The 57671-nt window shown below is 53.0% G+C and carries 52 protein-coding genes (2 of these 52 only partly in view); 46 read left to right on the forward strand and 6 right to left on the reverse strand.

The window, feature by feature from the left end; all coding sequences use genetic code 11:
• The 3 genes from pheT to H7F31_RS13775 all read left to right on the forward strand — a co-directional run.
• Nucleotides 1–521, forward strand: the end of a protein-coding gene (gene pheT, locus H7F31_RS13765) for a phenylalanine--tRNA ligase subunit beta (protein ID WP_187104638.1). It extends 1921 nt beyond the left edge of the window; the window shows 521 of its 2442 coding nt (coding positions 1922–2442); its start codon lies beyond the left edge, outside the window; its stop codon occupies nucleotides 519–521.
• A 103-nt stretch (nucleotides 522–624) separates the two neighbouring features.
• Nucleotides 625–4734 carry a cell division protein ZapA gene (zapA, locus tag H7F31_RS13770; protein ID WP_187104639.1) on the forward strand — a complete coding sequence of 1370 codons (4110 nt, stop codon included), beginning with the start codon at nucleotides 625–627 and terminating at the stop codon, nucleotides 4732–4734.
• Between the two features lie 144 nt (nucleotides 4735–4878).
• Nucleotides 4879–6996, forward strand: a complete 2118-nt coding sequence (locus H7F31_RS13775; RefSeq protein WP_187104640.1) for a GMC family oxidoreductase — start codon at nucleotides 4879–4881, stop codon at nucleotides 6994–6996.
• A 129-nt stretch (nucleotides 6997–7125) separates the two neighbouring features.
• On the opposite strand, the gene H7F31_RS13780 is transcribed toward H7F31_RS13775, so the two are convergent.
• From H7F31_RS13780 to H7F31_RS13790, 3 genes are all read right to left on the reverse strand, one after another.
• On the reverse strand, nucleotides 7126–7797 hold the full coding sequence (locus tag H7F31_RS13780) for an SDR family NAD(P)-dependent oxidoreductase (protein WP_261800509.1): 672 nt from the start codon (nucleotides 7795–7797) through the stop codon (nucleotides 7126–7128).
• A gap of 206 nt (nucleotides 7798–8003) precedes the next feature.
• The gene (locus H7F31_RS13785; protein WP_187104642.1) at nucleotides 8004–8396 is read right to left on the reverse strand and encodes a cupredoxin domain-containing protein; all 393 of its coding nucleotides are present in this window, start codon (nucleotides 8394–8396) and stop codon (nucleotides 8004–8006) included.
• A gap of 510 nt (nucleotides 8397–8906) precedes the next feature.
• Nucleotides 8907–9266, reverse strand: a complete 360-nt coding sequence (locus H7F31_RS13790; protein ID WP_087566808.1) for a phage holin family protein — start codon at nucleotides 9264–9266, stop codon at nucleotides 8907–8909.
• A gap of 214 nt (nucleotides 9267–9480) precedes the next feature.
• Here H7F31_RS13790 and H7F31_RS13795 point away from each other — a divergent pair, with 214 nt between their 5' ends.
• The 17 genes from H7F31_RS13795 (at nucleotide 9481) to H7F31_RS13875 (ending at nucleotide 26451) form a co-directional block, all read left to right on the forward strand.
• Nucleotides 9481–11847: an endonuclease MutS2 gene (locus H7F31_RS13795; protein WP_187104643.1), complete on the forward strand. Its 2367-nt coding sequence runs from the start codon at nucleotides 9481–9483 to the stop codon at nucleotides 11845–11847.
• Nucleotides 11848–11859: 12 nt separating this feature from the next.
• Complete coding sequence (locus tag H7F31_RS13800; protein ID WP_187104644.1) at nucleotides 11860–12288, forward strand: DUF350 domain-containing protein; 429 nt, start codon at nucleotides 11860–11862, stop codon at nucleotides 12286–12288.
• A gap of 136 nt (nucleotides 12289–12424) precedes the next feature.
• Nucleotides 12425–12958, forward strand: coding sequence for a hypothetical protein (locus H7F31_RS13805; RefSeq protein ID WP_187104645.1), 534 nt, complete (start codon nucleotides 12425–12427; stop codon nucleotides 12956–12958).
• 300 nt (nucleotides 12959–13258) lie between these two features.
• Complete coding sequence (locus H7F31_RS13810) at nucleotides 13259–14515, forward strand: MFS transporter (RefSeq protein WP_187104646.1); 1257 nt, start codon at nucleotides 13259–13261, stop codon at nucleotides 14513–14515.
• Nucleotides 14516–14577: 62 nt separating this feature from the next.
• Nucleotides 14578–15498: a cysteine synthase A gene (gene cysK / locus H7F31_RS13815; protein WP_187104647.1), complete on the forward strand. Its 921-nt coding sequence runs from the start codon at nucleotides 14578–14580 to the stop codon at nucleotides 15496–15498.
• 139 nt (nucleotides 15499–15637) lie between these two features.
• On the forward strand, nucleotides 15638–16765 hold the full coding sequence (locus H7F31_RS13820; RefSeq protein WP_187104648.1) for an endospore germination permease: 1128 nt from the start codon (nucleotides 15638–15640) through the stop codon (nucleotides 16763–16765).
• The gene (locus H7F31_RS13825) at nucleotides 16719–18272 is read left to right on the forward strand and encodes a spore germination protein (RefSeq protein WP_187104649.1); all 1554 of its coding nucleotides are present in this window, start codon (nucleotides 16719–16721) and stop codon (nucleotides 18270–18272) included. The genes H7F31_RS13820 and H7F31_RS13825 overlap by 47 nt, the downstream gene beginning before the upstream one ends.
• Nucleotides 18269–19420, forward strand: a complete 1152-nt coding sequence (locus H7F31_RS13830; RefSeq protein WP_187104650.1) for a Ger(x)C family spore germination protein — start codon at nucleotides 18269–18271, stop codon at nucleotides 19418–19420. Before H7F31_RS13825 ends, H7F31_RS13830 begins: the two co-directional genes overlap by 4 nt.
• A 96-nt stretch (nucleotides 19421–19516) precedes the next feature.
• Nucleotides 19517–19738: a hypothetical protein gene (locus H7F31_RS13835; protein WP_258235036.1), complete on the forward strand. Its 222-nt coding sequence runs from the start codon at nucleotides 19517–19519 to the stop codon at nucleotides 19736–19738.
• A 42-nt stretch (nucleotides 19739–19780) separates the two neighbouring features.
• Nucleotides 19781–20173: a spore coat protein gene (locus H7F31_RS13840; RefSeq protein WP_187104651.1), complete on the forward strand. Its 393-nt coding sequence runs from the start codon at nucleotides 19781–19783 to the stop codon at nucleotides 20171–20173.
• Between the two features lie 101 nt (nucleotides 20174–20274).
• Entirely contained in the window at nucleotides 20275–20766 is a 492-nt protein-coding gene (locus tag H7F31_RS13845; protein ID WP_187104652.1) for an Lrp/AsnC family transcriptional regulator, read from the forward strand.
• Nucleotides 20767–20784: 18 nt separating this feature from the next.
• Nucleotides 20785–21999: an aminotransferase class I/II-fold pyridoxal phosphate-dependent enzyme gene (locus H7F31_RS13850; RefSeq protein WP_187104653.1), complete on the forward strand. Its 1215-nt coding sequence runs from the start codon at nucleotides 20785–20787 to the stop codon at nucleotides 21997–21999.
• Nucleotides 22000–22065: 66 nt separating this feature from the next.
• Nucleotides 22066–22692 carry a cob(I)yrinic acid a,c-diamide adenosyltransferase gene (locus H7F31_RS13855; RefSeq protein ID WP_187104654.1) on the forward strand — a complete coding sequence of 209 codons (627 nt, stop codon included), beginning with the start codon at nucleotides 22066–22068 and terminating at the stop codon, nucleotides 22690–22692.
• Nucleotides 22693–22735: 43 nt separating this feature from the next.
• Nucleotides 22736–23791, forward strand: coding sequence for an RluA family pseudouridine synthase (locus tag H7F31_RS13860; protein WP_187104655.1), 1056 nt, complete (start codon nucleotides 22736–22738; stop codon nucleotides 23789–23791).
• A 113-nt stretch (nucleotides 23792–23904) separates the two neighbouring features.
• Nucleotides 23905–24279 carry an arsenate reductase family protein gene (locus H7F31_RS13865; protein ID WP_187104656.1) on the forward strand — a complete coding sequence of 125 codons (375 nt, stop codon included), beginning with the start codon at nucleotides 23905–23907 and terminating at the stop codon, nucleotides 24277–24279.
• Nucleotides 24276–25514, forward strand: coding sequence for an aminotransferase class I/II-fold pyridoxal phosphate-dependent enzyme (locus H7F31_RS13870; RefSeq protein WP_187104657.1), 1239 nt, complete (start codon nucleotides 24276–24278; stop codon nucleotides 25512–25514). The genes H7F31_RS13865 and H7F31_RS13870 overlap by 4 nt, the downstream gene beginning before the upstream one ends.
• 70 nt (nucleotides 25515–25584) lie before the next feature.
• Complete coding sequence (locus H7F31_RS13875) at nucleotides 25585–26451, forward strand: 5'-3' exonuclease (protein ID WP_181376698.1); 867 nt, start codon at nucleotides 25585–25587, stop codon at nucleotides 26449–26451.
• Between the two features lie 41 nt (nucleotides 26452–26492).
• On the opposite strand, the gene H7F31_RS13880 is transcribed toward H7F31_RS13875, so the two are convergent.
• Nucleotides 26493–28505: an iron ABC transporter permease gene (locus H7F31_RS13880; RefSeq protein WP_187104658.1), complete on the reverse strand. Its 2013-nt coding sequence runs from the start codon at nucleotides 28503–28505 to the stop codon at nucleotides 26493–26495.
• Nucleotides 28502–29488, reverse strand: coding sequence for an ABC transporter substrate-binding protein (locus tag H7F31_RS13885; protein WP_187104659.1), 987 nt, complete (start codon nucleotides 29486–29488; stop codon nucleotides 28502–28504). The genes H7F31_RS13880 and H7F31_RS13885 overlap by 4 nt, the downstream gene beginning before the upstream one ends.
• A 261-nt stretch (nucleotides 29489–29749) precedes the next feature.
• Here H7F31_RS13885 and H7F31_RS13890 point away from each other — a divergent pair, with 261 nt between their 5' ends.
• The 14 genes from H7F31_RS13890 to H7F31_RS13955 all read left to right on the forward strand — a co-directional run bounded on the left by H7F31_RS13890 (nucleotide 29750) and on the right by H7F31_RS13955 (nucleotide 43397).
• Nucleotides 29750–30400 carry a YfbR-like 5'-deoxynucleotidase gene (locus tag H7F31_RS13890; RefSeq protein WP_108993836.1) on the forward strand — a complete coding sequence of 217 codons (651 nt, stop codon included), beginning with the start codon at nucleotides 29750–29752 and terminating at the stop codon, nucleotides 30398–30400.
• A 282-nt stretch (nucleotides 30401–30682) separates the two neighbouring features.
• On the forward strand, nucleotides 30683–31078 hold the full coding sequence (locus H7F31_RS13895) for a helix-turn-helix domain-containing protein (RefSeq protein WP_087566703.1): 396 nt from the start codon (nucleotides 30683–30685) through the stop codon (nucleotides 31076–31078).
• A 103-nt stretch (nucleotides 31079–31181) separates the two neighbouring features.
• Nucleotides 31182–31877 carry a YveK family protein gene (locus tag H7F31_RS13900; RefSeq protein WP_187104660.1) on the forward strand — a complete coding sequence of 232 codons (696 nt, stop codon included), beginning with the start codon at nucleotides 31182–31184 and terminating at the stop codon, nucleotides 31875–31877.
• Nucleotides 31867–32535, forward strand: coding sequence for a CpsD/CapB family tyrosine-protein kinase (locus H7F31_RS13905; protein WP_087566701.1), 669 nt, complete (start codon nucleotides 31867–31869; stop codon nucleotides 32533–32535). Before H7F31_RS13900 ends, H7F31_RS13905 begins: the two co-directional genes overlap by 11 nt.
• Nucleotides 32536–32650: 115 nt before the next feature.
• Nucleotides 32651–34483, forward strand: a complete 1833-nt coding sequence (locus H7F31_RS13910) for a polysaccharide biosynthesis protein (RefSeq protein WP_187104661.1) — start codon at nucleotides 32651–32653, stop codon at nucleotides 34481–34483.
• A 22-nt stretch (nucleotides 34484–34505) separates the two neighbouring features.
• Nucleotides 34506–35387: a UTP--glucose-1-phosphate uridylyltransferase GalU gene (gene galU / locus H7F31_RS13915; protein ID WP_187104662.1), complete on the forward strand. Its 882-nt coding sequence runs from the start codon at nucleotides 34506–34508 to the stop codon at nucleotides 35385–35387.
• Nucleotides 35388–35411: 24 nt separating this feature from the next.
• On the forward strand, nucleotides 35412–36581 hold the full coding sequence (locus H7F31_RS13920; protein WP_187105345.1) for a glycosyltransferase family 4 protein: 1170 nt from the start codon (nucleotides 35412–35414) through the stop codon (nucleotides 36579–36581).
• Complete coding sequence (locus H7F31_RS13925; protein ID WP_187104663.1) at nucleotides 36541–37734, forward strand: glycosyltransferase family 2 protein; 1194 nt, start codon at nucleotides 36541–36543, stop codon at nucleotides 37732–37734. The genes H7F31_RS13920 and H7F31_RS13925 overlap by 41 nt, the downstream gene beginning before the upstream one ends.
• Nucleotides 37625–38749 carry a glycosyltransferase family 1 protein gene (locus H7F31_RS13930; RefSeq protein WP_187104664.1) on the forward strand — a complete coding sequence of 375 codons (1125 nt, stop codon included), beginning with the start codon at nucleotides 37625–37627 and terminating at the stop codon, nucleotides 38747–38749. Before H7F31_RS13925 ends, H7F31_RS13930 begins: the two co-directional genes overlap by 110 nt.
• Entirely contained in the window at nucleotides 38746–39651 is a 906-nt protein-coding gene (locus H7F31_RS13935) for a glycosyltransferase family 2 protein (protein ID WP_187104665.1), read from the forward strand. Before H7F31_RS13930 ends, H7F31_RS13935 begins: the two co-directional genes overlap by 4 nt.
• Before the next feature lie 46 nt (nucleotides 39652–39697).
• Complete coding sequence (locus tag H7F31_RS13940) at nucleotides 39698–40771, forward strand: EpsG family protein (protein WP_187104666.1); 1074 nt, start codon at nucleotides 39698–39700, stop codon at nucleotides 40769–40771.
• 17 nt (nucleotides 40772–40788) lie between these two features.
• Nucleotides 40789–41526 (forward strand): glycosyltransferase family 32 protein, encoded by a 738-nt coding sequence (locus H7F31_RS13945; RefSeq protein ID WP_187104667.1) that lies wholly within the window; start codon nucleotides 40789–40791, stop codon nucleotides 41524–41526.
• A gap of 59 nt (nucleotides 41527–41585) precedes the next feature.
• Nucleotides 41586–42191: a sugar transferase gene (locus H7F31_RS13950; RefSeq protein WP_315970574.1), complete on the forward strand. Its 606-nt coding sequence runs from the start codon at nucleotides 41586–41588 to the stop codon at nucleotides 42189–42191.
• A 6-nt stretch (nucleotides 42192–42197) separates the two neighbouring features.
• Nucleotides 42198–43397, forward strand: coding sequence for a DegT/DnrJ/EryC1/StrS family aminotransferase (locus H7F31_RS13955; protein ID WP_187104669.1), 1200 nt, complete (start codon nucleotides 42198–42200; stop codon nucleotides 43395–43397).
• Between the two features lie 24 nt (nucleotides 43398–43421).
• Here the strand turns inward: H7F31_RS13955 and H7F31_RS13960 are convergent, their stop codons facing one another.
• Nucleotides 43422–44081: a NeuD/PglB/VioB family sugar acetyltransferase gene (locus H7F31_RS13960; protein WP_187104670.1), complete on the reverse strand. Its 660-nt coding sequence runs from the start codon at nucleotides 44079–44081 to the stop codon at nucleotides 43422–43424.
• 200 nt (nucleotides 44082–44281) lie between these two features.
• On the opposite strand from H7F31_RS13960, the gene H7F31_RS13965 reads away from it, so the two are divergent.
• The 12 genes from H7F31_RS13965 to H7F31_RS14020 form a co-directional block, all read left to right on the forward strand.
• Nucleotides 44282–45478: a nucleotidyltransferase domain-containing protein gene (locus tag H7F31_RS13965; RefSeq protein WP_187104671.1), complete on the forward strand. Its 1197-nt coding sequence runs from the start codon at nucleotides 44282–44284 to the stop codon at nucleotides 45476–45478.
• Nucleotides 45475–46125 carry an acyltransferase gene (locus H7F31_RS13970; RefSeq protein ID WP_261800415.1) on the forward strand — a complete coding sequence of 217 codons (651 nt, stop codon included), beginning with the start codon at nucleotides 45475–45477 and terminating at the stop codon, nucleotides 46123–46125. Before H7F31_RS13965 ends, H7F31_RS13970 begins: the two co-directional genes overlap by 4 nt.
• Complete coding sequence (locus tag H7F31_RS13975) at nucleotides 46122–47321, forward strand: glycosyltransferase (protein WP_187104672.1); 1200 nt, start codon at nucleotides 46122–46124, stop codon at nucleotides 47319–47321. The genes H7F31_RS13970 and H7F31_RS13975 overlap by 4 nt, the downstream gene beginning before the upstream one ends.
• A 30-nt stretch (nucleotides 47322–47351) precedes the next feature.
• Nucleotides 47352–48401, forward strand: a complete 1050-nt coding sequence (locus tag H7F31_RS13980) for a glycosyltransferase family 2 protein (RefSeq protein ID WP_187104673.1) — start codon at nucleotides 47352–47354, stop codon at nucleotides 48399–48401.
• A gap of 4 nt (nucleotides 48402–48405) precedes the next feature.
• Nucleotides 48406–49563, forward strand: coding sequence for a polysaccharide pyruvyl transferase family protein (locus H7F31_RS13985; RefSeq protein WP_187104674.1), 1158 nt, complete (start codon nucleotides 48406–48408; stop codon nucleotides 49561–49563).
• A gap of 7 nt (nucleotides 49564–49570) precedes the next feature.
• Complete coding sequence (locus H7F31_RS13990; protein ID WP_187104675.1) at nucleotides 49571–50767, forward strand: glycosyltransferase; 1197 nt, start codon at nucleotides 49571–49573, stop codon at nucleotides 50765–50767.
• A gap of 3 nt (nucleotides 50768–50770) precedes the next feature.
• Nucleotides 50771–51964 (forward strand): glycosyltransferase, encoded by a 1194-nt coding sequence (locus H7F31_RS13995; RefSeq protein ID WP_187104676.1) that lies wholly within the window; start codon nucleotides 50771–50773, stop codon nucleotides 51962–51964.
• Between the two features lie 118 nt (nucleotides 51965–52082).
• Nucleotides 52083–53177, forward strand: coding sequence for a glycoside hydrolase family 88 protein (locus H7F31_RS14000; RefSeq protein WP_315970561.1), 1095 nt, complete (start codon nucleotides 52083–52085; stop codon nucleotides 53175–53177).
• A complete protein-coding gene (locus H7F31_RS14005; protein ID WP_187104678.1) occupies nucleotides 53146–54039 on the forward strand; it encodes a glycosyltransferase family 2 protein in 894 nt (297 codons plus the stop codon). Before H7F31_RS14000 ends, H7F31_RS14005 begins: the two co-directional genes overlap by 32 nt.
• Before the next feature lie 42 nt (nucleotides 54040–54081).
• Entirely contained in the window at nucleotides 54082–55659 is a 1578-nt protein-coding gene (locus H7F31_RS14010; RefSeq protein WP_187104679.1) for a lipopolysaccharide biosynthesis protein, read from the forward strand.
• A gap of 93 nt (nucleotides 55660–55752) precedes the next feature.
• A complete protein-coding gene (locus H7F31_RS14015; protein ID WP_187104680.1) occupies nucleotides 55753–56865 on the forward strand; it encodes a glycosyltransferase family 2 protein in 1113 nt (370 codons plus the stop codon).
• A gap of 159 nt (nucleotides 56866–57024) precedes the next feature.
• Nucleotides 57025–57671, forward strand: partial view of a helix-turn-helix domain-containing protein gene (locus H7F31_RS14020; protein ID WP_261800511.1) — the start only. 1678 nt of this gene lie beyond the right edge of the window; only the first 647 of its 2325 coding nucleotides appear in the window; it begins with the start codon at nucleotides 57025–57027; the stop codon falls past the right edge of the window.

Genomic DNA, 57671 nt, shown 5'->3' on the forward strand with positions numbered 1-57671 from the left:
TTGGCATCGCCGGCAAGCTGACTTACGCGCCGGCACAGCCGGAGCACTTCCATCCGGGCCGTACGGCCGCGATTGTGCTGGATACGGAATCCGGACCTTCGATAATCGGCTACGTCGGGCAGCTTCATCCGGCAAGCCAGCTGGAGTGGGAGCTCGCGGATACGTACGTTGTAGAGCTTGAGCTTGAACCCGTCTACGAATATGCGGACTTCGACATCGTCTATCGCACGCTGCCGCGTTATCCGGCGATGGAACGCGACATTGCTGTCGTTGTAAACGCGGACGTCGCCGCGGGCGATCTGACAGCCGCCGCGACACGCACGGCAGGCGCTTTGCTGGAGTCCATCTCCGTGTTCGACGTCTTTACGGGCGAGCGTCTGGGCGCCGGCAAAAAGAGCGTTGCCTTGTCGCTTGTATACCGTCATGCGGAGCGTACGCTCACGGACGAAGAGGTAACTGCGCTGCATGCAGAGGTCGTCGGACACCTCACACAATCTTTTGGCGCAGAATTGCGGAAGTAGGCAGGAAACCACCTCAGCCGCATCGAATTAGTTCAAGCATGAACTTCGATGCGGCTTTCTTGCGCGCATCTGCGACATGGAGACGATAGGAGGATACGACACAGTGGATGCAGATCAAACCGTTGTAACCGTTGATATATATGGTGTTCAGTACAAGCTTAAAGGCCATTCCAATGTAGAATATATGAAGAGGGTTGCAAGCTCGATTGACGACAGCATGAAGAAGCTGGCGAAGACGTATCCTCGTTTAGATATGCAAAAGCTTGCCGTTCTCTGCGCCATGCAGATTACGGAGGATGTATTCCGGCTGCGGAAAGACAATGCGCGGCTGCAGGAGGAAGAAGCCAGGCTTGGCGTTATAAGCAAGCAACTGGAATCGGAGACGCGCAAAACCTCCGAGCTGGAAGCTGGACTATCCGAGCTGAAGCAGGCTTCGGAGGCGAAGCTGCGGCAGGCGCAGGAGAAGGCTGAACAAGAGCTGGCGGAGCTGCTTGCGCTTGCGGACGAGCAAAAGCAGGCTGACGAGGCTGCTCACGGCGAAGCGTTGCGTTTGGCGGAGGAACGCTTGAAGCAACTGCGGGAGGAGCATGAAGCCGAGCTGCAGCGTGTCAGCGACAGTCTGATTGCGGAGAGCAAAGCGGAGCTGCTGCAGCTTAAGAGTCGGCTGGAGACGGAGCTGGCCAAGCTGGAAGCGGACCGTGACGGAAAGATTGCCTCTTTGACATTGGAAAAGGAGCAAACGGTTGCAGGCTTGATGCAGGAGAAGGAGCAAGCGATCGTCGAGCTGAAGACGGAGCAGGAGCAGCTGCTGGCTGCATTTATGCAGGATCATGAGCAGCTTGTGGAGGAGCTCAAGAACGAGCAGGCACGAGCGATCGAACAGGTACAGAGGGACAAGGTTGCCATTGTCGCCAAGCTGGTGGGCGAGAAGGATGCCGTCATGCTGGAGCTGGCCGACATCTCTGCAGCCAAGGAACGAGCGGCTATCGAGCTGGCGCAGCAACGGGATCAGGCGCTTGCCGAACTTTCCATGGAAAAGGACGAGGAGCGGGAAAAGCTTCTGGCGGAATGGCAGCGGAAATGGGAGCTTCGTGAAACCGAATGGACGACGTCAGCCGATGCCGCCGACGCGGAACATAATCGGCAAGCGGAGGAACGCGAGACGTTTTGGAAAGCGGAGCTGGAGAAGGTCGAGCAGGAACGGCGTTCGGAGCTGGAGCGCAGACGAAGCGGCTGGCTGGAGGATCGCGATAAGCTGCTGACCCGGATTGCCGAGCTGGAACAACAAAGCCTTGCGGATAAGGAAGCCGCTGAACAGCGCATACAGGCTGCGGACGAAGGAATAATGGCCGCGATGGAGCAGGAGGAAATTCTGCGTTCATCCCTATCGCAGCTCCAGCAGGAGCGGGAAGAATGGATCGAGCAAATGGAGGTTGCCGAGGAGCGGCTGGCAGAGCTTTCGTCTGAGAAGGCAGCCAGCGCGTCCGGCTACGAGGAGCAGTTGTCTTCCTTGAAGCTGGATTACGAGAGCAGGCTGGCGGCATTGTCCCAAGAGCATGAGAGCAAACTTTCTATCGCTCAGCAGGAAAGAGAAGCCGAGTTATTGGCGGAAAACCAAAGGACCGCGGACATCGCGGGGCAGTTGGAGCGTAAATCCGCAGAAGAGCAAATGCTGTTGACGATGGTCGAGGAGCTCGAAGCGAATGCGGCGGAACTGGCGGAACAGTTGGAACGCAAGACTGCCAATGAGCAAGCGCTGGCGGAGCAGTTGGAACGCAAAACTGCCAATGAACAAGCGCTGGCGGAGCAGTTGGAACGCAAGGCTGCCAATGAACAAGCGCTGGCGGAGCAGCTGGAACGCAAGGCTGCCAATGAACAAGCGCTTGCTGAGCAACTGGAACGCAAAACTGCCAATGAACAAGCGTTGGCGGAGCAGTTGGCTTCGAAATCCGCCGGGGAGCAAGCTGTCGCGTCCAAGCTGGAGCAAGCGGAGCTTGAAGCATTGGAACTGCTGGAGCAGATGACGCAGCTGGAATCCAAGGAGCAGTCGCTGACGGAGCAACTTGAGCAGTTGCAGTCGCGCGAGCGCTCGTTGACTGAACAGGTCGTACAGCTGACGGCGAGAGGGCATTCGTTAGCGGAGGAGATCGAGCGTTCGCGTTCGCAGGAGCAATTGTTGACGGCGCAGATCGAGGAACTGTCGGCGAACGAGCAGTTGTTGACGGAGCGTATCGAGCAATTGACGGCGAAGGAACAATCGTTATCGGAGTCGATCGAGCAGTCGCGTTCGCAGGAGCAGTTCCTTGCGGAGCAAGTGGATGAGCTGACGATCAGGGAGCAGGCGCTAAGCGCGCGGATCGAGGAGATGTCGGCAAAAGAACAATCGCTCGTCGGGCAGTTGGCCGAGCTGACCGAGCAAGGGAACGCACTGTCCCTGCAGGTAAACGAGCTGGAAAACAGCGGACAATCGTTGAGCCAGCACAAAGCCGAGCTGGAAGCCGCCAGACATACGCTGTCCGAGCAGTTGCTGGAAGCCGGTTCGAAGGTCAAGGAGCAAGCCGAGCTTTTGGCGCAATTGGCGGAGAAGGAGCTTACCCTGACGGGCCAGCTCCGCGAAGCGGAAGCCAAAGCCGATGCGTTGTCCCAGCAGCTGTCGCAGAAATCGGCAGACGAGAGCGAGCTCGCCGCGAAGCTGGATCAAGCGGAATTCGAAGCGCTGGAGCTGTCGGAGCAAGTGGCGCAGCTGGCGGCAGCCGAACGGGCGTTGTCCGGCCAGCTGAGCGAAACGGATTCGGAGAAAAACGAGCTGTCCGAGAAACTTGCCCAATTGACGGCTGGCGAACAATCTTTGCAGGAGCGGATCCTTGCTTTTATAGCGCTAGAAGAGTCCATGTCGGAGCAGCTTCAGCAAGCTGCCGCCGGGGAGCAAGCGTTAAAAGAGCAGCTTGATCAGGTGACCGGAAAAGAACGATCGCTGACCGCTCGGCTTCAGGATGCGGAGACAAAAGCGGCTGAGCTGTCGCAGCAGCTTGCCCTTAAAGCTAAGGAAGAAGCAGAGCGCACGGCCAGATTGGACCAAGCGGAATTCGAAGCGCTGGAGCTGTCGGAGCTGGTCACGCAACTGGAAACCAAGGAGCAGTCTTTGACCGTTCAGCTTGCTCAATTGACTTCGCAGGAGCATACGCTGTCCGAGAAGCTGCAAGAGGCGGAGTCCAGATGGATCGAATTGTCGGAGCAGCTAGCGCGTCATCAGAAGGAAGAACAGGTCTGGATGGATGAGCGGGATGCGCGCGAGCATGAGCTCAACGCCGAGCTGGCTGCCCGTTCCGCAAGCGAGCGGAAGTTGTCGGAGCAATTGTCCGCGCTGACTTCGCGGGAGCGGGAGCTTTCCAATCAATTGGCGGAGTTGAAGTCGAACGAGCAGGAGCAGCAACAGCTGCTGGCCGAACTTCAATCTCATGTTCGAGAGCTATCCGCGCAATTGGCTCAGCGCGAAGAGCGCGAACAGGAATTGGTCGATCAATTGGCCCGGCGCAACCTTGCCGAACGCGAGCTCTCCGAGCGGCTTGCCGCAAGCGGCGAACGAATGGCCGAACTGGAGCGTCAGCTTGCGGAGCAACAAGGCCGCAACGAGTCGGAAGCCATGGAGCTTGCCGCGGAGCTGGAAGAGCAATGGAAAGCGGCGTCGGCCGAATCCAAGCGGTTAAGCCAACAATTGTCGGAGAACGAGACCGAGCTTGGACGATTGACGGCCGAAGCCGCGGATCGCGATCACAAAGAGCAGGAACTGATCGCTCAGTTGGAATTGCTGGCGGCTAGGGAGCGTATCGCTAACGGTCAGCTGGAAGCGGCAATGGAGCGTTCCGAGCAAGCCGAGAAACAGCTGTCCCAGCAAGAGCAGTCGATTCGCGAGCTTGAGACGGAGCTGGCGCGTCTGGAGAAGGCGGGCAACGATTATGCCGCGATGGAAGAAGAGCTGCGCGAGCGGATGGAGCTCGCCATGCGCGAAGCCGCCGCCTCGGTCGACGTGCAGGAGGATTGGCAGGAACGGCTGAACGAGCTTCAGCAGGAGCGGGATCAAGCGGCTCAATCCGCGGAAGCGTTGCTTAACCAACATTCCGCTTTGCTCGACGATCACAACAAGCTCAGCCGCGAATACTCGAAGCTGCAGTCGGAATTCAACGAATGGATCGAGATGATCGAGCAAAGCTGACGGCAGCGTTCGAATCTATTAGGCGCAAAACATTTTGAACATCCTCTTAAAGGACGACTATTCCAGCTCGGTGCAGGTTGCATCGGGAGGGAATAGGCGTCTTTTTGCGCCCACAACCAGCCACTAAGAAGGAGCATTGGGACAATGAGCCAATATGAAGCTGCAGAAATGTTACAAGCGGTTGCCAATCGATTGATTCCGAAAGACGAGTGGCCATCGGCGGCCGAAGCGGGAGTCCTTGCCTATCTGGAACGTTTCGCCGGGCAAGAACCCGTTGTTTGGGCAGAAGTCATCGAGCAGGGCCTTCGCGCGTTGAACGGGGAAGCACTAAAGCGGTACAAAGCCCCCTTTGTCAAGCTGACAGAGGATGAACAAGATGAGCTGCTGCGCGGCGCGGAGTGCGGTTCCTACCCGGGGTGGCCGGCTTCGGCCGAACCGCGCTTATTGTTCTCCACCGTGCTGGAGCTGGTCGTCGACGGTTATTATGGAAGTCCGGAGGCGGGCGGAAATCTTGGAGGAAAGTCCTGGGAAATGATAGGATTCCGTTCCGGTACGGCTTCGGCAACGCGGACCCCTCCCGATGAGCCCGAGTTCATCCCGACGCCGCTGGACCAGTTGAAAAACAGATACGACGCCGTAGTCGTCGGGGCGGGAGCGGGCGGTTCCGTGGCGGCGGCACTATTGGCCGAGGCCGGGCTTCAGGTGCTGGTCGTGGAGCGGGGAAGCTGGCTTCGTTACGAAGAGGTCGGCAGGGACCATTTGCGCAATCATCGGTTTAGCAAATACGGGCATAATACGGGACCGAATTCCGTCGGCTATCCGCGCACCTTTGCAACGACTAGCGGGGCAGAGCGCATAACGGTGCCGTTCGAAGGGGATTACCACAACAACGCGATGACGCTCGGGGGAGGCACGCGCGTCTATGGCGCGCAGGCGTGGCGGTTCCATCCCGAGGACTTTCGAATGGCGAGCCGGTATGGCATACCGGAGGGGAGCTCGCTTAGCGACTGGCCGATTACTTACGAGGATCTAGAGCCTTACTATAATCGGGCAGAGTGGGAAGTAGGCGTCTCGGGCGACGGCAATGCTCATCCGGGACGAGGCAATCGTACGCGCGCTTATCCCATGCCCGCGCTGCCATTTACGACGGAGGCGAAAGTGCTCGCTCGGGGAGCGAACAAGCTGGGATGGGCAACCGGGTCGGTGCCGCTTCTGATTAACTCGGTTGAACGGGACGGCCGGCAACCATGCGGACGCTGCGGCGAATGCGTGGGCTTTGCCTGTCCGACCAACAGCAAAAATGGCGGGCATAATACGATGCTGGCAAGGGCGATGGCCACCGGCAACTGCGATCTCGTTTGCGACACGTTGGCGGAGCGCATCGATACGGAGGGAGGAAAACATGCGACGGGAGTTCGTCTTGCGCGTCTAGAGAATGGCATCATCCAGCGAAGACAGGTGCGAGCGGGCCAGGTTGTCGTTGCGGCAGGGGCTATCGAAAGCGCGCGTCTCCTGCTCAATTCCGGCAGCGATTCCGAGCCCGAAGGAATCGGCAATCGGAACGGGCAAGCGGGAAGACATTTGCAAGGTCATGTCTACTCCGGCGCATACGGCTTGTTCGACGAACCTTTGCAGGACGGATTAGGCCCGGGTGTCAGTATCGCAACTTTGCGATTCGACCATCATCCGGAGAATGGAATTATCGGAGGAGGGCTGCTGGCTAACGACTTCACCCGGCTGCCGCTTGTTCATTGGTATCGAGCCTTGTCTCCGAACGCGATCCGATGGGGAAGGGCAGGCAAAGAACATATGCGGGAAAGCTATTCTCGCACCAGCCAGATCCAGGGGCCTATCCAGGAAATTCCGAGCGCCGAATCCAGAGTCCGTCTATCGCGGACGGTACGAGATGCATTCGGTCTTCCGGTAGCCGCGCTCTCCGGAGGCGTGCATCCCGAATCGCTGCGGGCAGCGGAAATGCTGGGCGCGCAAGCGGAGAAATGGTTGTGGGCTTCGGGCGCGAGAGAGGTATGGAGAACCCGGCCGGGAGGCGGACTAAGCGGAGGGCAGCATCAAGCGGGCACGCTGCGGATGGGTAACGACCCTCTGACATCGGTCACCGATCCAACGGGACGCGTACACGGCTATGACAATCTGTGGGTGAGCGACGGCTCGCTGCATGTTACGAACGGGGGCGTTAACCCGGTGCTGACGATTATGGCGCTGGCCTTCCGTACGGCAGACCATATTATCAAGGAGGGATGATCCGGGGCGATTATATTTGGAAACGGCCACCCTCTTCAGCCCGGGAACAACCCTGATCCTCGCGTTCCATATTCCCAAGCTGAATCGGTTATTATTCTACAGGCCTTTGGGAAGAGCAGACGCTTGCGATCACCCGTAGGAATGGATCGTTCCCGTCGGTCCTCCGAAGGAGAGGCTCGCAAGACGGACGATATCGGGCGTCACGATGGCAGGATCCTTGCCCGTGGCGTGCATCTCCGTGCGGAGCGTGCCGGGGTTGTAAAGGTTGACCAGAATGCCGTGCTCATGCTCCTCGTCGGCGATGGAGCGCGTCAATGACTCCAGTCCGGCCTTTGCTGCGCTGTAAGCGGCATAACCGCCTGCGCCATTTCTCGACAAGCTGGATGTTATATTAATGATGCGTCCGTATTTCTGCTTGCGCATGGCCGGCAAAACGGCTTTCGTGAGCAGGAACGGCGCCGTCAGATTCGTGTCGATCTGCTTCTGCCAATCGTCCGCGGACAGCTCGGCAACGGAGCCCGACTCCAGGATAGCGGCATTGTTAAGCAACACGTCGATGCGATCGTAACGCTTAAGAGTTGTGCGAATAGCATCCGCGACTTGCGATTCTTCCGTGACATCCGTCTTTATCACGAGCGCCGTTTTACCCGTGCGGTCCTGCACGAGGGCGGCCGTCTCCTCCAGCTTATCGCGGCGGCGTCCCAACAGCACGACCTCCGCTCCTTCCGCAGCGAAGGCGATTGCCGTCGCGCGCCCCAATCCCGTTCCGGCCCCGCTGATCAAGGCAATACGACTATTCATAGCTCCCACAAGCATTCCTCCCGTTCACTGGTAATGTGTCCATCTTATCAAAGCGGCAAGCCCAATGGAAGGCAAGGGGCTATCAGACTTTTTGACCGTGAAGCCAAATATTCCTGATAAATCTTATGTATAAAAATAATTTACCCGGAGCACTGCGGCAGGATCGAAAGCTGCGCGCGGCTCCGGGTAAATGGTGTTTGGTGCTGTTAGGTAACGACCAGCTTCGCTTTCATCTTGGCATGTCCGCCGCCGCATGGCACGTTGCAAATGATATCGTAAGTACCTGGCTTGTCGAATTGAAGCGTAACGGATTCGTTGTTGCCAATCGTATGTTTGGTCTTCAAAATTTGCACGCCGTGAACGCCGCCAACGGACTTCAATGTCAGAGCAACCGGCTCTCCGGCTTTGATCTGATACTCCTGCTGATCAAATTTCCAATCGGATGCGGTCAAAACGACTTCGGAAGCCGGCTCTACGGCAGCTTCGACGGCTACCACATCCCCGCTATTCCCGCCGTTGCTTCCCCCGTTATTGGCTCCGCAAGCGGCGATGACCAGAGCCAATGTTAGAATGGATGCGAATACGATCCATTTTTTCATTATCGATATCCCCTTTCAGCCTTAAAGTGAGAGTTCAAAAAGTTCGGTTTTCAGCACATAAGCGTATGCTTCCGATGCTGCGTTTTTTTCAAAAACGCTGTAGAAGATGGAATTCAAGTAGAAACTGAGGAGCGGAGCGTAGTGGAAGCTACGTGAGCACCGGAAGTTTCGCTTGCGTTCCATATTCGATGTCGAGTAGGCTTCTTGGCATACTTCGTGATCAAAAGCGGACTTTTTGAACAACCTCTTGAATGGCTATAAATATTCTTACCCTTTCATTGTATCCTAATATTGGACATGATAAAGGATAACAGGTGACAACTCCTTGACAAAGGATTGACAAAATTGTTAGCAAGGCGAAACGGCTCCGCGTCCTCTTCTCCTATATAATAAAAAAAGAAAACAAACCTTTGCCCCTTCTTCAGGCAGGCAAAGGTTTGTCATCCGGCAGCTATCTTGCTGTCCATTGCGTTGCGGCGATCTTCGCGATCGGCGCGGGCGAAACTCTGATTAATCGTGGCGATTGCGACCGGCTTCATAAGGCGTGCTTACCGGGATAAACAAATCGATAATCCCGATGACAAGCGCGGCCAGAATCGCGCCGAGCCAAGTGACAGTGACGCCTCCGACGATGAACTGGGCGAGCCAGATGACGACCGCGCTGGCAATGAAGCCGACGATGCCGCGACCGAAAGGCGTAACCTTTTTGCCGAAGATGCCTTCGATAATCCAGCCCAATGCTGCGATGACAAGCGCCAGGAAGAAGGCGCTCCAGAAACCTCCCACGCTGAACTGCGGCACGATAAACCCTACGAGCATCAAGACAAGCGCGGAAACGATAAACCTAACGACATGGCCAAGAAAAGTCACATGCATTACCTCCTTCGTGGAATGGTGAAGCTGCAGGCGAAGCCATATAAAGTCTGCCCTGAAACAGGAGATGGAACGGTTGCTGCTGTACATAGTATGGTCATAATTTCATCAATTCATGTGAAGGCGGCAATACCCGTATTCAAAGATGCGCCGAATCGTGCATCGCGTTCAAGGTTCGGCTATAATAAAAGGGCGAGAGGAGTGTTATTTGTTGGATTCCAAAATATTGACAACGCTTGAGTATCCCAAAATTATAGATAAATTAACGAAGCATGCCAGCACGTCGCTGGGCAAAAGCATTGCGGAGGCGCTGCAGCCGGAAACGAAGCTCGAGTCCGTGAAGGCGCTGCTGCAGGTAACGGACGAAGCTTATGCGGCCGACAGACTTAAGGGCAGCGCGCCGTTCGGCGGCATCGTCGATATCCGTCCGTCCTTGCTTCGCGCTAGAATCGGAGGCACCTTAAATCCCGGAGAGCTGCTCGATATCGCCTCGACTGCACGCGGCGGCCGCAGGGTAAAACGTCATATCGAGAGCATTCACGACGAGCATCCGCTTCCGATGTTGTCCACGACGGCATCCGGCCTTGCGGAGCATAAGCCGCTGGAAGACGCCATCCTAGACTGCATCGACGAGAACGGGGAAGTGCTGGATCATGCCAGCCCGGAGCTTGCTTCGATCCGAAGGGAGCTGAGGAGCGGCGAGGGTCGCATTCGCGAGAAACTCGAGAATATGATCCGCTCGTCAAGCGTGCAGAAGATGCTGCAAGACACGTTGATTACTTTGCGCAACGACCGTTATGTCATTCCGGTAAAGCAGGAATACCGCGGCAGCTTTGGAGGGATCGTACACGATCAATCCGGATCAGGCGCCACTCTCTTTATCGAGCCGGAAGCTATCGTAGCGATGAACAACAAGCTCAGAGAGACACGGGCAGCCGAAATGCGCGAGATTGAGAAAATTTTGCAGAAGCTTACGGCCCAAGCCGCCGATCATGGGGAAGAACTGTTGATCGATCTGGAGCTGCTGGCCGAGCTGGACTTCGCGTTCGCGAAAGCAAGAATGGCGCACGAGATGAAGGCAACCCAACCTCGAATGAACGACAGAGGGTTTTTGAAGCTGAAGCGCGGCCGGCATCCTCTGATCGATAAGGATAAGGTCGTTCCGCTCGACGTCGAGCTTGGCAATAACTACACGGCTATTATCGTGACGGGTCCCAATACGGGGGGCAAGACGGTATCGCTCAAAACAGTGGGTCTGCTTAGCCTGATGGCAATGTCGGGATTGTTCGTGCCAGCCGAGGATGGCAGTCAGTTATGCGTATTTGATGCCATCTACGCGGATATCGGAGACGAACAAAGTATCGAGCAGAGCCTCAGTACGTTCTCCAGCCACTTGACGAACATCATTCGCATTTTGGGCTCCATGACCGCCAAGAGCCTTGTGCTGCTCGACGAGTTGGGAGCAGGAACGGACCCCGCGGAAGGATCCGCTCTGGCGATTGCGATTTTGGAGCATATTCATGCGCGGGGCAGCCGTATTATCGCGACGACGCACTATAGCGAGCTCAAGGCTTATGCTTATAATCGCAAGTCGGTCATTAACGCCAGCATGGAGTTCGACATCGCAACCTTAAGTCCAACATACCGGCTTTTGGTCGGCGTGCCGGGACGAAGCAATGCGTTTGCGATCGCGGAGCGGCTGGGCTTGCAGCGTTCTATTATCGATCATGCGCGAGGCGAGGTCAGCGAAGAGGATCTGCGCGTGGAGAACATGATCGCGTCGCTGGAGGAAAACCGGATCAGCGCCGAATCGGAACGTCAGAGCGCGGAGGCGCTGCGGAAGCAGATGGAAGCGCAACGCGCGAAGCACGAGGAGGAGCGTCTTCGCTTCGAGGAACAGAAGGAGAAGCTGTTGCTGAAGGCGCAGGAAGAAGCAAGGGAGGCCGTCGCCAAGGCGAAGCGGGAGGCGGAGGTCATTATCGCCGACTTGCGCAAGCTGGCGATGGAGGAGGGCGCTTCGGTCAAGGAGCATAAGCTGATCGAAGCAAAGCGGAGGCTTGATGAGGCGTCTCCGCAGGTACAGACCAAGAAAGTCAAGACGGCGGGCAAACAAGGCAAGATCGAGCCTGGCGACGAGGTTATGGTGTACAGCCTGAACCAGAAGGGATCCGTGCTCGAGGTGCACGGCTCGGACGCCACCGTACAGCTTGGCATTCTAAAAATGAAGGTTGCGCTGGATGATATGGAGCTGCTCAAGCCGAAGGCGGCCGACGCTGCCAAAGCCGTTCAGCCTAAACAGTCAGGGGCGAGCTTGAACCGCACACGCGACGATAACGTCAAGATGGAGCTGGATCTGCGCGGCGAAAGCCTGGAGGAAGCCATCATGGAAGTGGACCGATTCCTGGACGAGTCGTTCTTATCGGGATTCGGTCAGGTTTATATTATTCATGGCAAGGGGACGGGCATTCTTCGCACGGGCATCCAGCAGTATTTGCGCAAGCACTCCCATGTGAAGAGCTTCCGGAACGGCAATTACGGCGAAGGCGGCATTGGGGTTACAGTTGCCGAGCTGAAGTAGGAGGTTGGGGCAATGAAGGAATCGGAGATCGATAAGCTGTTGGACAATCCGTATGCGTCCTCACTGGTATTCGTATCCGTCACCGTGCTGTCGCTGATCGTTTTTCTGTCGGTGTTCGAGCTAGTGACGAAGTACAAGTGCTGGGACGAGATCAAGCGAGGCAACGTGTCGGTGGCTATGGCAACCGGGGGCAAAATATTCGGTATATGCAACATCTTCCGCTTCTCCGTCGAAGCGAACGACAGCATCTACGAAAGTCTGATCTGGGGAGCGTACGGCTTTATTATTTTGCTCGTGGCGTACTTCCTGTTCGAGTTCCTGACCCCCGTCTTCCGGATCGACGAGGAGATCTCGCGCGACAACCGTGCGGTCGGGTTGATCGCCATGATCATCTCCGTATCGCTTTCCTACATCATAGGAGCCACCGTCATCGTGGATTAAGAAAGGGGTTTTCCCGAAGATGAAGTATCTTTGGATTACGCTGCTTGTCGTGGCGATATTGTTTTTTGTGGTCGGTATTATTTACGTTATGAATACATGATGGATGTTAGATGAGAAATGAAGGAGAACTGTAGCGATGGAAGAAAAGCAAATTTGTCCTTGGTGCCAGACGGAAATTACTTGGGATGAGGAGATTGGGCCCGAGTCTCATTGCCCGCATTGCGAGAACGAACTGAGCGGCTACCGTACGATGAACATCGGGATCGGAGACGGCGGGGAAAGCGACGATGCAGATAATGAGGATATGGATCTTCCGGAATGGAACGACGCGGACGACGATAGCGAAGCGGATTGGGCCGCCGAGCAGGAAGGGTACATAGGAGCTACCAGAAGCACTTTAGCAGCGCAAGGGGTCATTCAGGAGATTACGGAGGCGCAGTATGAGGTTCCGGAATGTCCAAACTGCAGGGAATATATGTTGGAAGCGGGGACGCAAGTTCTGGGCGGCGAAGGTTTCGTGCCAACTGCGCCCGAGGTCATTGGAGAACCGTTTCTGCCATCGCCATTCCGTATCGTCTGGTACGTCTGTCCATCCTGCTTCGCAACATCTTCGCAGCTGAGCGCCGGCGATCGGGAGTATATGATGGGCAAGCTGTCCGAGCGGGAATAGAAGCAGTCAGGAGGGCAACTTCCAAGATTGGACGGGCATAGGGGGCGGCAATCGGGGCATCTTACAAAACATACTTACAAAGGTTGTTCAAAAAGTCCGCTTTTGATCACGTAGTATGCCAAGTAGCATACTCGACATCGAATATTGAATTCAGGCGAAAGTTCCGTTGCTCACGTAGCTTCCACTACGCTCCGCTACTCACTTTCTACCTTCTTTCAATCTTCTCGGTGCTGAAAACCGTACTTTTTGAACCCTACCTAATGGCAGCCGCAGGATAAAGCTGCGGCAGGAGGTTATGTTTTGGCGAAATTAGACAAACAAGCTGCCCTGCTTCTGATCGTCCAAGCGTTGTATGGCGTAGCGAACGCGCTCTCGGGAACGTTTGTGCCGGTCTATCTATGGAAGGCAAGCGAGTCGTATATGCTGATCGGCTGGTTCACCTTTGCCCAATTTGTACTCGGCGGACTCACCTTTTGGGTCGCAGGCAAATGGGTAAAGGAACACAACAAAATGAATAGCCTGAGGGTCGGCATTGCGCTCTCGGGCGTATTCTATTGCGCTGTGTTGCTGCTGGGAACGACCGCCAAGACATGGGCCGTCCCCCTCGGCGCCCTTAACGGCATTGCGATGGGCATGTTCTGGATTGCCTGCAACGTCGTTTACTTTGAAGTAACAGAACCGGACACGCGGGATTCCTACAATGGATGGGCTGGCCTTCTGGGTTCCATGGCAGGCATATTTGCGCCATGGATATCGGGCTTGCTGATTACGACCATGCAGGGAGAGAAGGGATACCGTATCATCTTCAGCCTTTCGCTTGCCATCTTCGCAGTTAGTGTCGTGCTGAGCTTCTGGTTGAAGAAACGCAAGGTTGAAGGAACTTATGATTGGCTGTACGGCTTTAGACAACTTGCCAAGAAAGGGAACTCATGGAGGCGTATGTTCCTGGCCATTATGGCGCAAGGCGTGCGGGAGGGCGTGTTTATGTTCCTCGTGGGTCTAACGGTGTATATTGCCACAAGGGATGAGAGCAAGCTCGGTACGTATTCGCTAATAACGTCCCTGATTGCTTTGATCAGCTTTTGGGCGGCGGGCAAATGGCTAAAGCCGCATCGGCGTTTGACGGGCATGCTGATCGGCGTCGTTATGATCAGCCTTGTCATCCTGCCGTTGTTCTGGCAGGTCTCGTATACGACCTTGCTGCTGTTCGGCATCGGCACCTCCTTGTTCATGCCGCTGTACATTATTCCGATGACGTCCCGTGTTTTCGATCTAATCGGCGAATCCAGGGAAAGCGCAAGCCACAGAGAGGAATTCGTCGTGCTAAGAGAAGCGGGATTGACGCTGGGACGTATGGTAGGTTTGTCGGCATATCTCATTGTTTTGCCGATTACGGATTCGCCAAGAGCAATCACGTGGCTGATGCTGGGAGTGGGCGTCGTGCCGATTGCCGGCTGGTGGTTTATACGTCCGTTTCTGCAAGCGCAGCATAATAACGGGCAAGAAGGGCACAAGCGCAGCCGTTTAAAAGGGAAGGCAAAGCCGAGAACGTCATAATCAAGTTGTGACCAGAAAGACTGCAATTAAAGGTATGTAAGCAACGGGAGAAGGTTGAAACAATGGCGAGAGCAGTAAGCGATATTACGCAATTAATCGGAGAAACGCCGATCGTCCGCTTAAACCGGATCATCGAGCCCGGAAATGCCGAAGTTTATGTGAAGCTGGAGAAATTAAACCCCAGCGGCAGTGTCAAGGATCGGGCGGCCTTCGCGCTTATCGAAGCAGCCGAACGCGATGGCATGATCCATCCAGGGGCAACCATTATCGAGCCTACGAGCGGCAACACGGGGATCGGACTCGCTATGAATGCCGCGGCTAAAGGATATAAGCTGATTCTGGTCATGCCGGACAATATGTCGACGGAGCGAATCAAGCTTCTAAAGGCTTACGGCGCAAAGGTAGAACTTACGCCGGCAGCCGAGCGGATGCCCGGCGCTATACGCAAAGCGGAGGAGCTGCAGCATCAACACCTGGGAAGCTTTATTCCGAATCAATTCAAAAATGGAGCGAATCCCGATATTCACCGCCGGACGACTGCGCTGGAAATTATGGAGCAGACAGGCGGCAGGCTGGACGCATTTGTGGCAACGGCAGGTACGGGTGGAACGATAACCGGTACGGGAGAGAAGCTTAAGGAGCTGCTGCCGGAAGTGTACGTCGCCGTTGTGGAGCCGCAGGGCTCTCCCGTCCTCTCCGGAGGGCAGCCAGGTCCCCATAAGCTGGTCGGCACAAGTCCTGGATTTATTCCGGACATTCTGAACACTTCCGTTTACGACGAAATCATACAGGTTTCCGACGAGGATGCCATCGGCACGATGAGAGCGCTAGCGAGACAAGAGGGCCTGCTGCTTGGCCCATCCTCGGGCGCGTCGGTCTGGGCGGCGCTCAAAATGGCCCGGAAGCTGGGCGAAGGACGGCGCGTCGTATGTATCGCCCCGGATACGGGCGAACGATATTTAAGCATGGGCCTATTCGAGTAGCTTACAGGGACTATATTCACGACAGCCAGCCGGTCTTCAGACCGGCTGGCTTCTTTAAATGAAAGGAAATATTCCTCCATCGCATGCATTCAGGCCACCCGTTCTGGGCAACCTTTGGTTGTAAGGAAGTGAATGCCATATGTCAATCAAGCCGTTCGGCATATTTCCGGCCGCATGCATTATGATTTTATCCGTTGGTCTCGTAAATCACGTACTCATCGTGCCGCTTATCTTGAGCGCCGCACATAGAGACGCCTGGATGGCGGTCTTCGTCGCACTGATCTTTATCCTGCCCTGGACGGCCATTCCGCTGTTTGGAGCATTGTCCAAGCTGCAGGGCAAGCGACTTGACCACTGGATGAAGGAACGACTCCCCTTGCACGTCGCTTGGATATTCATTGGGTACATGATGCTGTTCGCGTTCACGACGGCAACGGAAACGCTAATCATAACAGTCTCTTGGGCGGAGACAACGTATCTTAGCAACACGCCTCCCATCGCGGTTCTGATCGTATTTGTCGGGTTATGCGTGTATGCGGCGAGTTTGGGACTGCGAACGATTGCATTTGTCAGTTGTTTGCTGCTTCCCGTCGTTGTCCTTGTTGGCGACTTTGTCATGTCGGCCAATATGCCGCACAAGGATTACCGTTATCTGCTCCCCATGCTCGAGAATGGCATGCCCCCGGTCTTGCAAGCTTCGTTGTATTCAATTACTGCATTCGGAGAGCTGTTCCTGCTTCTGCTTATGCAGCATCACTTCAAGTCCTCCTTCAAGCGCTGGCATCTGATTGTGCTTGTCGCCTTCCTGGCGCTGCTTGCAGTTGGACCGGTAACGGGGGCGATATCGGAATTCGGTCCCTTCGAGGCAGAAAAGATGAGGTATCCGGCCTTCTCGCAGTGGAGGCTCGTCACGATCGGGCGTTATTTCGAGCATGTCGATTTTTTTGCTATCTACCAGTGGTTGTCCGGCTCGATGATTCGTATATCGCTCAGCATTTATTTGATCGCGGAGTTTAGTCCCGTCGGGAAGTTGAAGCGGAGAAGCGTCGGCCTAATCTTCATTGGGGCAGTGGCTGGTGGAGTGTCCCTGTACTGGGTCCATCATATGGTCGATTATGCGAGGGTGATCAGTTTCTCCTATCTCTATGGCGGCATCGTGTCTTGCGGCATGGTTATCGTCGTATACGGCCTAACATTTGTAAAAGCAAGGAGGAGCGGCAATGGACGGACGAGAGCTGGATCAGCAGAGCGAGACGAGCGGCAATGACAGAAGCGAGCGGATAAGCAGGGAGAGATTCCGCGAGCTCATCGAACCGTGCAAGGACGTTTTTAATCATGTCCTGCGCGTTCCCGACGCAGAAGACAAGTCGGGCATCCAATGCGAATTGTATTATTGCGACGGCATGGTTGACGGTCAAATGTTCCAGATGGGTCTTATTCCTATGCTGGAAAATTGGAAGCGGCATACATCGACATTCCGTACGGGAAACGACCACGGTTACGGTTACAGGCAATCTGGCGACACCGAGGAGCATTCCGAACATGCCTCTCATGATGGCGATTCTGCGGAATCATGCAGCCGTCATCCTAGCGATATGTTCAACGAAACCGAAGGCGACGAAGACCGTCTGTTCGAGTGCTTGTTCGCGGGCACCGTTATCCTTCTATTCTCCGATCGGGAATCGTTTTACGAGTTCAACATCGCAAGCTTGCCTTCCCGCAATCCCGAAGAATCTACAATGGAGTTATCCCTTAAGGGACCGAGGGACGGCTTCGTAGAGAAGCTGTCGGTCAATATCGCCCTGGTGCGCATGAGAATGAGGACGCCAAACCTCCACGTAGAGTATTTCATCATCGGAACGGAGACCAGAACGGAGATCGGGTTTCTCTATATGTCCGATCAAGCCAAGCCGGAGCTGGTGGAGGAGGCGAAGCGGCGGCTTCGTTCCATCACGATCCCCAGTCTGCAAGGGGCAGGAGAGCTGGAGGAGCTCATCAGCGACAGGCCCAAATCCCTGTTTCCGCTTGTGAATTACGTGGGCCGTCCCGACTTTGTCGTCCATTCTCTGATGAAAGGGAGAGTCGCGATCCTTGTGGACGGCACGCCGGCCGCATTGATTGCCCCTGGCAACATGACATTGCTCATCAAATCGCCTGAAGATGCGCATCTCCCTTATTATTACGTCACGATGGAGAGGCTGCTTCGTTTCACCGGCTTGTTCGTCGCCATGTTCCTGCCCGGTTTCTGGGTAGCGCTATGCTCCTTCAATACGGATCAAATTCCGTTTACGCTGCTTGCTACCGTGACCATGTCGCGAATCGGACTGCCTATCTCAGCCACGATGGAGATGTTCCTCATGTTGGGTATGTTCGAGCTGTTCCGGGAAGCCGGCGTTCGGCTTCCACGCCCCGTAGGCCAGACGGTATCCGTCGTCGGAGGGCTCATTATCGGAGACGCCGCGATCCGAGCCGGCATGACATCGCCGACGATGTTGGTCGTCGCGGCTGTCGCTGCCGTGTCGACATTTACGCTGGTTAACCAATCGTTAGCCGGCTCCGTCAGCGTTATTCGGTTCTATGTGCTGATTTTGTCCTCCATCTTCGGCATGTACGGCTACTTCGTATCGATGTTCTCGGTTCTGTTATACATGTGCTCGCTAGAATCATTCGGACAGCCGTATATGGCTCCTCTGGCGCCTATTCGTTTCAAGGAAGTTGCCGCCGCCATAATTAATAAACCCTGGACTTCTTATAAGAAAGCGAGGCGGTCATGATTACTTTATCCCGTCTGATCCGCACCGGAATTGCGGCAGCGACTCTTGCTTCTCTAAGCGTGATTGCAGGCTGTTGGGACGAAGTGAATCTGCAAGACGTTAGTTATGTGTCGGCTCTCGGGATCGATTACGTAGACGAAAAGATCGTCATCTATGGGCAGATAATCAATTTCGCTTCCGTGGCCAAGTCTGACGCTCCGAATTCAAAACCCGCGGAGACGTGGGTCGGCACAGGTACGGGCAATTCCACTCTGCTTGCTTACTATGATTTGATGCGGGCCGGATATGCGACTCTTAATCTGGAGCATCTCAAGACGGTGCTCATCCATGAACGGGCCGCTGGTCAAATCGAAGATGTCTTGGACGCGCTGAACCGTCAGAGGGCTTCGAGGTACACTTCGCTTATTTTTGGGACGACGGACGATATCGAGAATGTATTGAATTCAGATAACTTTTTTAATCAATCGCCGCTCTATAGCGTTCTTTACATGCCTAAGCCGCATGAAGAACAATACACGTTCATCGAGCCGCTTCAGATGCAACTGGCCGTCCAGACCATAAGAGAACCGAAGGATCTCACGCTTCTTCCCGTCATCAACAGCAGCGGAACCCATTGGAGCAAGAGGGGGAAGCCCATCTCAACCCAGCTCATCTCGGGGGTGTTTGTCTACAAGGATTTTAAGTACATGGGGTACTTCTCGGAAAAGTCCGTGATAGGGCTCCGTTGGCTGAATCCGGAGTTTAAGCAAGTGCTCGTGGAAGCGGAGCAGGGGGGAGCAACGAGCACCGTATCGATCAAACATGCCAAGTCAAGCCTGGAAGTCTCCAAGGCGGGAGGAGGTCCGAGATTTACAATATCGCTGAAGTTGTCGGGGTCGGTTGTCGAACTGGATGGCGAGATGACGAAGGAGGGAATCGAAAGCTCCGTAGAAGAGCTTGTACGAGGACAAATCCAATCGCTGTTCGATACGGGCAGGGAAAGAGGAGTAGACTTTCTGGAGCTCGAGCATTATCTGTATCGCTACCATAATCGTTATTGGCACGAACACATCGAGAAGGAAGATTGGAATAAAGGAACGCTTGCAGAGATCAAGGTGGACTTCGGGCTGACCGACTCCGGCAAGTTTGTTTTGAGGAAGGGAGCATAATTTGGAGGATTTGGCTCATAATACGGAAGGCAAGATAAGATGTTTGCGCTCCGAGGGCCAAGCATCTTCACCATTTAGGATAAGGGAGGCTTCACCTTGCTACAGCCAATGACAGCCAAAGAACTGGAATACGTAGCGGATTCCATGTCGAACGAGGACCTGCTGATGAAGCAATGCGCCGCAGTCGTAGCGGCGTCCATGACGCCGGCAATCCGCAACTGCTGCACGCAGATGATCAGCATGCATCAACAACATTACGATTCGCTGATGCACGCTATCCAGCATCATCAGCAAGTGGCTCCTACGCAGCCGCAATAACAGGTCGGAGTCAAGCAACCAATACTTGTGGAGGGATAATCAATGAACCATCAAGCCAACAAGCAACTTTTATCGGAAGAGGATTTGGCTTCCACCGTGCTTTCCGATCTCAAGCGGGTTGTTCGCGAATATGCAACGGCAACGACGGAATCCACATGCCCGGACATGAGACAGCTGTTTACGAAGCTGCTCAACAACACGCTAAACGCGCAAGGCCAGCTGTTTACGGCCATGCAGCAGGCGAATATGTATAATACGGCATCTCCGGCGCTTCGTCAGGAACTGGACAAGCAGGCGCAGCAGTATAAACAGACACAGCAGCAAACGAAGCAGTTCCTTCAGCAGAATCTGGGCGGCCAGCAGCAGTCCATGTATGTGCCGGCTGGCGGGCAGCAGCAGGCAAGCCAATCGCAGCATCAGTCTTATTTCAATTAGAGACCCCGTCGGGGTCTTTTCTTTTTTCCTTTGCAGGAACCGAGTATTTCTTGTAAAATATTCGTTATAACCTTGGATCGCGAGCCGGAAGGAGTAGTGGAATGACGGAACTGCAATTAAAAGTGTTGGAGCTGCTGAAGGAAGACGCCCGCAGAGACGCGGAGTTGATCGCGACGATGTTAGGCGTACCCCTGGAAGACGTGAAGGAAGCCATCTCGGCGATGGAGGAAAACCATATCATCGTGAAATACGCCACCGTTGTCAATTGGAGCAAGGTAGACGACGAAAAGGTAACGGCCCTGATCGAGGTTCAAATTACGCCGGAGCGCGGCAGAGGGTTCGAGGGCATAGCCGAACGCATTTATTTATATCCGGAAGTGAAATCCGTGTACTTGATGTCCGGCGCTTACGACCTGCTTGTAGAGATCGAAGGCAAAAATTTAAAGGAGGTCGCCTCATTCGTATCGAACAAGCTTTCGCCGATTGATGCGGTGCTGTCGACCAAGACATTTTTTATACTTAAAAAATACAAACAGGACGGCATTATCTTCGATGAGCACGAAGGTGACCATCGCTTGATGGTATCGCCGTAACATAAGAAGGTGGCGCGTATGATGAAAGAGGAGCTGGAGGTTTCCTCAGGGCTCGCCCGGCGGCAATCGATGAGCGATTATTTGTCCCCGCTGGTCAGGGGGATTAAACCGTCGGGCATCCGCCGTTTTTTTGATTTGGTAAGCACGCGCAAGGACGTCATTACGCTCGGCGTAGGAGAGCCTGACTTTGTCACTCCCTGGCACGTACGGGAGGCAGCCGTCTATGCGCTGGAGACAGGCAAGACCCAATACACGTCGAACGCCGGCATGCCCGAGCTTCGGGAAGCTATCTGCCAATATTTGGACGATTCGTTTGATATCGCGTATAACCCCGCAGACGAAGTGATCGTAACCGTCGGCGGCAGCGAGGCCATCGATCTTGCGCTTCGCGCGCTGATCGCGCCGGGGGACGAGATCCTTATTCCCGAGCCTTGTTATATTTCGTATTCGCCGATAACGGCGCTTAGCGGCGGCGTTCCCGTCGGCATCGAGACGTTCTCGGCCGACGCGTTCAAGCTGACGGCGGAGTCGCTCAAGAAGGCGATCACGCCGCGCTCCAAAGTTCTTATTCTCTGTTATCCCAGCAATCCGACCGGCGGCATCATGACGTACGAGGATTGGCTGCCGATCGCGAAGGTCGTCGAGGAGAACGATCTGATCGTCATCTCCGACGAGATCTACGCGGAGCTGACCTACGGTTCGAAGCACGTGAGCTTCGCGGCGGTTCCCGGCATGAAGGACCGCACGATTCTCGTCAGCGGCTTCTCCAAGGCATTTGCGATGACGGGTTGGCGGATGGGCTACATGTGCGGACACTCCGAGTTGCTGTCGGCCATGCTCAAGATTCATCAATATACGGTCATGTGCGCGCCGATCATGGCCCAATACGCGGCGCTTGAAGCTCTGCAGCACGGGCTGGAAGAAAAGGACCGCATGGTGGAGTCGTACAATCAACGTCGCCGCCTCGTCGTTAAAGGCTTTCGGGACATCGGCCTGGATTGCCACGAGCCGCAAGGCGCGTTCTACGCGTTCCCGTCTGTAACGTCTACTGGGCTAAGCAGCGAAGTATTCGCGCAGCGGCTGCTTGAGGAAGCCGGAGTCGCTGCAGTTCCCGGCGATGTGTTCGGCTTGGGAGGCGAGGGCCACCTGCGCTGCTCCTACGCAACATCCGTCACTCAATTGACGGAGGCGATCGATCGGATCGGCAATTTCGTTCATAAGTTGAAGGGATAGGTTTCAGCAGGTCGGAGTGATGTCCGGCCTGCTGTTTGCTGTCATAGAGAGGAGCTGGAAGTAGGGATGCAGCTGTATACAAGAACGGGAGACAAAGGCGAGACCTCCTTGATCGGCGGGCGAGTGCGGAAGGACGATGCCCGCGTCGAGGCTTACGGCACGATCGACGAGTTAAACAGCTTTGTCGGATTGGCGGCGGCGGAAGCTGTTAAACACGAGCAGTTGCGCGATCTGGCATGCAGGCTGATCGATATTCAGCAGGAGCTGTTCGATTGCGGCTCCGATCTGGCGTATGCGCAGGAAGGAGCTCCGTTAAAGATGGACGGAGAGCCGGCCGTTCGTCTCGAACAATGGATGGACGGATATGTGGCGGAGTCGCCGGAGATCACGAAGTTTATTTTGCCTGGAGGCAGCAGCGCCTCGTCGGCCTTGCATGTCTGCCGGACGGTTTGCCGAAGAGCGGAGCGCAGGGTGGTGACGCTGGCGGGCGAGCATGCCATTAACGAAGATGTTCTCGTTTACTTGAACAGGCTGTCCGACTTCCTGTTCGCGGCGGCGCGTTACGCCAATGCCAAGCTCGGCGTGCCGGACACGGAATATGTGCGAAGCGCGAACGTGTTCCGCAAGGGCAAGGGCAAAGGCAAGGGAAAGAGCGAAGGAGCAACAAAAGGCAAGACCGAGGACAAAAGGTAAGACCGAGGGTGAAACGGAATAGAAGAAATGAGTGTTGCGTCAAATGGACGAACAAAACGTGGACAATACGCATGACAAAGTCGATGGGGAGACTTGGCGTTTGGGAAAGGGGGACGAAGCGTTGCCGGCTTCGACCATAAACCTGGACGATCGTTATTATCCGTCTCTTGAAGTGAAGGTCGACGCGCAGGACGCCGGGAAGGAAGTTCGCACGGTACTGGAGAGACGTCTCGGCGTCTCCCGCAAGCTCTTGTCGCAAGTGAAGCTGACGGAGCATGGACTAACCGTTAACGAGCTGCGAGCGTACACATCGGCCAAAGTATCTGAAGGGGACGTCATTCGGCTGCGGATGGAGCGGGAAGAATCGGACGACATCCTGCCGGAAAACATTCCGTTCCAGATCGTCTTCGAGGACGAGAGTCTGCTCATCGTAAATAAACCGGCAGGCATGATCGTTCATCCCACGCACGGACATTACACGGGCACGCTTGCGAATGCCGTCGTGTATCATTGGAAATCGCTCGGCGAGAGGGTGCGCTTCCGTCCCATTCACCGATTGGACGAAGAGACGTCGGGACTGGTCGCGATCGCGAAGACGGGGTATGTTCACCAGCAAATTTCGGAGCAGCTCCAGGCAGGCGAAGTAGACAAGCGCTATCGTGCTTATGTATACGGCTCGCCCGATCCGTCTAGCGGGGTCGTAAACGAACCGATTGACAGAGACAGCGACCGGCCCCATCTGCGAGTCGTTAGACCCGACGGGTATCCGTCTATTACGCATTATGAGACGGCCGAAACCTTCGGTGCGGAGCAAGTGGGGGAAAGGGCGGCGGCCTGCATCAAGCTGAAGCTTGAGACGGGCCGGACGCATCAGATCCGCGTACATATGCGCCATCTCGGCTACCCGCTCATCGGGGACAAACTCTATGGGCCGGACGAGGGCGGCATTGAGCGCTGGGAGCAAACCGTCGGCAGGCAAGCGTTGCATGCGGAGACGTTAAGTTTCGTTCATCCTATGACGAAGCAGCGTATGGTTTGGCATGCGCCGCTGCCGCCCGAGTTGATCCAACTGGAGGCAGTGTTGCGCGGCAAGTGCTGACATTGCGGCAGGGCCTGCGAGTATGAAAAATCATACACAATGAGCCCGAACAGGTGGTTTCGAGGCTCGCGAGTATAGAAACAAGCACAACGATCGTAGAAAGGAGAATCACGATGAGCACAGCTAACAAGATTACAATCATTCAATATCCCAAATGCAGCACCTGCAAGGCTGCGGTGAAGTCGCTGAAGGAGAAGGGCAACGAAGTTGTTCTTCGCGATATTAACGAGGATACCCCGACTGCTGCGGAGCTCAAAGCATTGCTGGAGCTGGGAGGCTTCGAGCTCAAGAAGCTGTTCAACACTTCAGGAGAGGTTTATCGGGAGCTTGGGCTAAAGGACAAGCTCGCTTCGATGAGCGAAAACGAGAAGCTGGAGCTGCTATCGCAGCACGGCATGTTGATCAAACGTCCGATCGCGACGGACGGCAAGCAAGTGACTATCGGCTACAAAGAAGAACAATATGCGGACGTATGGGGGAAATTATGAGCAAGGGACAAAGTCGGCGTTTCCGCGCGAAACGGCTGTCGCACTTGGGCTCCTCGATTTTCTCGGAGGTGGCGGCGTGGAAGCGCGATGCGGCGGCAAATGGTCTTGATATTATTGATCTCGGCATCGGAAGTCCCGACCAGCCGCCTGCCGCAGCAATTCGCCAGTCGCTGGCAAATGCGGCGCTAAGAGAGGATATGTATGCTTATCCAGCCACGAGCAGCGGCTTGCCCTTCCGGGAAGCGGCGGCTGAGTGGATGAACTATCGCTTCGGCGTGCAGGCGGATCCCGCCGCGGAAATCGTCACGTTAATGGGCTCGCAGGATGGACTGGCCCACCTGGCAATGGCCGTCTGCGATCCTGGCGATGCCGCTTTCGTGCCGGATCCCGGATATCCCATCTATGCGGCTTCGCTGGCATTGGCCGGCGTGGAACCCATCTTCCTGCCGCTTCGCGAGGATAGTAACTTCCTGCCCGATCTGGATGCCATACCGGAGAACGAATGGAATAGAGCATCCTTCATCCTGCTCAATTATCCTAATAATCCATTATCTGCTGTTGCGAATCTGGATTTCTTCGAGAAGCTGATTGTTAAAGCGCGTAAGCACGATGTGCTTGTCGTTCACGATCTGGCCTACTCCGAGATGGGCTTCGACGGCGTGCTGCCTCCAAGCATTCTTCAAGTCCCGGGTGCGATGGAACAGGCGGTCGAGTTCCATTCGTTGTCCAAAAGCTTCAACATGGCGGGCTGCCGAATCGGCTTCCTTGTCGGCAATCGAGATGTCGTCGCCGCCTTGCGCGAGCTGAAAGGCAACATCGATTATGGCGTATTCGATCCTGTCCAAGAGGCTGGCATTACGGCGCTTCGAGCTGCGATGTCCAATGATCGCGAAGCTTATATGCCGGCTGCGAGCGCAATCTATGAGCGGAGAAGAGATGTTTTTGTTCGTGCGCTCCGCGAGGCCGGTTGGGAAGTTGAGGCGCCTAAAGCGACGATGTTCGTATGGGCCAAGCTGCCCAAGCTGATGGGAAACGACGGAGAATTATGGAGCTCAAGAACCATTTCCCAGGAAATGCTGAGGGCAACCGGCGTCGTCGTTATTCCCGGCGAAGCGTTCGGCGCAGAGGGAGAAGGTTATGTTCGTATCGCGCTGGTAGAAAATGAAGACCGATTATTGGAAGCGGCGGCAAGAATCGGAGTATTCATCCGTTCGTCCAATGTGGTAGGATATTGAGGAGAACATAGTCGCGAAATCGAGTGTTTCAATAACTTGCACATGCAAGCATAGCAGGAGCTGATTATTGATGAACGGTCAAAAGGTTTTGTTGGTGGATGGCATGGCTATCTTATTCCGCGCGTACTTCGCAACCTCGTTTACGGGAAGCATTCGCCGGACAAGCAGCGGCATGCCGGTCAACGCCGTGCACGGCTTCGTCCGCTACTTTATGGATGCCATATCGAAGTTCGACCCGACGCATGTCATCTGCTGCTGGGATATGGGAAGCAAGACGTTTCGCACGGAGCAATACGACGGATACAAATCGAATCGGCCTGCCGCGCCCGAGGATCTGATCCCGCAATTCGATCTTGTCAAAGAGGTCGTTGCAAGCTTCGGCGTACCCAATGTCGGCATCGAAGGCTACGAAGCCGATGACTGCATCGGCACGCTGGCTTCGCGCTTTAAGCATCACGCGGACGTTGTTGTCGTGACCGGCGACCATGATTTGCTGCAATTGGTGGATGAACGGGTATCCATCGCGATCATGAAGAAGGGCATCGGCAATTACCTGGTATATTCGCCGGCGGTGCTGCTGGAGGAGCGTGGATTGACGCCGCTGCAGGTCATTGATATCAAAGGGCTCATGGGCGATACAAGCGACAATTATCCCGGCGTTCGCGGCATTGGCGAGAAGACGGCGCTTAAGCTTATTCAGGAGCATGGCTCTATCGATGTACTGCTAGCTAACCTGGAGGCCGTCTCGAAGACGATCCGCGCGAAGATCGAAGCCGATATCGAGATGCTGCATTTATCCCGCCAGCTGGCGACGATTCGCTGCGATGCTCCGTTGGATACGCAGATCGACAGCTGCGGCTGGCAATATGACCGCCAGCTCGTTCTCAGCAAATTCGAGGAGCTGGAGTTCAAAAGCCTGGTCGCTTTGATTAGCTAGACAAAACAGCTCGTAAAGGGAGACCTTTACGAGCTGTTTGTTTATAGCCTCTTTGTATGTGACCGAAACATTAAAAATAGAAAATAAGGCGCGCCGATTAGTGTAATGAGTAGGCCGGACGGGATTTCGACGGGAGCAAGTACCGTTCGACCGATAGCGTCGGCCAATACAAGAAACAGAGCCCCAAGCAAGCTTGATAATACGATGGATTGCCGCGTGTTATGCCCGATTATGCTTCTTACCATATGAGGGACGATTAAGCCTAGAAAACCTACGGTCCCTACAGTAGCGACAGCGCCTGCAGAGAGAAGAACGCCTACAGTCATTGCAGCGAGTCTTGTTCTGCGCACGGATAAACCGAATCCAATCGAGCTGTCGTCAGAGAACGCGAGCAAATCAAACTTGCGACCGAGCCACCACGCAAGCGGAAGGAGCACGGCCAGAAATAGACAGATGATATGAAATTGATCCCATGTGCGACCGTAAGTCGAACCTGTCAACCATATATAGCCCGTACTGCCCCATAATGGCCCAAGTACGATAAGGGCTTGAATGCCCGCGGAGCCGATAGCGGATACCGCGATTCCCAGAAGAATAAGAACCGACGGATTAAGCGACTTTCGCCACGCGAACAGAAATATGACGGCCGCGGCAATTATAGCTCCGCCTACAGCGGCGATCGGAAGAAATACGATCGGAAGTTGCGGCCATGCAATAAGCACAAGCAGCGCTCCGAAGCCAGCCCCCGATGTCACCCCCAGGATAGAAGAATCGGCTAATGGATTGCGAACGGAAGCCTGGATCAGAACTCCGCTAACGCTCAGAGCTATTCCTGCGGCTGCGGCAACCAGGGTGCGAGGCAATCGCAAATTCAAGAGGATGGAATAGGATTCCGCTTCGTCGGATCCAATCAAGCTGGCGAATAATTGGCTTAGCGGAATACGCGTGCCGCCCATCGTCATGCTTGCAAGAATGAATGAGACAACCAGAAGAAGCACGATGGATGCGAGTAGCGGGAAGCGAATATGAACGCGATTTCTGCCAATAGACATGGAAGCGGCTAAGGAGCCCGTAATCCCCTTCATCTTTTTGAGTATGAGCCAGATTAGCCATGGTGCTCCGATGATTGCCATCATGGCTCCTACGGGCATTTCGCCCATACTGCTGCGAATCATGCGTGTCATAATGTCTGCCGCAGTGAGCAATACGGCTCCCCATAGAGCAGCGGCGGGAATAAGCCAATTGTGCTTGCGCAAGCCGCTAAGACGCACCAAGTGCGGGGCGACAAGACCTACGAATCCGATCGGTCCGGCTACGCTGACTACGACTGAAGCGGCAAGCACCGCAATCGCCAAGCCTGCAAAGCGGGTTAGTGCTACCCTCTGGCCTAATGATGCGGCGGTGGATTGATCCAGGTTTAATACATCGAATTGTTTGCCCATAAAAAAAGCGATGATTATAACTGCGCAGACTCCAGGCCAAGCATATGCAACGCCTTTCCAATCAAGCTGGGAGAGCGAGCCAGATCCCCATAAAAACAACGACTGTGTTTTTGTTGCATGGAAGATATGCAGAGCGCTTGTAAAGGAACCAATGACCATAGCTACGATCATGCCGGCAAGAGCTAGTCGGATGGGACTCGAAGCTCGACCGCCTCCGAGAACATAAGCACACATTGCAGCTAAACTTCCGCCGGCGGCGGCAAAGAGAAACGGCGACTGGTGTAGCAGGCTGGGGAAATAGATCGTTCCAGCAACAACCATAAAATAAGCGCCGGCATTAATGCCAAGCGTATCGGTGGAAGCCAGCGGATTTTTAGTAACGGTTTGCAGCAAGACCCCGGCTACTGCAAGCCCTGCCCCGGATAATACTCCTAATACCGCTCGAGGCATGCGCATATCCCAAATCAAATTATGCAAGAGCTGATCCTGACGATGGAATAGGGCTTCCATCACGATCTTGAAAGTGATTTGCGCTTCTCCGAAGCACAGACTGGCTATCAACAGAATCAAGAGGGCGGCTAAGCCGCCCCCGAATAAACCAATGATTCTCATTTTGTTATAGCTGCAACAACGCGGTCAACCAATACTTTGGAGGAGAGGGGACCGCCGAAGGTCCATGTGTCTCCGCCTATGCCGTAAGTCCGATTTTCCTTTACGAAATTCAAACCGTTCCAAACTTTATTATCCTTTACCGAGTCGCCGAAAACGTTATCGTCTTCCTGAACGATGTAGATGAAATTGGAGTCGCTGACTGCCGGCAGAGCTTCAAAGGTGGTATCTGTAAATCCATACTTCTCGAATTTCTCCGATTTCCAGTCGCTGGTTAACCCGATACGATCGAGTGTTTGAACGACAGTCGACGTATCCGTAAACATCCTCAACGTAGCGGCATTCTGGCTGCTGAAGGCTTGGGTAATGACGTAATTGAATTTGTCTTTGCCGGCTGCCGCAAGTTTTTCCTTAGCCGCCGCATAATGAGCATCAAGGTCTGCGAGTACTTTATCGGCTTCCGCCGATTTGCCTACTGCAGCAGCAATGGTTTTAAAATCGTTGACCATCCCGGTATAGGCGTCCCCTTCGTTTGGATAGGGATCAAATTCAATTGTAGGCGCAATATCATTAAGTTGATTGTAGATCGCATCGTTATTGTCTGTATTCGAGATAATAAGATCTGGCTTTAATGTCGCGATCGTCTCCAGGTTGGGCTCCCAGCGCAAGCCGACATCCGTAACGTTATCAGCGAGTGCCGCTTCGTCGGTCACCCAAAGCGTATATTCCGCATTGTCGGCATTGCCTACAGGCTGAATGCCCAGCGCAATGAGTTCCTCGGAATAGATCCACTCCAAGGCGACGACTCGCACAGCAGGTTTGTCAAGCGTAGTCTCGCCTTTTCCGTGTTTAATAACGATTGGACCACTCGTATTGGCGTTATTAGCAACATTACTGTTGGTATTGTCCGAATTTTTTGAGCCGCAAGCCGCGATGATAAATACGATACACAATAACACGATACTGATCTGTAAAAAACGCTTCATTATGGTTCCCCCTGATATCGCTATAGTTCGTAGCAATTAATAATGAGAATCAATATTAATTGCAACATCAATGAGATTATCATTGTTTAGTAGATGCTGTCAATAACCTTTAATCATGACATTTTCTATCAAGCGCTGCGATTGTTTTTTACGAAAGTGGCGATCAGCTTTCATCCCGAGATAACAGTAGAGCATTATACTGACAAGGAGCTCATGATAAACAAATATACGCAGCCTAGACAAGGCAAGGAGGTTTCCCAGATGGGGATTCATCAATATTTTTGGTCGCTTAACGAGTTAGAGAGAATCTACAGATGCCCGGGCAAATTTAAATTCGAGGAACACAGCGTCGCGGCCCATTCGTGGAAGGTCGTTCAATACGCCAAAACGCTTGCGGACATCGAGGAAAGAAACGGCGTTACCGTCGATTGGAAGAAGCTGTACGAAATTACGAGCAGCCACGATTACGGTGAAATATTTATCGGCGATATCAAGACGCCGGTCAAACACGCGTCAAGAGAGCTCAGAGCGTTGATTCAGCAAGTAGAGGAAGGGATGGTTGATCGTTTCATCGAAGAACATATTCCCGAGGAATTCAAGCCGATTTTCCGCAGACAGTTGCAGGAAGGGAAGGACAATTCGACGGAGGGTCTGATTCTGGAGGTGGCAGACAAGCTCGACCAGGTATACGAGGCGTTTGCGGAGCTCAAGCGCGGCAACACCGAGAAGGAATTTATCGAGATGTACCGTCATGCGTTAATCAAGATCAGTCATATCCGGCTGCACTGCGTCGATTATTTTTTGGATCAAATATTGCCGGACATGGTGAACGACGAGATCGTCTCTCGGGTCGACATTCGCAGCATTACGGACGAAGCGCTTGGCGGCAGGCGGAACGGGATGGAGCAATGAAGGCTACTATGTTGTATCGGAACTAAAGCTGGTTACTCGAGCCTCCTTGGCGGACGAGCAGCCAGCTTTTTTGGCGTTTTAAGCAAAGAGCGCCAAAGTTAAGTTGTTCACTATAACGAATGATTATGAATCTTTTTTCATGAAAAGCCTATCATGTCGGGTATTGACCTGTTCTCTTTAAAGAACTACAATAAAGGAAATGTACGTTATAACGACTTCCCGATAACCGTTACGTTTGCTAAGGCCATCGATACGGATCTAATCTGATTGAAGGAGACGACTATGATTGGGGAACGGATCAAATCGCTAAGGGAAAAGAAGGGATATTCGATCACGAAACTCGCGGATCTGGCGGGCGTATCGAAATCGTATTTGAGCTACATCGAACGCAACGTGCAAAACAATCCTTCCCTTCAGGTGCTGGCTAAAATCGCCTATCATCTGGACACCAATATGGAATATCTGCTCGGCGAAGAGCTTGCTCCAAAAGTATCCGTGGAGGATGTGCTCGACGAGGAATGGCATTCGATATTGCGAGACGCGGTCGACGAGGGGATGAGCTCCGGGGATTTCCGCGCGCTGAAGGACCTGGTGAGATCGCATAAGTGGAAGGACGAGGGGCTCGTGCCCGGCAAAAAGAAAACGTCGAACATCATTATTCTCCACATCGATCACTAAAAGTTCACAAAAATTTGAAGTTCAACCGTATTGACATGTTCTATATAAAGAACTACACTTGGGTTAGCGTTCTATATAACTAACGATATGAGTGGGTGTATGAATGGAAACTAGGGAAATCGACTTGAGAATTGTATTTCAGACGATAAAAAAGAGGTTATGGTTAATCGCGCTTATTACCGGCTTGCTCACAGTACTTGGCATTCTCTACAATTCTAGGCCGGAGCCGCAAGTCTTCGTATCGTCCACTCGCGTGATCATCTCCGCCAACAGCGAAATGATGACGACTGTCAGAGCGCTCGTACGCGAGCCGATCGTTCTGAACGGAGTCATCAACGAGCTCCAGCTTAATGCTACGCCGGGACAGCTCAGAAGCCAGATTCGCGTTGACAGCGTAGACTCCTCTCTGATTACGGTTATTAGCGTGCTCGACAGTCATCCCGAACGGGCGGCAGATGTCGCAAATGCGATCGTCGATCATTACCGGGAGGTAGCGATGGATACGCTAGGAGTCCATAACATCCGGCTGCTGACCGCCGCCGAGCCCAATCCCGTTCCGATAAATACGACTAGCAATACGATTGTGTATATCGCCTTTATCGTCGGCCTGATTCTAAGCATAACGTTGGCCTTCTTGCTGGAGTCGCTGGACGATTCCGTCCGTACGGAACAGGATGTGGAGACGAGGCTGGGACTGAATATGCTGGGGCAGGTATCTGGGATCAAATCTCGTTCCGTAGCCCAGCAGATCAGGAAGCCGAAGTCCGCGATAATAAGGAGTGAGAGTATTGGTCCGTGAGAAAGCGAAAATCGCCAAAAAAATCGTTAACCGCAGTCTGATGACCTTTTTGCATCCGGGGCACCGAGTCTCCGAGCAATTCCGTTCCATCCGCAACAATATCCAATTCGCCTCGGAGGGCAAGAGTATTCGCACTCTGATCGTTACTTCCCCTTCGGAGGGAGACGGAAAGTCGACTGCCGCCGTTAATTTGGCCATCAGCATGACGCAAAGAGGGGAGCGTGTTCTTCTTATCGATGCGAGCTTTCGAAATCCCATTCTGCACAAGCTGTTCGGCATCCAGATGTCTCCCGGCTTGTCCAGCGTGCTTGGCAACCAGCTGACGTTAAAGGAAGCGGCTCAACCGACCGAGATTGAAGGTCTGGATCTGCTTACGAGCGGCGTTCAGCATACCTATTCCACCGATATGCTGGATTCTTATCGCATGAAGGAAGTGTTGGAGGCCGCAGCTTCCCTATACGACCGGGTCGTTATTGATTGTCCGGCCGTGCTCTCGGCCCCAGATACCAATGCGCTCGTAAACAAGTGTGACGGAGTTGTTCTTCTTCTCCGCTTTGGAAGGACATCCAAAGCCAAGGCGCTGGAAGCGAAGCAGGCGTTGACATTCGCCGGAGCTAACATTATCGGAGCGATCCTGAATAAAAGAAGCGTTAGATGATCCCGATCGGATAACGCTTTTTTGCGGCGAGGCTTGAGAAAAAAGCGTTGACTCATGTCATGGTGTTCTTAATAAAGAACAACTGGTGGTTGAAACAAGAAAGGTGAGGATTAAGATGACGTATCGACGAAGGCTGTCGCTGCTCGTTCTGCTGGATTCGGCGATTGTTGCCGCTGCCGTATGGTTAGGCCGTTTGCTCCTGGAGCCTGCATATGAGAATGGAGGAACGCCCTACTTATTCGTCGCGGCGGCGCTTCTGGCTGCTCATCACGGCTTCTTTACGGTCTATAAGCTCTACAAGAAAGCTTGGGAGTACGCAAGCATTGGCGAGCTTCTCATTATTCTTAGAGCGGTCACGCTGTCGGTTGCCGTCGTCGGGCTAGCGGGACTTGCGGTCTACCAACAGGCGGAGTGGCGGCTGCTGATCTCGATATGGCTTATCCATCTCATGCTCGTTTGCGGATCGAGGCTGCTATGGAGAATTGTCAGGGGCGGATTTAACCGGCATAGCGGCAAACGCAGGCGGACGCTAATCGTCGGAGCGGGTTCGGCAGGCACGATGCTCGTCAGGCAGCTTCTGGGCAACTCCGGAACCGAGCTGTATCCGGTCGCTTTCGTCGATGACGATCCGCACAAGCTGAATCTGGATATTATGGGCATTCCGGTATGCGGCAGCGTGAAAGAAATCGTGTCGAAGGCGAAGGCGTTCGAGATCGACAACATCGTTATCGCGATACCGTCGCTTAGCAAGAAGGGATTGTACGACATCTATACGGAATGCGCGAAGACATCGGCGAAGACGCAGACGATTCCCATGCTGGAGGATCTGGCAACAGGACGCATCTCCGTAACGCAATTCCGCGACGTGCAAGTCGAGGATCTGCTCGGACGCGAGCCCGTAGAACTCGACATCGACAGCATCTCCGGTTATGTAACGGGCAAGGTGGTGCTGGTGACGGGGGCCGGTGGATCGATCGGGTCTGAGGTGTGCAGGCAAATTTCGCGGTTCCTGCCGGAGAAGCTGGTGCTTCTGGGCCATGGCGAAAACAGCATCTACGCGGTAGAGCTGGAGCTCAAGGAGATGTTCAAGGATTCGAAAATCAAGTTTTATACGGAAATAGCAGACCTTCAGGATGCGGATAAAATGATGTCGGTCATGCTGCACCATCGTCCACAGGTCGTCTACCATGCGGCGGCTCACAAACATGTGCCTTTGATGGAGCGGAATCCGGAGGAAGCGTTCAAGAACAATGTGCTGGGCACGCTGAACACGGCAAAGGCGGCGGGAAAAGCCCGCGTCGAGACTTTCGTAATGATCTCGACCGACAAAGCCGTCAATCCTACCAGCGTCATGGGAGCCACCAAGCGGCTTGCCGAGATGATCATCCAGCATATGGACCGCGTCAGCTCGACGAAATATGTCGCGGTACGGTTCGGCAACGTGCTTGGCAGCAGGGGCAGCGTCATCCCGCTCTTTCGGAAGCAGATCGAGCGGGGCGGTCCGGTCACCGTGACGCATCCGGATATGGTTCGTTATTTTATGACCATTCCGGAGGCATCAAGACTTGTGATCCAGGCAGGCGCGCTGGCTAAGGGAGGAGAAATCTTCGTGCTCGACATGGGGGAGCCGGTACGGATTACGGATCTCGCTCAAAACGTCATCCGGATGTCGGGTTACGCCGTCGAAGAGATCGGAATCGTGTACACCGGCATCAGGCCAGGCGAGAAGCTGTTCGAAGAAATGCTGGGGGATAAGGAAGTTACGGAACAGCAGGTATATCCAAAGATCTACGTCGGCAAGGCGTCCGTCATTCTGTTCGAGGAGATCGAAGCGATCATTGCGGATTTCCCGGCCATGAACGGCGCGGAGCTGAAAGTCAGGCTGCTGGATCTGGCGAATCATGTCGTTCCGGAATCGCAGTCGAATCTGGCGACCATTACGGGATAGATGAGAAGGGAGCGGTATAGACATGAAGGTTAGAAAAGCGATCATCCCGGCAGCGGGTCTCGGGACCCGATTTTTGCCGGCGACGAAGGCGATGCCGAAGGAAATGCTGCCCATCGTCGACAAGCCGACGATTCAGTACATCGTCGAGGAGGCGATCCAGTCCGGCATCGAGGACATTATTATCGTGACGGGCAAAGGAAAACGCGCGATCGAGGATCACTTCGACAACTCCATGGAGCTGGAGCAAGTGCTAACGGCCAAAAGCAAGTTCGAGCTGCTGCAGGAAGTGCGGAAGTCGTCGGATATGGTCGACATCCATTATATCCGGCAAAAGGAGCCGCGCGGTCTCGGCCATGCCATCTGGTGCGCGCGCAAGTTCATTGGCGACGAACCGTTCGCGGTGCTGCTAGGCGACGATATTATCGACGCGCCAAAGCCTTGTCTAAAACAAATGATCGAGAAGTATGAACAATACGGATCGTCCATTATCGGCGTGCAGCGGGTTGCGGAGCAAGCCGTCTCCCGTTACGGCATAGTGGACGGGATGGAGATGGAGCCTTCGTTCCATCGCATCAATCATCTGGTCGAGAAGCCCAGCCGCGAAAAGGCGCCCTCCAATATGGCCATTATGGGCCGCTACATCCTGACGCCGGAAATCTTTGATATTCTCGGCGAACAGGCGCCAGGCTCCGGAGGGGAGATTCAGTTGACGGACGCCATCGCCGCTCTTAATCGTTCGCGGGCCGTATTCGCATACGAGTTCGACGGGAAACGATACGATGTCGGCGAAAAGATGGGATTCATTCAGACGACAATCGAATTCGCGCTGAAGCGGGAGGAGCTCCGATTCGAGCTGCTGGAGTATCTGACCCGAACGCTGGAGAAGGAGACCGCGCCTCAATAGGGCGCGGAAGAAACCGCGATGTCCATGCGACCGAAAATACTGTTCTGCGCGACGGTGGACTATCACTTCAGAGCCTTCCATCTGCCTGTTATGGAGTGGTTTCAGGAAATGGGCTGGGAAGTGCATGTGGCCGCCAGCGGCGCGCTCGACCTGCCGTATACGGATGTTAAGTTCGATTTGCCGATTCATCGGTCACCGCTAAAGAGGGAGAACGTGTCAGCTTACCGCATGCTGAAGGCCATTATCGACAAAGAAGGCTACGACATGATTCATTGTCATACGCCCATGGGAGGAGCCTTGGCCAGACTTGCCGCCAGGGAGGCTCGGACAAGGGGGACCAAAGTCATCTACACGGCCCATGGCTTTCATTTCTTTAAGGGAGCACCCTTGCTCAATTGGCTGCTCTATTATCCCGTCGAACGATGGTTGTCGGCCCATACGGATTGTCTCGTGACCATTAATGAAGAAGATTACGGAAGGGCCGGACGATCCGCGTTCAAAGCGGGCATGATTGCGCATGTGCACGGCGTCGGAGTCGATACCGGCTGGTATGCTCCCATCGGCGAAGAAGAGAAGACGGCGAGACGCGAGAGGTTCAATTACGGTCCCGACCATTTTCTGCTGATCTACGCCGCTGAATTTAATAGCAACAAAAACCATCGCCTGCTGATCTATTCGATTGCCAAGCTAAAGGCCAAGGTGCCTGGCGCAAGGCTGCTGCTTGCCGGCGAAGGTCCGCTGCTTAATGAGTGCAGAGCGCTGGCGATCCAGCTCGGCGTTGCGCATATGATCGAATTCCTCGGCTATCGGGATGATCTTGATGAGCTGTATCCCATGTGCGACGCGGCCGTGGCGTCCAGTATCAGGGAAGGGCTGCCCGTCAATGTCATGGAAGCGATGGCATGCGGTCTGCCCATCGTCGCGACCCGCAATCGCGGTCATAACGAGCTCATCGATGAAGGTCGAACGGGTTTTATCGTCGAGGCCGGAGACGTAGAGTCGTTCGCCAGCCGGCTGCAGCTACTCTATTACTTCCGGGACTCCAGACGCCGTATGGGCGAGCGGGGAGCGGAACGGGCGCGCCGTTATTCGCTGGAGCAGGTGATGGGAGAGCTCGGAGAGATGTATTTGACCTTGATGTCGGAGGTGACGCGTGAGGAATCCGAAGATCAGTATCGTCGTGCCTATCTATAACATGGAACGATACTTGCCTCGCTGCCTTGACAGTCTGCTGAGTCAGACGCATGGAGAACTGGAGGTCATCGCCGTCAATGACGGGTCTACAGACGGAAGCCTGACTCTATTAGCGGAATACGCCGGGCGGGATCCCAGGCTGACCATAATCGACGTCCCTAATGGAGGAGTGGCTTTTGCCCGTACAACCGGCCTGCGGCGCTGCACGGGAGATTACATCGGCTTCGTGGATCCAGACGACTGGATTCATCGCCGCATGTATGCCGAGCTGCTGGATGCGGCGCAGCGGGAGGATGCGGACATCGTCATGTGCGCCTATGTGAGCGAGTTCGGCGGCTTCGCCAGGCCGAAGCGGTTCGACATGCCCGATTATGTCGCGTATCGCGGCGACGAGGTGCGATTGCGCATAGCGGACAGACTGCTGGGGCCTATAGGCGACGAAGTGTCGAAGCCCGAACATCTGGACGCCTGGGGAACGGTTTGGAACAAGCTGTACCGGGCGGAACTACTGGACGGTATTGCCTTCACCGATCTTGCCCTCATCGGCAGCAACGAAGATACCTTATTTAATCTGTCGGTCTGTACCCGAGCCCGTTCCTTCGTGTTTCTCAATCGGCCTTATTATCATTACTGGCGGGCGAACGAGCAGTCCATTACCACCCGCTATAAGTCTGACTTGGCCAGGCGGTTCCTGAACCTTTATGGCTGTCTGGAGTCGGCTTACCTGGACAATGGCGGGAGCGAAGACGAGCAGAGCCGGCAGCGGCTCTCTAATCGGATTGCGATGAACGTGCTGGGACTGGGTCTGAACATCGTCAGCGGCAGCAATCCCTCCTCCATGCGGGGCAAGCTGCGAGAGCTGAGACAGTTGCTGCGGCACGAAACCTACAGCAAGGCGCTGCTGCGCTTCCGCTCGGGGCCATGCCCGCCGCACTGGCGATTATTCTATCGCATGGCGGGCATGCGATTGACGCTGCCGGTATTCGTTATGCTGATTGCAATGGAAGCTGTGCGTACCAAGAAGCCGATTGGGAGGAATAACCGTGAAACCACTCCGAATTCTGCAGGTCGTTACGATCATGAATCGCGGCGGGCTGGAGACGATGCTCATGAACTATTACCGTCAAATGCGGAAGAAAGGCATTCAATTTGACTTCCTCGTCCATCGTATGGAGGAGGGCCATTATGATGCGGAGATCCGAGCGCTCGGCGGCCATATCTACCGGATGCCGCAGATCAAGCCGGGCAACTACCGGCGTTACTTCCGCGAGCTGGATGCCTTCTTTGCGGTCAACCGGCAATACAAGATCGTCCACTCCCATATGAACGAAAACAGCGGCTTCGTGCTTCGCGCGGCCCGCCGGGCCGGCGTGCCTTGCCGCATTATTCACAGTCACCTCAGCGATCTGGGGCTGGATTACAAATATCCCTTCCGGCTGTATGCCCGGATGGCGATCAAGGACCATCCCAGCGACTATTTTGCGTGTTCGGAGCGTGCCGGAGAGTGGCTGTTCGGCAAGCGGGGAGGTTCGTCTTCCAAGGTGACGGTTTTGCACAACGCGGTGAATGCGGCGGATTTCCGGTACAACGAAAACGTCAGGCAAGCGGTTCGCGAGGAGCTCGGAGCCGGCGACGCCATCGTGATCGGCCACATAGGCCGATTTAACGAGCAGAAAAATCATCGCTTCCTGCTCCAGGTATTCGAGGCCGTACATCGCCGCAACCCGAACACTTTGCTTGTGCTGGCGGGCGACGGCCAACTGCGGCAACTAATGGAGAAGGAGGCGGAGAAGCGGGGCATTGCGCATGCCGTGAGATTTCTGGGCGTGCGAGGGGATATTGCGGCCCTGCTGCAGGCTATGGATTTGTTCCTTTTCCCTTCGTTGTTCGAGGGCCTGCCCGTCGTTCTAGTCGAGGCGCAGGCCGCGGGACTTCGCTGCATCGTCTCCGACCGCATTACGAAGGAGTCGGACATTACGGGCCGGGTAAGCTTTCTCCCGCTCGAGCTGTCGCCGGAAGCATGGAGCGCCGCGGTGCTCGGCGCGAGCTACGAGCATGCCGACACTAGATGCCAGCTTCGGGAAAGCGGCTATGACGCGGAATCCATGGCGGACTGGCTCGGCGATTATTACAGAGCCCGCATTGGGGCGGGGGGGAAGGGTTCATGAACAAGGAGGATTTGCCGCCGCTGACCGTCTTTACGCCAACCTACAACCGCGCCTATACGCTTCACCTTTGTTACGAGAGCTTGCTGCGGCAGACGTGCAAGACGTTCATCTGGCTGATCGTGGACGACGGCTCTACCGACGATACGGCGGAGCTTGTCAAGAGGTGGACCCTGGAAGCCGATTTCGAGATCTGGTACGTATACCAGGAAAATCAGGGCATGCACGGCGCGCACAACACGGCATACGAAAACATCGGGACGGAGCTGAACGTCTGCATCGACTCCGACGATTATATGGCGGACAACGCGGTAGAGACGATATTAACCTGCTGGCGGGAGCGGGGAGGAGACGAATACGCGGGCATCGTGGCGCTTGATGCGGCAACCGACGGCGCCGTCATCGGATCGCGCATGCCTGAGCATTTGACCAGTACAACGTTATCCGACCTGTACGCGAAGCATGGGGTCAAGGGGGATAAAAAGCTGGTCTACCGTTCGGAGCTGACCCGGGATTGTCCGCCGTACCCGTTGTACGAGGGCGAGAAGTATTGCCCGCTGTCGTACAAGTACATACTGATCGACCAGAGGGCTCCGCTGCTAGTTTTAAACGAGGTTGTCTGCATCGTCGAATACCGGGCCGACGGCTCCAGCATGAACATGGTCAAGCAGTATCTCCGCAATCCGCGGGGGTTCGCTTTTTTTCGCAAGACGGCCATGCGTCATGCCCCGACCTATAAAGACCGATTCCGCGAGGCGGTGCATTATGTGTCCAGCAGCCTTATGCTGCGCAATGCCGCATTCGTCGCGGAGTCGCCGCGCAAGCTGACGACACTATTGGCCTTGCCGCTGGGCATCGCCTTGTATATGTACATTCATCGAACGAAACGGCGCACGATCGTCTAGACGGGTTGACGGCCATTACACAGGGAAGGGAGGGTGCTGGAGAGGGATGGAGATGATATGGTTCGCGCTGCTCGCTGTATTTTTTAACGCCTTCATGGCGCGATACTTTGCCGCATCGACGGCGGACGGTCCGCTCGGCATTCGCCCTAATCGGTTTTACATGGCGCTTGGCGCGGCTTGCCTTATTCTGGTGTCGGGACTTCGGAATAATATCGGGGATACGTATCTGTACATGCATAGCTACAGGGTGGAGGATTTCTCCTGGAGCAGCGTCCTCCAGAAGGACGATATCGGCTTCAACTTGTTCCAGATGCTGCTGAAGCAATACACGGAGGATCCGCAGCTCATGATTATGCTGACGGCGCTCGTTACGAACGCGCTGATTATCATCGTGTTCTGCCAATATTCCCGGATGATCGAGCTGAGCTTGTACGCCTACATTACGACGGGATCGTTTATCGTATCCATGAACGGCATTCGCCAATTTCTGGCCGCCGCCATCGTATTCACCGCGACTAGGGCGCTGCTGGAGGGGAAATGGAAAATTTATTTTGCCATCGTCATTTTCGCTTCCTTTTTCCACCAGAGCGCGCTTATTATGCTGCCCATCTACTTCCTGGTCAGACGCCGGGCTTGGACGCTGACGACCATGCTGCTGCTTTCCTTGGGCATTCTGATCGTGGTCGGCTACAACTACTTTTCCAGCGCCTTGTTCTCCATTATCGAGAACACGCAATACTCGGGGTACCGGAGCTTCCAGGAGGGCGGCGCCAACGTGCTGCGAGTCATCGTCTTCGTCATTCCTCTGGTTATTGCGTTTCTGGGCAAGGATAAGCTGCGGCGTCTGTTCCCCGGGGGCGACGTGATCGTCAATTTATCGCTGGTAGGCGCGGTTATTATGATTATTTCGACGCAAAACTGGATTTTCGCCCGGCTTGGCATCTACTTTTCGCTTTATCAGCTCATCCTGCTCGGTTGGGTCATCAAGCTGTTCCGCGAGAAGGATCAGCGGCTCATGTACATCGCTTTTATCGGCTTCTACTTTCTATACTTCTTCTACGAGAACGTCATCGTACTGGATATTCGGTACGCCAGCGACTATATCCGGTGGCCATTTTAATTCGAAGGAGGGACATGATGGAGACACGGGAACAAATTCCCCGAATCATCCACTATTGCTGGTTCGGCCGCGGCGAAAAGCCGAGGAAGATTCGGACCTGCATGAACAGCTGGAAGAAACGGCTCGGCAGCGGCTACACGTTTATGGAGTGGAACGAAGACAACTTCGATCTGAATCGGTCCAAGTATGCAAAAGAAGCGTACGAAGCCCGCAAATATGCGTTCGTGAGCGATTACGTCCGGCTGCATGCGTTATATCATGTCGGCGGCATCTATCTGGATACCGATGTCGAAGTAGTGAAGCCGCTGGATCCGCTGCTGACGCATGAAGCGTTTTCCGGCTTCGAGGACGAGAGCTTCCTGCAATCCGGAACGATGGGAGCGAGACCGGGACATCCGTGGATCGGCAAGCTGTTGTCGGACTATGAGCGGAGAGTGTTCCTGCTGCCGGACGGCACGTACGACATGCTTACCAACACCGCCGTCATATCGAGACTATGCACGGAGGAGGGCCTGGCGCTGAACGGCCAGTATCAGACGCTCCCCGGAGGCGTAGTTTTCTATCCGCGCCAATATTTCAGCCCTTACGACTATATTAACGGCGGCAGTTATCTGACGGAAGAGAGCTATACGATCCATCACTTCGCGCAATCCTGGCTGCCCGCCCATGTGCGGATAAAAAGCGGCGCCAAACGAATGATCAGCCGGATCGTTGGTCCCAAGGCTATTGCCAGGGTACGCAAGCTTCTGACCTGAAGACGCGGCTGCCCGGCAACACAAAGAGATAAAGGATAGAGAAGAGGGGCTATACGATGATCAAAAGAATGTTCGACTTAATTGCCGGAAGTCTTCTGTTGGCAGCCGCGCTGCTGCCCATGGCAGTTATCGCCTTGCTTGTCCGTTCGAAGCTAGGTTCCCCGGTTTTGTTCAAGCAGGAGCGTCCGGGCCTCCATGGTCGCCCCTTCCTGCTGTATAAATTCCGTACGATGACGGACGAACGGGACGGGGAAGGACAGCTGCTGTCGGATCATCTCCGGCTGACGCCATTCGGCCTGCTGCTTCGCAAGTTGAGTCTCGACGAGCTGCCACAGTTGCTTAACGTCGTGAGAGGAGAGCTGAGCCTTGTAGGGCCGAGACCGCTGCTTATGGATTACCTGCCGCTGTATACGGAGGAGCAGGCGAAGCGCCATCTGGTGCGGCCGGGGATTACGGGGTGGGCGCAGGTAAACGGACGCAACGCCGTATCGTGGGAGGAGCGTTTCGACAAGGATGTATGGTATGTCGAGAATCGTAGCTTTTGGCTGGATATGCGAATTCTGTTGCTGACGGTGAAGCGGGTAATCCGCTCCGACGGAATCAGCAACGGCAGCCATGCGACGATGCCGGTGTTCGAAGGACAAGGCCATAACCAGAAAGGATGATATCGGATGAGCCAGCAGCAACAAAGCGGAGCAGGAAGCCGCATCTATCTGTCCTCTCCCCATATGAGCGGCAAGGAACAGGCTTATATCGACGAGGCGTTCCGGAGCAATTGGATCGCCCCGCTTGGTCCCCACATTAACGCATTCGAGCAGGAGCTTGCATCGTATGTAGGCTCCCGCGGCGCAACGGCGGTTAGCTCGGGCACGGCCGCCATCCATCTGGCGCTACTATTGCTGGGCGTCGGCGAAGGCGATCAGGTCATATGTCCCAGCTTCACATTTATCGCGACGGCAAATCCGATTGTTTACCTCGGCGCGAAGCCGTTGTTCGTCGATTCGGAGCCCGACACCTGGAATATGTCGCCGGTCGCGCTGGAGCGCGCGCTTCGGCAAACATCCGCGGCAGGCCGGCTCCCCAAAGCGGTCATCGTCGTTCATCTGTACGGGGGAATGGCGAATATGGAGCGAATCATGGAGATTTGCGACAGGTACGGCGTCCCTGTCGTCGAGGATGCGGCGGAATCGCTTGGCTCTACCTACCGGGGACGCCAGAGCGGTACATTAGGCCATTTCGGCATCTATTCCTTCAACGGCAATAAAATTATTACCACTTCCGGCGGAGGGATGTTGGTATCCGATCATACGGACGCGCTGGAACGAGCCAAATTTCTCGCGACGCAGGCCAGAGACGCGGCCGTGCATTACCAGCACAGCGTAATGGGCTATAACTATCGGATGAGCAACGTGTTGGCCGGGATCGGCAGGGCGCAGCTGGAAGTGCTGGATCAACGCGTTCAGGCTAGGAGAGAGGTATACCGCAGATACGAGGAAGCGCTGGGAAAATACGAGGCTATCGCGTTTATGCCGGAGCCGGAGGGCACTTGCGGCAATCGCTGGCTGACGGCGCTGACTATTAAGCATCCCGGCGCGGAGGCGATTATCGCGGGTTTGCTGGACGCTCTCGGGGAAGCCAATATCGAGGCCAGGCCATTATGGAAGCCGCTGCACCTGCAGCCGCTCTTCTGGGGAACAACCTTTTATGGACATTACGAGCAGGGAAGCTCCGTATGCGAAGAGCTCTTCCGCACGGGGATCTGTCTCCCTTCGGGCTCCAATATGAGCCCGGAGGAACAGGACCGGGTCATTGCCGTTATCGAGGACGCGGCGAGAGGGCTGCGTTCCGCGTCGACCGAAGCGGCGAGCTAGCCGGTTAAGGCGCCTGCTATCCATTTACAAATATCGTTCGCCGCTCGTGCGGGAGCGAACGGCACGGGCGGGCGTGCCATAGGCGACGGTATGGGACGCGATGTTGCGAACGACGGTTGAGCCTGCGCCGATCACGCAATGCTCGCCTACCGCGACGCCATGAATAATAGACGCGCCGATAGCGACTGCCGTATAGTCGCCGATGGCCGCATTCCCTCCAGTGGCGGCCTTCGGCGCGAGGCTGACGAATGAGCCGATGCGGGAATCGTGTTCGATGCAGCTGCCGGCATACAAGACGGCATGCTCCCCAATCTCGGCGTCGCTTCCGACGACGGAGCCTGCCATCACGACGGAGCCCGCCCCGATGCGGGCTCCTCTTGCGACGGAAGCCGCGGGATGAACGGCGGTCACGAAAGGCAGCTCCGGCCTAATGCGGGAGATGCCTCGAACGACAAGCCCGCGAGTCCAGTTGTCGCCGATCGCCGCGATGGCTCCCCCAGCTTGGTTATTCCGGTCTGCAAGCCACGTCTCATCCCCTAATATGCTATATCCGTACACCTGCTCTCCGACTGGCTTGCCTCCGTCCAACAATCCGATGATTTCGTGCGCGCCTTGCCGCTCTATCGTATCGATCACGGCTTTGGCATGTCCGCCTGCCCCGAACACAATGATTCCATTCGACATTCCGTCATCCCCTTCGCTTATACGTTTTCTATGATTATGCACTAATTCTAGCATACCCTTGCTCCGGATGATCCGGAATTTTGTAGAATTATGGGCGGCGCAATTGACAGAACAACGGTCGGGTGATAATCTGTAAATGTGTTCGTTTTATAGAACAAAAATTATTTTTTGTTCGTTATTTGCGAATGAAGGAGACCGTCATGAAAATGGAAGCCGCGCTCAATACCGAAGATTTGTCACAAGAACTACGACTGCTGCTTGCCTTCCTTGAGATGGAGGAAGGCACGGAGATGAGCTTCGAGCTCTGGGAATTAATGAAAGACGCGAATTGGCATACCTTCATCGAGCTGGCGCGGCATCACCGCGTGTTCCCGACGATGAACAGGAAGCTGCAGGAGCATCGGCCGATCAACGTGCCCGCCTTCGTTATCAGCATGTTCCAGCGGGACTACTACCGGAATACGATTACGATGCTCGCGCTGAGCGGCGAGATGGAGCGGCTTTCCTCGTTGTTCGAGAATCGCGGCATTCGCGCTTTGTTTCTAAAGGGGCCTGTAATCGCGGCCGACTTGTACGGCGATGTTTCGCTGCGAACGTCCTGTGATCTTGACGTGCTGGTGCCGCTGGAAAACCTCCAGGCAGCTGAGGAGCTTCTCGTGTCGCTGGGCTACGAGAAGGATGACTACATTACAAGCGTGCTGAACGACTGGAAGTGGAGACACCACCATATCACCTTTCTGCATCCCAGAAAGGGGATCAAGGTAGAGGTGCACTGGCGGCTTAACCCCTCTCCGTCCAAAGAGCCCGGCTTCGAAGAGCTGTGGAGCAGGAAACGTCAGAGCTCGCTTATAAGCAGACCGATCTACTATCTCGGCAGGGAGGATCTGTTTTTGTTTCTCGTCTCCCACGGAGCCCGTCATGGCTGGTCAAGGCTTCGCTGGCTGCTGGATGTCAAGCAGCTGATGAATCAGCGGATCGACTGGCCCAGGCTGACATCCCATCTGCGCAAGCATCAGATGCTCCATATCGGAGGGCAGGCGCTGTTTCTTGCTGCGAAGCTGCTCGCTGCGCCGCTTCGCGAGGAGATGAAGCCGCTTCTGACGTCCCGCAAGGCGGGATGGTTGGCCGAGGACACGATGTTTTATATGCGTCGAACCGTTAATCTGCATACGCCGCCCGTACCCAAGGAGGTCGAGCGTTATCATAAACAATATTTGTTCGGACTGCTGACCATGCGTCAGAAATGCCTGTATGTGCTAAGCGTTATGCATCCCTTTTACGAGGACACGGAAACTTTGCCGTTGCCGCAGAAGCTTCACTTCCTATATTTCGGTCTGCGTCCGTTTTTGTGGTTGTGGAGGAAGGCGAAGGGAAGAAAGGAGAAAAAACCATCATGATAGGAAAGGCGATTGCTGCATGGGGGACCCAATTCCGCAGCCGAGGACTGCTGCCGGCAATTCTGATGAACGTGTCGCAGCTGTTAGCCTTTGCCCGGGCATTCCGCTACTGGCTCTTGTATGGGCGCAGCATCCACGCTTCGGTGTTTGCGATGCAAGGCGGGAGCACGATCGAAATCTTTAACAAACGAGCACGATGCCGCGTTGGCCGATTCGTTTTTATGAGAAAGAACATCAGCATTCGTCTCGACGACGAAGGGCAGCTCACGCTTGGCGACCATGTGTTTATTAATGATAATTGCACAATTAATTGCGCCTTGCGCGTCTCGATCGGCGAATATACTAAGATCGCTCCGAACGTGTGCATCAACGATCACGACCATAACTTCCGAGGGGATGCGGAGGGGCATCTGCTTAAAGGCGAGGTAGTCATCGGCAGCAACGTTTGGATTGGCGCGGGAAGTATCATCCTTCGCGATACCGTGATCGGGAATAACGCCGTCATCGCCGCGGGAAGCATCGTAAAAGGATATGTGCCGTCCGATACGTTGTTTATGAACAAGCGGGAAAAACATTTTTCCGCCATCTCGCGCGCATCCGTAGAAGAAGCCGTTCGCGCTCCCGCGAAAGGAGCGGAAGCGATATGAAAAAACGAATCCTGTTCACCATGTATGCGATGGAGATCGGAGGCATCGAGCGGAGTTTGATCAATATGCTGGAGTCGTTCGATTACGACAGCTACGAGGTGGATCTTCTGATCTTCTGCCACACCGGCGAATTTATGGGGATGATTCCGGGCCAGGTGAACGTGCTGCCAGAATCGCTGAGCTATGCGGCGATTCGCAAGCCGCTCCGCGAATGTCTGCGACAGCGGCTGATTAAGGCCGCCTTCGTCCGCGGCGCCGCCAAAGTCGCAGCCAATGTGCGCGCGCGAAGGCTGCGCCCCGCCGAAGGACCCGGATACATACAGATGCAATACGATTCCAGATGGTTTGCCGCCGTACACAGAGGACTGGAGCAGGAGTACGATCTCGCCGTCAGCTACGCCTGGCCTCACGACTACGTTGCGACGAGGGTACGCGCGAGAAGCAAGGTCGCCTGGATTCATACCGACTTCAGCCAGCTTGATATGGATCGTGACATGGACGAAGCCGTCTGGAGCCGTTTCGACGACATTATCTCGATCTCGGAGGCTTGCACCGAATCGTTTCTGCTCAGCTATCCTCGTCTGCGAGAGAAGATTAAGCTGATCGAAAATATTACATCCCCGGATTTCATCCGAGAGATGGCGGAGCGGCAAGCTGACTCCAACGAATTGCGGGGTGACGGTTTCGCCATCGTTTCTGTCGGGCGTCTCTCTTACGTCAAAGGGTTCGACATGGCGATCCGGGCGCTCAAGCTGCTTCATGAGCGGGGTTTCACCGATATTTCGTGGGGCGTCGTCGGTTACGGCGGATCCGAACCGGAGCTTCGGGAGCTAATCGCCGAATGCGGATTGGAAGGCAGCTTCGAGCTGCTGGGGAAACAACTCAATCCATATCCGTTTATGAAGGCTTGCGATCTGTACGTGCAACCGTCGCGATACGAAGGGAAAGCCGTTACGGTGACGGAGGCGCAAATTTTGCACAAGCCGGTCCTCATTACGAATTATCCTACCGCATCAAGCCAGGTTATCGACGGCAAGACGGGATGGATCTGCGAATGCAACGCCGAGGGATTGGCGGATGCGATCGCGGAGCTGTACGCGGATCAAGAGAAACGCGCGGCGTTGACGCGTTGCCTGGAGCAGCAGGATTATCGGAATCGCGAAGAGCTCGAGAAGCTGTACGAGATGATCATCTAGGTGCGGCATCGACGGAAAGGAAGTGAAGGATTGGCTATCAAGGTGAGCGTCATCATCCCTGTTTATAATGCGGAGAAATATTTGGCGGAATGCGTGCAATCGTTGATATCGCAGACGCTGCGGGAATGCGAGTTCATCTTCGTCAATGACGGCTCGCGCGACGGCAGCCAGGGAATTATCGAACGGTTGCATCGCGAAGACAGCCGTATTCGGCTTATCAATCAAGATAACGCCGGCGTCAGCGCGGCCCGGAATACCGGTTTGGCGGCGGCGAGAGGCGAATACATCGGGTTCGTGGACGCGGATGATTGGGTGAAGGCGGATATGTACGAAACGTTATATTTAGCCGCTAGGCGTTTCGAGTGCGATGTAGTCTTTTCCGATTATTTGGGAGAAATGGATGGGCGAGTCCTCCTGGAACGCTCTAACTTCCCTGTGGGCAAGCTTCTGGAGAAAGGTTACATATGTAAAGAGATCCTTCCCGTTTTTTTGGAATCGGATCGTCTTAATTCGGTTTGCAATAAAATTTACCGCAATGAAGTTATCCGCGCATGCCAAATCGCTTTTCCAACTGGAATTGCTTTGGGCGAAGACGGTTTGTTTAACATGAGGGCTCTTTGCGCTATCGATAAGGCTTGTTATGTAGAATATGCGGGGTATTACTACAGAGAAACGGCAGGTAGCGCAACTCGAAAAAATAAGGAACAAGAGCATTATTTTGACCGCGCCCTTCAAGCTTACGCCGAGCCGCTTCCTGACGATTTTAAAACAGCCTTACATCATGTGGATATCCAATCACTTCGAGCCAAAAAGTTTATTCGTTCGTGTATCTCCTTGATCCATCTCTATTATGGACCATCTAACCAGGTTCGCTTTTATCAAAAGATTGCTTACGTCCGAAAGATGATTCATCACTCCGTCTTTCGGCAAGCTCTAGCTAATTATCCACCCGCTGCCCGTTTAAATACTGGCAGGTACGAACATGTTTTTTTGTTGCTAATAAGTTTGAAATCGGCACTAGGTCTATACGGCGTAACTGCGTACAGCAGATTACGAAATCAAAAGACGATGGGGGGATAAACATATGAAAATAATGATGTTTGCACATGGAGGATCCATGAATCGAGGCTGCGAGGCCATTGTCCGTTCCTCAGCTTCTATTATTAAACAATCGATTAGCGGATCTGAAATTTATTTGGTGTCCGACAATCCTTCAACCGATCAAATTATCCCCAGGCTTGATGGGGTATATGACGGCTCATCTCGTCCGCTTACGAAATATTCCTACGATTGGTTCGTCTCTTCTATTCATTATAAAATTTTTCGGGATGAGTCCTTTGCGCAGGGACTGATCCATAACAACATTATTAAACATATTCCGCAAATGGACGTTTGTTTGTCGATAGGCGGAGACAACTATTGTTATGGCGAGCAGCCAGGTTGGTACGAGGTAAATCGAAGGGTCAAAAAAGAAGGGAAAAAGCTTGTGCTGTGGGGCTGCTCCATCGGCGAGGAAGACATGTCGTCTGCCAAATTGGAAGATTTGAAAAGATTCGATCTGATATTGGCCAGAGAATCGTTAACCTACAATATGTTGACTGGAAAAGGTCTGGGCAATGTCAAACAGTGCGCGGACCCGGCTTTTACGATGGAAAAGGAAGAGCTTGAGCTGCCGAGCGGATGGCAGGACGGGAATACGATCGGAATCAATTTTAGCCCTCTGGTTTGGAAGAGGAATCAACATTCGCGGCAAGCTGTGAACGACCTTATTCAACATATTCTGGATACGACAGATATGACTATCGCCTTAACGCCGCATGTCATTCAGGAGAGCAACAATGACTACGCCGTGCTCCAACAATTTTATGAGCATTACAAAGATTCGGGTAGGGTACTGCTTCTACCAGATCATTTGAATGCGATTCAATATAAAGGATATATAGCTCGGATGCGCTTCTTTATCGGGGCGAGAACCCATGCCACGATAGCCGCATATTCCAATTGCGTGCCAACGATGGTGCTTGGGTATAGCGTGAAGTCTAAGGGAATTGCCAAAGATTTATTTGGAGAAGAAAAATTGGTACTGGGCATTCAAGATATATCGGATTCCAACAGATTAATAACATCGTTCAGGGAAATGGTTTCTGAGGAAACAGTAATCAGAAGGCAGCTGCATAACGCCATTCCAAAAATTCAAGCGATGTCTTCTAAAGCTGTTTATTATTTATCGGCTTTAGCGTGAGGTGTATATGAAAAAGAAGCTGTTATTTATAATGCCTGGTCTTGGAGCGGGCGGAGGGGAAAGAAGTTTGGTGACGTTGCTTTCACAGATTGATTACGAAAAATATGATGTGGACTTATTTTTATTTAAACACGATGGGATTTTTATGAAAGCATTGCCGGAGGAAGTAAATGTGATCAAGCATCGGGACGATTATTTGGCTTTTACTCAACCGTTCATCGTTTCGCTAAAGATGCTGTTCGGCGCTTCCAAGTTCAGGCTTTTATTTAATCGTATCTTATTTTCTCTTCGAAATCAGTACAGAAAGGGTTCGGCTGTTACCGAACAGTCTGCCTGGCAATATCTATCCATGTCCATGGATAAACTGCAGACCAAATACGATGCGGCCATCGGTTTTCTTGAGAAAACTTCCATTTATTATTGTATCGATAAAGTCGACGCTACCAAAAAAATCGGTTGGATTCATAACGATTATGACAAGCTTGGGATGGATGTTGGTTTTGACAGGAAATATTTCGATCGGCTGGACGAAATCATAACAGTATCCAAGGAATGTGAGCAGGTGCTGAAAAAAAGGTTTCCTGAGCAAGTTCATAAGATCAGCACCATACACAATATCGTATCTCCAAAACTCATTAAAAAATTAAGCCGGATAACGAACAATGATCTCTATAACCGGAAAGATGGCGAATGTATTCTACTTTCAATTGGCAGGCTTCACCCTCAGAAGGGTTTCGATATTGCCGTTGAAGCATGTGCCAGATTAATTGCTTACGGCAAAGCTGTACGCTGGTTTATTATCGGCGAAGGGGAAGAAAGGGAACAGTTAAGGAAAACGATCCGCAAACACAACGTAGAAGGTCAAATGATATTGCTTGGACTAAAGGATAACCCATACCCGTATATCGAGCAATGCGACATTTATGTTCAGCCCTCTAGATTCGAAGGGAAGTCGGTTGCAGTAGATGAGGCGAAAATTTTGTGCAAACCGATCGTTATTACGAATTTCAGCACTGCGAGAGATCAAATTCAGAACGGTATTAACGGAACAATTGCGCCAATGAATGCGATTGATCTGGCATCGGCCATTGGCGACCTAATCGGTAACCGCGATAAAGTAAACGAGCTCTGTTTTCGATTGTCCAATGAGACGTTGGGGACGGAAGAGGAGATAGATAAGCTTTATAAGCTGGTAGGGGGTTAATCCATGAAAAAGAAGCTGCTATTCGTCATGAATCACCTTCAGTGCGGCGGAGCGGAGAAAGCGTTAGTTTCCTTGCTGCAGGTCATCGACTACCAGCAATATGAAGTTGACTTGCTATTATTTAAGCCTGTGGGCATTTTTCTGAAACAAATTCCGAAAGAAGTAAATGTACTCCCATCCCCCCACAATTATCAATATTTCGATATGTCTTTAAAAACAGTCGTTGTCAATTGTATGAAAAGGGGGGACCTTAAAAATTTATTAGTTCGATTGTATTTAAACTTTGTCATGCATACAGAAAAAAACGAAGCGCGGCGAGAGCAGTTGGCGTGGAGACATATTGTTCGAACGTTTCGCCGGTTGGAAAACGAATATGACGCTGCCATTGGGTTTTTGGAGAAAAGCCCCATTTATTACGTGATAGATCGGGTGAAGGCCAAACGAAAACTGGGGTGGGTCCATACCAACTATTCTAGTCTGAAGATGGATGCGAAAATAGACGGACCTTATTTTGACAAGCTTGATTATGTTGTTACGGTGTCCCAGGAGTGTATGCAATCGTTAAGAAATGAATTTGTCCCTTTTACTGCAAAATTCAAGATCATCTCTAATATTATTTCTCCTGCCATCATTAAAAATATGTCTATGGAGGAAATAGGTTTTAGTTCTGCGCAACACGTTGTGCGCATCGTAACGGTTTCCAGATTAAGTTATGTAAAAGGAATCGATCTAGCCATCAAAGCATGCAAACAATTGGTGGATCGTGGTTATGTAATGGATTGGGAAGTGTTTGGTTATGGAACCGAAAAGGAGTTTGAAGAAAATCAGACGCTTATCGATCGTTATGGATTGCAATCGCATTTCAAATTGCTCGGGGTGGTAGAGAACCCTTATCCGTATCTGAGAAAGGCTCAGATCGTTGTGCAGCCTTCGCGTTTCGAAGGCAAATCCATTGCTATCGATGAAGCGAAAATATTAAATAAACCGATAGTCGTAACTAACTTCAGTACAGTTAATGATCAGATTAATCATGAAGTGAACGGCCTTATTGTGGAGATGAACCCGGAGGCGATAGCGGATGGTATTGAAAGATTTATCGGAGATGAACTTTTAAGGAGCCGTGTCATTCGCTGTTTGTCAGCCGAAAATCTGGGTACGGAATCGGAGGTGCATAAGTTGTATGAGCTTGTTAATTAGCGTTTGTATTGTGCTTGGCATAGTTATTCTGGTCGGTACAGTTATTTTCCTTTTGGATGTAGTTCCCTTGTTCAGGCAATGGTTGAGCAGAATTTATATTGGGAGGCAACAAGATACATTGGCGTGGAGCCGTTTAATTCGACGAAAGGGGTTAACTTGGCTCCATCACACGCCGGTTATGAAAATAACCGATCAGACCCGCATTACCGTGCTCGATCGTCTAAAGGGACAGTACTCCAATCCTACACTACAGGACTGGCAGCATGCCGCGCTATTGCTAGGATTGGCGGAAGGCGAGCCGGATGATGCAGAACGTACAGGAATACACCGCTTCTTGAACTCGTGCTTCCATTCGGATGGCAGGTGGAGAACTAAGCCGGTACATGTCGATTCCGCTATCGTTGCATATTCGTTATTTCGAACATCGTCAATCGAAATAACGAGTTATCGACCCGCGCTGGATGATATGTATGATCTTATTCAAGACCATATTGGCTCGGACGGTACTGTTCAATATCGAAAAAGGATGGCGGATTACCGCTACGTCGACACGATAGGTTTTATTTGTCCCTTCTTAATTTCGTATGGATTGACATTTAATAAACCGAATGCAATTGATCTAGCAATTAAGCAGATAAGTGCATACATTCAATACGGCATGCAAGCAAATAAATGGATTCCCTGTCACGCATACGATGTCCGAACTTTTGATCCGCTTGGCATATATGGCTGGGGAAGAGGGATGGGCTGGTTTGCGATAGGATTAATCGACAGCTGGGAGTTGTTGCCGCAAAACCATACATACAAGCTCAAATTGCAGCAATATGTGGTCGATTATGCCCGCTCGATCATGGCTTGCCAACAGCCGAACGGAAACTGGAATTGGACGGTTACCAGATGCGAAAGCCGACCGGATTCTTCTGCAACTGCAATGCTTTGCTGGTTTTTGATCAAAGCCGCCGCCATTCCGGAATTGTTTGTTTCATGCGGCGCCAGCGTATCTAAAGGCATTACTTATCTAAAGAGCGTGACTAGAAGGGATGGCGCTATCGAATTCTCGCAAGGAGATACCAAAGATATTGGCCACTATTCTACCTTGTTCGGAATCATGCCATTTACGCAAGGTTTTGCGATTCGATTGTCTAAATTCGTTAAGGATGAGGGACTAAAGGAGATTATTTATGAAGATAACAGTGTTTACGCCAACGTATAACCGTGGCTATATCATTGGGAAATTATATCAATCTCTGTGCGATCAAACTTGTAAAGACTTTGAGTGGCTTGTCATTGACGACGGCTCCGCGGATGAGACGGAGTCGTTGTTTAAGACATGGGCAAAAGAAAACAATTCGTTTGAGATTAATTACTTGAAGGTCGAGAATGGCGGAAAACATAGGGCAATCAATAAAGGGGTGCAGTTGGCCAGAGGCAAACTTTTTTTTATTGTCGATTCCGATGATTGTTTAACGGAGGATGCAATCGCGAAGATGGTGAAATGGGAAGAAAGCTTGGAAGGAAACGGTCGTTTCTGTGGCGTGTCGGGGAATCGAGGGGCGACGCCATATCAAATGCATGGAACTTCCTTCGAAGGAGATTACGTAGATGCGACGTCGCTTGAACGAAAAAAACGGGGGATTACAGGGGATAAAGCAGAAGCGTTTTATACCCAAATATTGCGAAAATATAAGTTTGTCGAGATAGAGGGCGAAAATTTTATGACGGAAGCAACCGTTTGGGATAAGATGGCCTTTGACGGCTACAAATTAAGATGGTTCAACGATGTTATTTACATTTCGGAATATTTGGAAGACGGATTGACCCGCAATGCTAAAGATGTTTTTTCTAAAAATCCTAAAGGAACGGCCTACTACTTTAAGCTGCAAATCAAACATTATCGTTATAATTGGTGGGCAAGGCTGGCTAATTACAATCTGTACTACGAGTTGGTAAAGGATAGAAATACGACGAATCAAGCAGCCCAATTTCTGGGGATCCCGCTATTTATCTTAACGATCGCTATTCGTTTGACGAAATTGAAGAGATGGCTATTTAGAGGGGTTTCCTATGAGAATTAAATATACATTTGGAAACATAAGGCTCGCCGGCGCGATGAAATTATGAGGACCAAAAACACGCTGATCAATATATCGGCCGGGCTCGCCAATCAGCTCATTATAACGGTGCTCAGCTTCGTCTCGCGGACCGTATTTATTACCAGTCTAGGCATAGACTATTTAGGTGTTAATGCTTTGTTTACGAGCGTATTGGCGATGTTGTCGCTTGCAGAGGCGGGAATCGGCTCCAGCATCGTATTCAACTTGTATAAGCCTGTCGCGGAGAAGAATCGCTTGCAGATATTGGCCTTGATGAAGCTATACCGCAATACGTACCGTATCATCGCACTCGTTGTGACGGCGCTGGGACTTGCGGTGCTGCCGTTCCTCGACCTGATCGTCAAGGGAGCCGACGTGCCGCATATCGAGCTTGTTTATCTCATTTTCCTGGTCAATACGGCGGTTCCGTATTTGTTCGTCTATAAGCATTCCTATCTGAACGTCAATCAGAAGAACTATATCGTTACGGCCGTTTTCTCGATTTCGTCCATTATTTCGACGGTTATCCGCATCGCCATTTTGTATTATACGGAAAATTATTTATTGTATCTGGCGGTCGACACGGTCATTACGATCGCGACTTCCATCATTTTGACGGTTATCGTGAACCGAAAGTATCCTTATCTGAAGTTCGGCAAGGCCGATACGCTGGATCCTGAGACCAAACGGAATTTCCTTCGCAATATGAAGGCGATCTTTATCCAAAATGTCGGGTCTTATTTCATATTCGGGGTCGAGAGTATTCTGATCTCAACCTTCATCAGCATTGCCGCGGTGGGGCTGTATGCCAACTATAAGATGCTTATCGATATAAGCCGGACATTCGTCAATCAAATATTCAGCAATATGTATCATAGTGTCGGCAATTTGGTAGCGAAGGAGAGCGCCGACAAAATCTACGAGGTATACAAAGCGACCATGCTGTTGAACTTTTGGTTATATTCGATGCTCGGCATCGGTATGTTTTTGTTGCTGGGGCCATTTATTCGACTATGGCTGGGAGACTCCTTCTTGTTGTCGGGAGCAGTCGTGCCCGTGCTTGTCGCCGCATTTTATGAAAGGGGCATGCGCAATTCCATTACGACGGTAAAGACGACGGCTGGCATCTTTCACGAGGATCGTTACGCGCCTTTGCTGCAGGCAGCCATTAATCTTGGCACTTGTCTACTGCTGGTGCGCGAGTTGGGACTTGGGGGCATATTTTTAGGAGGGTTGCTTAGCGCCATCGCGGTGCCGTTCTGGACAACGCCCTATCTGGTATACAAAAAGGTGTTTGGGAAACCTCTGCTTCATTATTTCTTAACGTATTTTGCCTATACGGGAGCGGGGTTGTTGGCATTGATCGTCGCTTATACCGTCTGCCAATTATGGGCGGCAGACACGATAGCTGCTTTACTGTTGCAGATAGCGGCTTGTTTGATCATTGTAAACTCGTTGTACGTCGTATTGTTCCATCGGACAGAGCCGTTCCGGTATTTGCGCGGCGTTGCAGTCATGCTGTTACATAAGCTGCTTCGATCCGGAAGAGGTTTAATCGGAAGGAAACGTGAACTGCAGACAAATGCCGATCATCGCAATTAGCGCTTTGAAAAGCTGCAAAGGCGCATACCTACGCTATGATGTTTTTGAGTGAGGACTGGAATCATAGGTGATGTCTGGAGAGGTGACAGCCCATTGAGTCTGATTAGCGTCATAATTCCGATTTATAACGCCGAAAGTCAGTTGAGCCAATGTTTGGAATCCGTACTTGGGCAATCGGAGACATCCTTAGAGGTCATTTTGGTCAATGACGGATCGACGGACGGCAGTCTTGCAATATGCCGGCGTTATGCGTCAAAGGATGAGCGCATCCGCCTTATCGACCAGACGAGGGGGGGCAGCATAGCTGCCAGGCGGAGGGGATTGGAGAGCGCGTCCGCTCCATACATAACGTTTGTTGACGCTGACGATTGGCTGGCGCCTATGATGCTGGAGAAACTGATGAGGACTGCCCGCAGACACGACGCGGACATCACCGTTTGCAATACGTATAAGGTGCTCGGGAGTTCTGCTCTCTTTAAGCGAATGAATAAGAGTTCTTATTTCCGGGAGGCTGAGACCCTATATCGGGGGGAGACGATCCGTTCAGAACTCGTCATTTCGTTTCTGCATGGACATTCTTTCCCGGCTTTTCTGCATGGGAAGTTATACCGGAGGCAGCTTGCCGCAAGCGGAGGGATACATTTAGACAAACTTCGATTTTTCGGGGACGATTTATACTATAACCTGGAAATGTTTTTGCGCGCACGTTCAGTAGCTGTAATATCCCAACCCTTGTATTATTACAGAGCAGGCGGATTAACGAGCCGGTACATGCCGGAGCTGCTGCAAGATGCGGTTGCCGGCTATCAGATTCAACAGTCGATCATCGAACAATATTTTGCCATTAATGAGAGAGACCAACATTGTGTCGGTAGCAATCTGATGTTATTGAACACTCTTAGAACATACTTGCAAAAGATGTTCGAGGGCGGATTGAGCCGTGAAGAACGTTTGGCTTCGATCAAGGAGATGTGTCGGCATCCCGAAGTGATCGATTGTGTCAACCATGAGCCTACCGCCAGATTGTGCAGAATTGATTTTGTTGAGGCAGTACGAAGGCTCGATTATGATTTTTTAGAGAAGGAAGGACGCAGGCAATACATCAGAAGCTGGTTGCGAAGCCGAACGGTTTTTGTTGCTTCTGTGGTTGGTTCCATCAAGCCATTTTCTAACTTTAGCAAGAGAAAAGAAAAGGTGACTTCGTAATAGCCGGTTTCACCTCATCAATCGATTAAGGCAGGCGTGCATAGGGAGCACGCCTTTTCTATTTAGGTTTGGCGGTTTTTAGTCATCATATACGCCTCCGTGTGTGTTAATATAACGTTAATACTGTAAAACGATAAGGTGGTTCGGATTCCCTTGAATGTGAAATCCCGAAAAAACAACGTGTTCAAACGCTTCATGGTTTCTTTTCTATTCATGTTAATCATCCCGATCGTGCTGTCCAGCTTTACCTACTACGAAGCGGTTCAAATCGTGGAGACTCAGTCCCGAGAAGCTAAGCTAAGCATATTGGAACAAGTCCGGGATGTGCTCGATAATCAATGGGCCGATATGGACGAAGCAGCTATTAAACTATCCTTCGATTCACGTCTGATGGGGCTATATCATCTACAAGCGCCGCTTGGCAATTCTCCGGAGCTCTTCGATATTTGGAATTATTATAAAGACTTTCATTCTTCAGCGCTTACAGGCAGCGCATACTCCAATACTTTTTTCGTTGTACTAAAAAATAGCGATCTCGTGTTCTCCAAAGCTCAAATGAGCGACTCATCAAAGGCATTCTATCAAGACGAGTTTCAATACGAAGGCATGTCGTACGAGGAGTGGCGCGAGCTCCTGTACGGTAAGCCGCACTTTCGAGAGATTCTTCCTTCAAGGATGATACGGACGAACGGCGAAGAGAAATCCGGCATCACTTACATGACGTCTCTTCCAATCGGCAAAAACCAAGAGGTGCAAGCCGTGGTTGTATTCGCTGTTGAGGACAAAGATATTTTGAAACTAGTCGG

Origin of the sequence: Paenibacillus sp. PAMC21692 (assembly GCF_014303795.1) — a bacterium.
Classification (GTDB): domain Bacteria; phylum Bacillota; class Bacilli; order Paenibacillales; family Paenibacillaceae; genus Pristimantibacillus; species Pristimantibacillus agaridevorans.

Coding starts and splice junctions, on each gene's coding strand:
- H7F31_RS13775 (WP_187104640.1), top strand. CDS start 4,879: ATGAGCCAATATGAAGCTGCAGAAATGTTACAAGCGGTTGCCAATCGA.
- H7F31_RS13780 (WP_261800509.1), bottom strand. CDS start 7,797: ATGAATAGTCGTATTGCCTTGATCAGCGGGGCCGGAACGGGATTGGGG.
- H7F31_RS13785 (WP_187104642.1), bottom strand. CDS start 8,396: ATGAAAAAATGGATCGTATTCGCATCCATTCTAACATTGGCTCTGGTC.
- H7F31_RS13800 (WP_187104644.1), top strand. CDS start 11,860: ATGAAGGAATCGGAGATCGATAAGCTGTTGGACAATCCGTATGCGTCC.
- H7F31_RS13805 (WP_187104645.1), top strand. CDS start 12,425: ATGGAAGAAAAGCAAATTTGTCCTTGGTGCCAGACGGAAATTACTTGG.
- cysK (WP_187104647.1), top strand. CDS start 14,578: ATGGCGAGAGCAGTAAGCGATATTACGCAATTAATCGGAGAAACGCCG.
- H7F31_RS13820 (WP_187104648.1), top strand. CDS start 15,638: ATGTCAATCAAGCCGTTCGGCATATTTCCGGCCGCATGCATTATGATT.
- H7F31_RS13825 (WP_187104649.1), top strand. CDS start 16,719: ATGGACGGACGAGAGCTGGATCAGCAGAGCGAGACGAGCGGCAATGAC.
- H7F31_RS13830 (WP_187104650.1), top strand. CDS start 18,269: ATGATTACTTTATCCCGTCTGATCCGCACCGGAATTGCGGCAGCGACT.
- H7F31_RS13840 (WP_187104651.1), top strand. CDS start 19,781: ATGAACCATCAAGCCAACAAGCAACTTTTATCGGAAGAGGATTTGGCT.
- H7F31_RS13845 (WP_187104652.1), top strand. CDS start 20,275: ATGACGGAACTGCAATTAAAAGTGTTGGAGCTGCTGAAGGAAGACGCC.
- H7F31_RS13850 (WP_187104653.1), top strand. CDS start 20,785: ATGATGAAAGAGGAGCTGGAGGTTTCCTCAGGGCTCGCCCGGCGGCAA.
- H7F31_RS13855 (WP_187104654.1), top strand. CDS start 22,066: ATGCAGCTGTATACAAGAACGGGAGACAAAGGCGAGACCTCCTTGATC.
- H7F31_RS13860 (WP_187104655.1), top strand. CDS start 22,736: ATGGACGAACAAAACGTGGACAATACGCATGACAAAGTCGATGGGGAG.
- H7F31_RS13865 (WP_187104656.1), top strand. CDS start 23,905: ATGAGCACAGCTAACAAGATTACAATCATTCAATATCCCAAATGCAGC.
- H7F31_RS13870 (WP_187104657.1), top strand. CDS start 24,276: ATGAGCAAGGGACAAAGTCGGCGTTTCCGCGCGAAACGGCTGTCGCAC.
- H7F31_RS13875 (WP_181376698.1), top strand. CDS start 25,585: ATGAACGGTCAAAAGGTTTTGTTGGTGGATGGCATGGCTATCTTATTC.
- H7F31_RS13880 (WP_187104658.1), bottom strand. CDS start 28,505: ATGAGAATCATTGGTTTATTCGGGGGCGGCTTAGCCGCCCTCTTGATT.
- H7F31_RS13885 (WP_187104659.1), bottom strand. CDS start 29,488: ATGAAGCGTTTTTTACAGATCAGTATCGTGTTATTGTGTATCGTATTT.
- H7F31_RS13890 (WP_108993836.1), top strand. CDS start 29,750: ATGGGGATTCATCAATATTTTTGGTCGCTTAACGAGTTAGAGAGAATC.
- H7F31_RS13895 (WP_087566703.1), top strand. CDS start 30,683: ATGATTGGGGAACGGATCAAATCGCTAAGGGAAAAGAAGGGATATTCG.
- H7F31_RS13900 (WP_187104660.1), top strand. CDS start 31,182: ATGGAAACTAGGGAAATCGACTTGAGAATTGTATTTCAGACGATAAAA.
- H7F31_RS13910 (WP_187104661.1), top strand. CDS start 32,651: ATGACGTATCGACGAAGGCTGTCGCTGCTCGTTCTGCTGGATTCGGCG.
- galU (WP_187104662.1), top strand. CDS start 34,506: ATGAAGGTTAGAAAAGCGATCATCCCGGCAGCGGGTCTCGGGACCCGA.
- H7F31_RS13920 (WP_187105345.1), top strand. CDS start 35,412: ATGCGACCGAAAATACTGTTCTGCGCGACGGTGGACTATCACTTCAGA.
- H7F31_RS13935 (WP_187104665.1), top strand. CDS start 38,746: ATGAACAAGGAGGATTTGCCGCCGCTGACCGTCTTTACGCCAACCTAC.
- H7F31_RS13940 (WP_187104666.1), top strand. CDS start 39,698: ATGGAGATGATATGGTTCGCGCTGCTCGCTGTATTTTTTAACGCCTTC.
- H7F31_RS13945 (WP_187104667.1), top strand. CDS start 40,789: ATGGAGACACGGGAACAAATTCCCCGAATCATCCACTATTGCTGGTTC.
- H7F31_RS13955 (WP_187104669.1), top strand. CDS start 42,198: ATGAGCCAGCAGCAACAAAGCGGAGCAGGAAGCCGCATCTATCTGTCC.
- H7F31_RS13960 (WP_187104670.1), bottom strand. CDS start 44,081: ATGTCGAATGGAATCATTGTGTTCGGGGCAGGCGGACATGCCAAAGCC.
- H7F31_RS13965 (WP_187104671.1), top strand. CDS start 44,282: ATGAAAATGGAAGCCGCGCTCAATACCGAAGATTTGTCACAAGAACTA.
- H7F31_RS13970 (WP_261800415.1), top strand. CDS start 45,475: ATGATAGGAAAGGCGATTGCTGCATGGGGGACCCAATTCCGCAGCCGA.
- H7F31_RS13975 (WP_187104672.1), top strand. CDS start 46,122: ATGAAAAAACGAATCCTGTTCACCATGTATGCGATGGAGATCGGAGGC.
- H7F31_RS13985 (WP_187104674.1), top strand. CDS start 48,406: ATGAAAATAATGATGTTTGCACATGGAGGATCCATGAATCGAGGCTGC.
- H7F31_RS13990 (WP_187104675.1), top strand. CDS start 49,571: ATGAAAAAGAAGCTGTTATTTATAATGCCTGGTCTTGGAGCGGGCGGA.
- H7F31_RS13995 (WP_187104676.1), top strand. CDS start 50,771: ATGAAAAAGAAGCTGCTATTCGTCATGAATCACCTTCAGTGCGGCGGA.
- H7F31_RS14005 (WP_187104678.1), top strand. CDS start 53,146: ATGAAGATAACAGTGTTTACGCCAACGTATAACCGTGGCTATATCATT.
- H7F31_RS14010 (WP_187104679.1), top strand. CDS start 54,082: ATGAGGACCAAAAACACGCTGATCAATATATCGGCCGGGCTCGCCAAT.